This window comes from Aeromicrobium piscarium (genome assembly GCF_007421815.1).
In the GTDB taxonomy this organism is placed as follows: Bacteria; Actinomycetota; Actinomycetes; order Propionibacteriales; family Nocardioidaceae; genus Aeromicrobium; species Aeromicrobium piscarium.
This window is the reverse complement of record NZ_VLNT01000005.1, coordinates 24147-81348: the sequence shown is the minus strand read 5'-3', so window position 1 is coordinate 81348 and position 57202 is coordinate 24147. Positions and strand designations below refer to the sequence as shown.

General features: G+C 69.3%; 50 protein-coding genes and 2 tRNA genes (1 of these 52 running past the window's edge). 36 read left to right on the top strand and 16 right to left on the bottom strand.

Going from position 1 to position 57202, the window contains the following annotated elements:
* From FNM00_RS08250 to FNM00_RS08235, 4 genes are all read left to right on the top strand, one after another.
* On the top strand, positions 1–633 hold the 3' portion of the coding sequence (locus tag FNM00_RS08250) for an ABC transporter ATP-binding protein (protein ID WP_143912969.1). It extends 363 nt beyond the left edge of the window; only the last 633 of its 996 coding nucleotides appear in the window; its start codon lies off the left edge, out of view; its stop codon occupies positions 631–633.
* Positions 630–1574, top strand: a complete 945-nt coding sequence (locus FNM00_RS08245; protein ID WP_143912968.1) for an ABC transporter permease — start codon at positions 630–632, stop codon at positions 1572–1574. Before FNM00_RS08250 ends, FNM00_RS08245 begins: the two co-directional genes overlap by 4 nt.
* Positions 1574–2428 carry an ABC transporter permease gene (locus FNM00_RS08240; RefSeq protein ID WP_143912967.1) on the top strand — a complete coding sequence of 285 codons (855 nt, stop codon included), beginning with the start codon at positions 1574–1576 and terminating at the stop codon, positions 2426–2428. The genes FNM00_RS08245 and FNM00_RS08240 overlap by 1 nt, the downstream gene beginning before the upstream one ends.
* Positions 2429–2590: 162 nt before the next feature.
* Positions 2591–3916 carry an acetyl-CoA carboxylase biotin carboxylase subunit gene (locus FNM00_RS08235; RefSeq protein WP_143912966.1) on the top strand — a complete coding sequence of 442 codons (1326 nt, stop codon included), beginning with the start codon at positions 2591–2593 and terminating at the stop codon, positions 3914–3916.
* A gap of 173 nt (positions 3917–4089) precedes the next feature.
* Here FNM00_RS08235 and FNM00_RS08230 read toward each other — a convergent pair whose 3' ends face one another.
* Positions 4090–4692, bottom strand: coding sequence for a TetR/AcrR family transcriptional regulator (locus FNM00_RS08230; protein WP_143912965.1), 603 nt, complete (start codon positions 4690–4692; stop codon positions 4090–4092).
* Positions 4693–4760: 68 nt separating this feature from the next.
* Here FNM00_RS08230 and FNM00_RS08225 point away from each other — a divergent pair, with 68 nt between their 5' ends.
* From FNM00_RS08225 to FNM00_RS08200, 6 genes are all read left to right on the top strand, one after another.
* Positions 4761–5906, top strand: coding sequence for an acyl-CoA dehydrogenase family protein (locus tag FNM00_RS08225; protein ID WP_143912964.1), 1146 nt, complete (start codon positions 4761–4763; stop codon positions 5904–5906).
* 30 nt (positions 5907–5936) lie between these two features.
* On the top strand, positions 5937–7154 hold the full coding sequence (locus FNM00_RS08220; RefSeq protein ID WP_143912963.1) for an acetyl-CoA C-acetyltransferase: 1218 nt from the start codon (positions 5937–5939) through the stop codon (positions 7152–7154).
* A complete protein-coding gene (locus FNM00_RS08215) occupies positions 7154–7906 on the top strand; it encodes an SDR family oxidoreductase (RefSeq protein ID WP_143912962.1) in 753 nt (250 codons plus the stop codon). Before FNM00_RS08220 ends, FNM00_RS08215 begins: the two co-directional genes overlap by 1 nt.
* 394 nt (positions 7907–8300) lie before the next feature.
* Positions 8301–17351: a type I polyketide synthase gene (locus FNM00_RS08210; protein WP_185973049.1), complete on the top strand. Its 9051-nt coding sequence runs from the start codon at positions 8301–8303 to the stop codon at positions 17349–17351.
* 6 nt (positions 17352–17357) lie between these two features.
* Positions 17358–17777 (top strand): holo-ACP synthase AcpS, encoded by a 420-nt coding sequence (acpS, locus tag FNM00_RS08205; protein WP_143912960.1) that lies wholly within the window; start codon positions 17358–17360, stop codon positions 17775–17777.
* A 172-nt stretch (positions 17778–17949) separates the two neighbouring features.
* Positions 17950–18432: a hypothetical protein gene (locus FNM00_RS08200; protein ID WP_143912959.1), complete on the top strand. Its 483-nt coding sequence runs from the start codon at positions 17950–17952 to the stop codon at positions 18430–18432.
* Between the two features lie 136 nt (positions 18433–18568).
* Here FNM00_RS08200 and FNM00_RS08195 read toward each other — a convergent pair whose 3' ends face one another.
* The 5 genes from FNM00_RS08195 to fabG form a co-directional block, all read right to left on the bottom strand.
* Positions 18569–19333 carry a nucleotidyl transferase AbiEii/AbiGii toxin family protein gene (locus FNM00_RS08195; RefSeq protein WP_143912958.1) on the bottom strand — a complete coding sequence of 255 codons (765 nt, stop codon included), beginning with the start codon at positions 19331–19333 and terminating at the stop codon, positions 18569–18571.
* Positions 19330–19944 (bottom strand): type IV toxin-antitoxin system AbiEi family antitoxin domain-containing protein, encoded by a 615-nt coding sequence (locus tag FNM00_RS08190; RefSeq protein ID WP_143912957.1) that lies wholly within the window; start codon positions 19942–19944, stop codon positions 19330–19332. Before FNM00_RS08190 ends, FNM00_RS08195 begins: the two co-directional genes overlap by 4 nt.
* 235 nt (positions 19945–20179) lie before the next feature.
* Entirely contained in the window at positions 20180–20800 is a 621-nt protein-coding gene (locus FNM00_RS08185; protein WP_205197619.1) for a TetR/AcrR family transcriptional regulator, read from the bottom strand.
* A gap of 108 nt (positions 20801–20908) precedes the next feature.
* Entirely contained in the window at positions 20909–21931 is a 1023-nt protein-coding gene (locus FNM00_RS08180; protein ID WP_143912956.1) for a phosphotransferase family protein, read from the bottom strand.
* A gap of 1 nt (position 21932) precedes the next feature.
* Positions 21933–22688: a 3-oxoacyl-ACP reductase FabG gene (fabG, locus tag FNM00_RS08175; protein WP_143912955.1), complete on the bottom strand. Its 756-nt coding sequence runs from the start codon at positions 22686–22688 to the stop codon at positions 21933–21935.
* 318 nt (positions 22689–23006) lie between these two features.
* On the opposite strand from fabG, the gene FNM00_RS08170 reads away from it, so the two are divergent.
* The 3 genes from FNM00_RS08170 to FNM00_RS08160 are packed head-to-tail and all read left to right on the top strand — an operon-like array spanning position 23007 to position 25459.
* Positions 23007–24491 carry an acyl-CoA carboxylase subunit beta gene (locus FNM00_RS08170; RefSeq protein WP_143912954.1) on the top strand — a complete coding sequence of 495 codons (1485 nt, stop codon included), beginning with the start codon at positions 23007–23009 and terminating at the stop codon, positions 24489–24491.
* Positions 24488–24718 (top strand): biotin/lipoyl-binding carrier protein, encoded by a 231-nt coding sequence (locus tag FNM00_RS08165; RefSeq protein WP_143912953.1) that lies wholly within the window; start codon positions 24488–24490, stop codon positions 24716–24718. Before FNM00_RS08170 ends, FNM00_RS08165 begins: the two co-directional genes overlap by 4 nt.
* A gap of 24 nt (positions 24719–24742) precedes the next feature.
* Entirely contained in the window at positions 24743–25459 is a 717-nt protein-coding gene (locus FNM00_RS08160; protein WP_143912952.1) for a hotdog domain-containing protein, read from the top strand.
* 155 nt (positions 25460–25614) lie between these two features.
* Here FNM00_RS08160 and FNM00_RS08155 read toward each other — a convergent pair whose 3' ends face one another.
* Both FNM00_RS08155 and FNM00_RS08150 read right to left on the bottom strand, forming a co-directional pair.
* Entirely contained in the window at positions 25615–25998 is a 384-nt protein-coding gene (locus FNM00_RS08155; protein WP_143912951.1) for a globin, read from the bottom strand.
* Between the two features lie 162 nt (positions 25999–26160).
* Entirely contained in the window at positions 26161–27063 is a 903-nt protein-coding gene (locus FNM00_RS08150) for a mechanosensitive ion channel family protein (protein WP_143912950.1), read from the bottom strand.
* A 33-nt stretch (positions 27064–27096) separates the two neighbouring features.
* On the opposite strand from FNM00_RS08150, the gene FNM00_RS08145 reads away from it, so the two are divergent.
* Positions 27097–27363: a hypothetical protein gene (locus tag FNM00_RS08145; RefSeq protein WP_143912949.1), complete on the top strand. Its 267-nt coding sequence runs from the start codon at positions 27097–27099 to the stop codon at positions 27361–27363.
* 77 nt (positions 27364–27440) lie between these two features.
* Here the strand turns inward: FNM00_RS08145 and pepN are convergent, their stop codons facing one another.
* A complete protein-coding gene (gene pepN / locus FNM00_RS08140; RefSeq protein WP_143912948.1) occupies positions 27441–29960 on the bottom strand; it encodes an aminopeptidase N in 2520 nt (839 codons plus the stop codon).
* 70 nt (positions 29961–30030) lie between these two features.
* Here pepN and FNM00_RS08135 point away from each other — a divergent pair, with 70 nt between their 5' ends.
* The 8 genes from FNM00_RS08135 (at position 30031) to FNM00_RS08100 (ending at position 36699) form a co-directional block, all read left to right on the top strand.
* Positions 30031–31182, top strand: coding sequence for a glutamate--cysteine ligase (locus FNM00_RS08135; protein ID WP_221933648.1), 1152 nt, complete (start codon positions 30031–30033; stop codon positions 31180–31182).
* The gene (locus tag FNM00_RS08130) at positions 31179–31790 is read left to right on the top strand and encodes a mycothiol-dependent nitroreductase Rv2466c family protein (RefSeq protein ID WP_143912946.1); all 612 of its coding nucleotides are present in this window, start codon (positions 31179–31181) and stop codon (positions 31788–31790) included. Before FNM00_RS08135 ends, FNM00_RS08130 begins: the two co-directional genes overlap by 4 nt.
* Before the next feature lie 173 nt (positions 31791–31963).
* Complete coding sequence (locus FNM00_RS08125) at positions 31964–32854, top strand: alpha/beta hydrolase (protein WP_143912945.1); 891 nt, start codon at positions 31964–31966, stop codon at positions 32852–32854.
* A 37-nt stretch (positions 32855–32891) separates the two neighbouring features.
* Positions 32892–33350: a ribose-5-phosphate isomerase gene (locus FNM00_RS08120; protein ID WP_143912944.1), complete on the top strand. Its 459-nt coding sequence runs from the start codon at positions 32892–32894 to the stop codon at positions 33348–33350.
* Positions 33343–34164, top strand: coding sequence for an Fpg/Nei family DNA glycosylase (locus tag FNM00_RS08115; protein ID WP_143912943.1), 822 nt, complete (start codon positions 33343–33345; stop codon positions 34162–34164). The genes FNM00_RS08120 and FNM00_RS08115 overlap by 8 nt, the downstream gene beginning before the upstream one ends.
* A gap of 9 nt (positions 34165–34173) precedes the next feature.
* Positions 34174–34740, top strand: a complete 567-nt coding sequence (locus FNM00_RS08110; protein WP_143912942.1) for a TetR/AcrR family transcriptional regulator — start codon at positions 34174–34176, stop codon at positions 34738–34740.
* Positions 34741–34879: 139 nt separating this feature from the next.
* A complete protein-coding gene (locus FNM00_RS08105) occupies positions 34880–35539 on the top strand; it encodes a biliverdin-producing heme oxygenase (RefSeq protein WP_143912941.1) in 660 nt (219 codons plus the stop codon).
* A gap of 140 nt (positions 35540–35679) precedes the next feature.
* Entirely contained in the window at positions 35680–36699 is a 1020-nt protein-coding gene (locus tag FNM00_RS08100; RefSeq protein ID WP_143912940.1) for a PP2C family protein-serine/threonine phosphatase, read from the top strand.
* Positions 36700–36708: 9 nt separating this feature from the next.
* Here the strand turns inward: FNM00_RS08100 and FNM00_RS08095 are convergent, their stop codons facing one another.
* Positions 36709–37101 carry a hypothetical protein gene (locus FNM00_RS08095; protein ID WP_143912939.1) on the bottom strand — a complete coding sequence of 131 codons (393 nt, stop codon included), beginning with the start codon at positions 37099–37101 and terminating at the stop codon, positions 36709–36711.
* A gap of 371 nt (positions 37102–37472) precedes the next feature.
* Between FNM00_RS08095 and FNM00_RS08090 the strand changes: the two genes are divergently transcribed.
* A complete protein-coding gene (locus tag FNM00_RS08090; protein WP_143912938.1) occupies positions 37473–37880 on the top strand; it encodes a hypothetical protein in 408 nt (135 codons plus the stop codon).
* 101 nt (positions 37881–37981) lie between these two features.
* Here FNM00_RS08090 and FNM00_RS08085 read toward each other — a convergent pair.
* Positions 37982–38055 (bottom strand) — tRNA-Gly (locus tag FNM00_RS08085).
* A 157-nt stretch (positions 38056–38212) separates the two neighbouring features.
* Here FNM00_RS08085 and FNM00_RS08080 point away from each other — a divergent pair.
* Positions 38213–38893 carry a cysteine peptidase family C39 domain-containing protein gene (locus FNM00_RS08080; protein WP_221933647.1) on the top strand — a complete coding sequence of 227 codons (681 nt, stop codon included), beginning with the start codon at positions 38213–38215 and terminating at the stop codon, positions 38891–38893.
* Between the two features lie 66 nt (positions 38894–38959).
* Here the strand turns inward: FNM00_RS08080 and FNM00_RS08075 are convergent, their stop codons facing one another.
* Positions 38960–39499 carry a nucleoside/nucleotide kinase family protein gene (locus FNM00_RS08075; protein WP_143912937.1) on the bottom strand — a complete coding sequence of 180 codons (540 nt, stop codon included), beginning with the start codon at positions 39497–39499 and terminating at the stop codon, positions 38960–38962.
* Positions 39500–39606: 107 nt separating this feature from the next.
* Here FNM00_RS08075 and FNM00_RS08070 point away from each other — a divergent pair.
* The 3 genes from FNM00_RS08070 to FNM00_RS08060 all read left to right on the top strand — a co-directional run bounded on the left by FNM00_RS08070 (position 39607) and on the right by FNM00_RS08060 (position 42238).
* A tRNA-Pro gene (locus tag FNM00_RS08070) sits at positions 39607–39680 on the top strand.
* A 27-nt stretch (positions 39681–39707) separates the two neighbouring features.
* Positions 39708–40052, top strand: a complete 345-nt coding sequence (locus FNM00_RS08065; protein ID WP_221933646.1) for a hypothetical protein — start codon at positions 39708–39710, stop codon at positions 40050–40052.
* 383 nt (positions 40053–40435) lie between these two features.
* Complete coding sequence (locus FNM00_RS08060) at positions 40436–42238, top strand: C69 family dipeptidase (protein WP_205197670.1); 1803 nt, start codon at positions 40436–40438, stop codon at positions 42236–42238.
* Between the two features lie 36 nt (positions 42239–42274).
* Here the strand turns inward: FNM00_RS08060 and FNM00_RS08055 are convergent, their stop codons facing one another.
* Positions 42275–42715, bottom strand: a complete 441-nt coding sequence (locus tag FNM00_RS08055; RefSeq protein ID WP_143912936.1) for an SRPBCC family protein — start codon at positions 42713–42715, stop codon at positions 42275–42277.
* 137 nt (positions 42716–42852) lie between these two features.
* Between FNM00_RS08055 and tig the strand changes: the two genes are divergently transcribed.
* From tig to FNM00_RS08015, 8 genes are all read left to right on the top strand, one after another.
* A complete protein-coding gene (gene tig, locus FNM00_RS08050; RefSeq protein ID WP_143912935.1) occupies positions 42853–44223 on the top strand; it encodes a trigger factor in 1371 nt (456 codons plus the stop codon).
* 281 nt (positions 44224–44504) lie between these two features.
* Entirely contained in the window at positions 44505–45743 is a 1239-nt protein-coding gene (locus FNM00_RS08045) for an esterase/lipase family protein (protein ID WP_185973048.1), read from the top strand.
* Positions 45744–45753: 10 nt separating this feature from the next.
* The gene (locus FNM00_RS08040; RefSeq protein ID WP_143912933.1) at positions 45754–46215 is read left to right on the top strand and encodes an SRPBCC family protein; all 462 of its coding nucleotides are present in this window, start codon (positions 45754–45756) and stop codon (positions 46213–46215) included.
* Positions 46212–46679 carry an SRPBCC family protein gene (locus FNM00_RS08035; RefSeq protein WP_143912932.1) on the top strand — a complete coding sequence of 156 codons (468 nt, stop codon included), beginning with the start codon at positions 46212–46214 and terminating at the stop codon, positions 46677–46679. Before FNM00_RS08040 ends, FNM00_RS08035 begins: the two co-directional genes overlap by 4 nt.
* Positions 46680–46874: 195 nt before the next feature.
* Positions 46875–47465, top strand: coding sequence for an ATP-dependent Clp protease proteolytic subunit (locus tag FNM00_RS08030; protein ID WP_143913088.1), 591 nt, complete (start codon positions 46875–46877; stop codon positions 47463–47465).
* Positions 47462–48064 (top strand): ATP-dependent Clp protease proteolytic subunit, encoded by a 603-nt coding sequence (locus FNM00_RS08025; RefSeq protein ID WP_143912931.1) that lies wholly within the window; start codon positions 47462–47464, stop codon positions 48062–48064. The genes FNM00_RS08030 and FNM00_RS08025 overlap by 4 nt, the downstream gene beginning before the upstream one ends.
* Positions 48065–48217: 153 nt before the next feature.
* Positions 48218–49489 (top strand): ATP-dependent Clp protease ATP-binding subunit ClpX, encoded by a 1272-nt coding sequence (gene clpX / locus FNM00_RS08020; RefSeq protein WP_143912930.1) that lies wholly within the window; start codon positions 48218–48220, stop codon positions 49487–49489.
* A gap of 72 nt (positions 49490–49561) precedes the next feature.
* Positions 49562–50713, top strand: a complete 1152-nt coding sequence (locus FNM00_RS08015) for a saccharopine dehydrogenase family protein (RefSeq protein ID WP_143912929.1) — start codon at positions 49562–49564, stop codon at positions 50711–50713.
* Between the two features lie 100 nt (positions 50714–50813).
* Here the strand turns inward: FNM00_RS08015 and FNM00_RS08010 are convergent, their stop codons facing one another.
* A complete protein-coding gene (locus FNM00_RS08010; protein WP_143912928.1) occupies positions 50814–51743 on the bottom strand; it encodes a 1-phosphofructokinase family hexose kinase in 930 nt (309 codons plus the stop codon).
* Positions 51740–52501, bottom strand: coding sequence for a DeoR/GlpR family DNA-binding transcription regulator (locus FNM00_RS08005; RefSeq protein WP_143912927.1), 762 nt, complete (start codon positions 52499–52501; stop codon positions 51740–51742). The genes FNM00_RS08010 and FNM00_RS08005 overlap by 4 nt, the downstream gene beginning before the upstream one ends.
* A 102-nt stretch (positions 52502–52603) precedes the next feature.
* On the opposite strand from FNM00_RS08005, the gene FNM00_RS08000 reads away from it, so the two are divergent.
* Entirely contained in the window at positions 52604–54256 is a 1653-nt protein-coding gene (locus tag FNM00_RS08000) for a phosphoenolpyruvate--protein phosphotransferase (protein WP_143912926.1), read from the top strand.
* A 208-nt stretch (positions 54257–54464) separates the two neighbouring features.
* On the opposite strand, the gene valS is transcribed toward FNM00_RS08000, so the two are convergent.
* On the bottom strand, positions 54465–57086 hold the full coding sequence (gene valS, locus FNM00_RS07995; protein ID WP_143912925.1) for a valine--tRNA ligase: 2622 nt from the start codon (positions 57084–57086) through the stop codon (positions 54465–54467).
* Positions 57087–57202: the final 116 nt, after the last annotated feature.

Here is a 57202-nt window from a genome sequence, read left to right as displayed (position 1 = left end):
GAGAAGCGCGAGCGTGAGCAGATCGCCGTCAAGGCGCTGGAGGACGTCGGGTTGTCCGCCCAGTTCCTGACCCGGTACCCGCATCAGCTCAGCGGCGGACAGAAGCAGCGCGTCAACATCGCCCGGGCCCTGGTCACCGACCCCAAGGTGCTGATCTGTGACGAGTCGGTGGCCGCCCTGGACGTGGCCCTGCAGGCCGAGATCCTCAATCTGCTGCAGGACCTGAAGGCCGAGTACGAGCTCACCGTGCTGTTCATCAGCCACGACCTGAGTGTCGTCAGCCACCTGGCCGACCGGATCTGCGTCATGTACCTCGGCCGGATCGTGGAGCAGGCCACGACACCCTCGCTCGTCGACCGGAGTCTCCATCCGTACAGCGAGGCGCTGCTCTCGGCGCAGCCGCTCGTGCACCAGAGCTCCGCCCACCGACGCATCGTGCTCTCGGGGGACATCCCCAGTCCCCTCTCTCCGCCACCGGGGTGCCGGTTCAGCACCAGGTGCCCGCACGTGATCGACAGCTGCCGGTCCACGGTGCCCGAGCTCGCCGAGGTCGGGCACGGACACGACTCGGCGTGCCTGCGCACGGCTGAGCTCTACGGTCGCGAGCGGCCGGTCGACCGGGAGGCATCATGAGGATCCTGCGCGTCGTCGGCACGAGCGTGCTCTCGGCGATCCCCACCCTCATCCTGGCGACGCTCATCGTCTTCCTGCTCCAACGGCTGATCCCCGGCGACCCGGCCGTCGCGATCGCCGGAGACTACGCGACACCGGAGAACCTGGCGCGGATCCGTGAGGACCTGGGCCTGGACGGCTCCCTCGTCACCCAGTACCTCACCTGGATCTCCGGCGCCCTCACCGGAGACCTCGGCACCTCGTATCAGACGGGCGAGTCGATCACTGCGCTCATCGGGCAGCGCCTGCCGCTCACGCTGATCCTCATGCTCTTCGCCCTCATCGTGGCGATCGCGATCGGGCTGCCGCTCGGCGTGATGGCCGCGCAGAAGGTGGACACGACCTTCGATCGTTTCCTCACCACCTCGGCGACCTTCGGCATCGCGATCCCCAATTTCTGGCTCGGGATGATGCTCATCATCGTCTTCGCACTGAATCTCGGCTGGTTTCCCGGCCCGGGAGGGGCCAGCCTGGCCGAGGATCCCGCGCAGGCCCTCCGGGGCCTGGTGCTGCCGGCGATCGCGCTCGGTCTCGTCGGCGGTGCGGAGATCTGCCGGCAGGTCCGCAGCGCGATGGTGGAGAGCCTCAGCACCGACTACGTGCGAACGCACCGCGCGAAAGGCCTCTCGACGGCGAGCATCGTGTGGAAGCACGCCCTGAAGAACTCCAGCCTGCCCTTCGCCACGATCCTCGGCATCCAGGTCTCGCGGCTCATCGGCAGCGCCGTCGTGGTCGAGGCCGTCTTCGGGCTGTCGGGCATCGGCTCGCTCGCTGTCGAAGCGACCAACCAGCGCGACTACGGCGTGATCCAGGCGGTCGTCTTCGTCGCCGCCATGATCATCCTGTTGACGAACCTCATCGTCGACGTGTCCTACCGGCTTCTCGATCCGAGGATCTCCTGATGTCCGTCATCGCCTCACGTGTCCAGGGCACCACGGCTCGCCGCCGCGCCGGCCGGTTCTCGGTGTGGGTCAGCTACGCCATCTTGGCGGCGGTCGCCCTCGTGGTGGTCTTCGCCGGTGTACTGTCGCCCTCGTCGCCCACGGCGCAGAACCTCAACGACATCCTCTTGCCCATGAGCGGCGCGCATCCGCTCGGCACCGACGATCTCGGGCGCGACGTGCTCAGCCGGATGCTGCACGGCACTCGTGTCTCCGTCCTCGCGGCGATGCTGGCCGTCGGGATCGCGCTGGTCGTCGGCCTGCCGATCGGCATCGCGGCCGGGTGGGGCAATCGCTGGCTGGACGTCGGCATCATGCGGGTGGTCGACGCCGTCATGTCCTTCCCCGCGATCGTGCTGGCCATCGGGATCACGGCCACCATGGGTCCGAACATCACCAATGCGATGATCGCGGTGGGCGTCGTCCTCGCTCCGGCGATCATCCGCCTGGCGCGGGCCCAGACGATGACGATCCGTTCCGAGACCTATATCGAGGCGGCGCGATCCTTCGGCGCATCGGGCCTGCGACGGATGGTCCTGCCGCATGTGCTGCCGAACATCATCCAGCCGATCCTCGTGCAGGTCGCGGTGCTCATGGGCTTCGCGCTGATCGCGGAGGCCAGCTTGAGCTTCCTGCAGCTGGGGGTGCAGCCGCCGAACGCCTCGTGGGGTGCGGTGCTCGCCCGGTCGTACACGTTCCTGGACCAGGCGCCGATGCAGATATTCATCCCGGGCCTGGCGATCGCGGCGACGGTCTTCGCCTGCAACATCATCGGCGATGAGATCCAGCGCCTCCTCGACCCGAAACGGAAGTGACCATGAGCGAGCGCAGCGAGCGAACGACGGGGGTTCTCATGTCGGCATCGGCGTATCGTGTTCTTCTTCAGGCGGTGTCGACATGAGCGAGCGCAGCGAGCGAACGACGGGGGTTCTCATGTCGGCATCGGCGTATCGTGTTCTTCTTCAGGCGGTGTCGACATGACCGTGCTGTTCATCGCCAACCGCGGCGAGATCGCCGCCCGTATCGAACGCACCGCCCGGACGCTGGGGCTGCGGTGCGCGGTCGGGAGCCCCGAGGTCGATGCCGGGCTGCCCTATGTCGAGGAGGCCGACATCGTCGTGCCGCTGGACTCGCCGCGGGCCTTCGGCGATGTGGAGGCGATGGTCGCCGCGGCGGTGGCCGCCGGTGCGGAGCTAGTGCACCCCGGATACGGCTTCCTCTCGGAGAACCCCGACTTCGCGCGGGCGGTCGCGCAGGCGGGCATGACCTTCGTCGGCCCCCCGGCCGAGGTCATCGCCTCGATGGGAGACAAGGCCAACGCGCGCCGGCTCGCGCAGGCATCCGGTGTCCCGGTGACGCCGGGCTCGCCGGGGCCGGTCGAGAGCCTGGAGGAGGCCCACGAGGTCGCCCGGGCCATCGGCTTCCCGCTGATGGTCAAAGCGGTGGCCGGCGGGGGAGGTATCGCGATGGCGGTGGTGGCCGAGGAGGCCGGCCTGGCCGCAGCGGTCGAGCAGGTCGCCGGACGCGGTCGCTCCGTCTTCGGCGATGGACGCATGATCGTCGAGCGCTATGTCGAGCGGTCCCGTCACATCGAAGCGCAGATCATGGGCCTGCCCGACGGCCGGGTGATCGCGTTGGGCGAGCGGGACTGCTCGGTTCAGCGCCGGCATCAGAAGGTCATCGAGGAGAGCCCGTCGCCCGCGCTCACACCGGCGGTGCGCGAGCAGGTCGCACGCCAGGCCGTCGCGCTGGGCGAGGCGGTCGGGTATCGCAATGCCGGCACGGTGGAGTTCATCTACGACCTCGACCGCGAGGAGTTCTACTTCCTGGAGATGAACACCCGTCTGCAGGTCGAGCATCCGGTGACCGAGGCGGTCCACGGGCTCGACCTGGTGGCATGGCAGCTCGCCGTGGCCCGAGGGGACAGCGAGATCCCGGAGGGCTTCTCCGCGACCCCGAATGGACATGCGTTCGAGCTGCGGATCTACGCCGAGGATCCCGAGCGCTTCCTGCCCAGGCCCGGGACGGTCACCCGGTGGCAGATGCCATCGGGCGCGGGGGTCCGAGTCGATGCCGGCTACCGCGAGGGCACGGCCGTGACCCCCTTCTTCGACCCGTTGATGGCCAAGATGATCGTGTGGGGGGCCACCCGTGAGGAAGCGCTGGAGCGGACGCGGAAGGCGGCGGCAGAGATGGCCGTCGAGGGGCCGGGGGTGAACCTGCCGTATCTACTGCGGGTGCTGGACAGCGAGCCCTTCGCGACCGGGGACTACATCACCGGGCTGGTCGTCGACGCGCAGTGAGCCGGTCGACGACTCTTCCCAGCGGCGCGCGGGGTGAGCGGTTGACTGTGCACCTCTCGGTCCGGGGCATATCGCGGTGAGCCATCCCGCACGTCGAGGCGTGAAGTGCGGGATAGCTCACCGCCAGCATCAGGCGCGCCGGCTTACCCCGGGTCGAAGGGCGCCGCGCCACCTCAGCGGCGGGCGACCATGCGGATGGCGAGTCTCGCGTGGAGCTCGGCCATCTGATCGGGCGTGGTCGGTCCGTCGGGGGAGTACCAGCGCACGAGGTCGATGCTGATCGACAGTAGGGCCAGCGCCGTGCCCTTGAGATCCTCGGCGTCGACCACACCTGCGGCCACGCCCTCGGCCAGGGCGTTCTGCATCTCGCGCTCGATGCCGCGGCGGTACTCCGCGATCTCGCGACGGTGTTCGGGGGTCAGTGCGTGGAACTCGTACTGCACGATCCGTCCGACCCGGCTGTTGACCGCGTGCCAGCGGCTGAACTCGCTCACCATGTGACCGATCCGCTCGACCGGGTCGGTGCGGGCGGCGGCGGCCTCGCGGATGCGGGCGAGCGCGGCGAGGTGGCCACGGTGACTCACCTCGAAGAGGAGCTCTTCCTTGGTGGCGTGGTGGACGTACACCGCCGCGGGGCTCATCCCGGCGCGTGAGGCGATGTCGCGAGTGGTGGTGGCGGCGAAGCCCTTCTGGGCGAAGGCCTCGACGGCGGCCTCGATCAGCCGCTCGCGCGTCGCGGCCGATCGCGAGCGTGACGAGGGGGCTTCAGCGGTCATGGTGGACATCATCTCCCAGGGATGGCATGCTAAGCAAGCGCTTAGTAACCCCATCGCGAAAGAGCCCCATGAAGCGAACTATCTACACCGACGACCACGAGGCGTTCCGCGAGTCGTGCGCCGCCTTCCTCTCCAAGAAGGTGCAACCGCACGTCGAGGAACACCTGGCCGGCAAGGGCCTTCCCCGTGACTTCTGGACCGCCGCGGGGACCGAGGGCTTCCTCGGTCTGGAGATCCCCGAGGAGTTCGGCGGTGCCGATGCCCAGGACTACCGGTTCAACGCCGTGTGGGCCGAGGAGCTGAGCAAGCTGAACGCCTCGATCTCCTCGTGTGTCGGGATCCACGCCGACATCGTCGTGCCCTACATCGTCGACCTCGGCACCGAGGAGCAGAAGCAGCGCTGGCTCCCCGGCTGCGCCAGCGGCGACATCGTCACCGCCATCGGCATGACCGAGCCCTCGGGCGGCTCAGATCTCGCCGGCCTGAAGACCACGGCCGTGCGTGACGGCGACGAGTGGGTCATCAACGGCTCCAAGACCTTCATCACCAACGGTTACTCGGCCGACCTCATCGTGACCGCCGTGCGTACCGACCCCAGCAAGGGCGCCCGCGGCATCACCCTGTTCGGCATCGAGGCCGGCGACGCGGGCTTCAGCCGCGGTCGCAAGCTCGACAAGGTCGGCCAGGAGGAGTCCGACACCGCCGAGCTGTTCTTCGAGGACCTGCGCCTCGGCGATGATCGCGTGATCGGCGAGCTCGGCGACGGCTTCATCTCGATGATGAAGAAGCTGCCCCAGGAGCGTCTGGGCGCCGCGGTCTCCAATATCGCCCACGCCAAGCAGATCCTCGCCGAGACCATCCAGTACTGCCACGATCGCAAGGCCTTCGGCCAGTCGATCGGCTCGCTGCAGCACAACAAGTTCCTGCTGGCCGAGCTGGTCACCAAGATCGAGGTCGCCGAGGCGTACACCGATCAGGCCGTGCTCGCGCACAGCAAGGGCCAGCTCACCGCCATCGACGCCGCCAAGGCCAAGTGGTGGAGCGCCGACGTGCAGAACGACGTGCTCGACCACTGCGTGCAGCTGCACGGTGGGTACGGCTTCATGAACGAATACCGCGTCGCCCGTGCCTGGCGCGACGCCCGCGTGACCAAGATCTGGGCCGGTTCCAACGAGATCATGAAGGAACTCATCGGCCGCGACCTCGGTTTCTGAGAACTCCGTCTCCACAGAAAGGGACAACTGATGCCCGAAGCAGTCATCGTCTCCACCGCGCGCTCGCCGATCGGGCGCGCCGGCAAGGGATCGCTCAAGGACATGCGACCCGATGACCTGACCGTCCAGATGGTCGAGGCCGCGCTCGCGAAGGTGCCCGAGCTCGACCGTCGCGACATCGTCGACCTCATCTGCGGTATCGGCCAGCCCGCGGGCGAGGCCGGTCACAACATCGCTCGCGCGGTCTCCGTGCTCGCCGGCATGGATCACCTGCCCGGCACCTCGGTCAACCGCTACTGCTCCTCGTCGCTGCAGAGCACACGGATGGCCTTCCACGCGATCAAGGCCGGCGAGGGTGATGTCTTCATCTCGGCCGGCGTCGAGACCGTGAGCCGGTTCGCCAACGGCTTCGCCGACGTGCCGGGAACCGAGAACCCGCTCTTCGACGAGGCCCGCGCTCGTACCGCCGCGCGTGCCGAGGGCGGCGCCGACACGTGGACCGACCCGCGCCAGAACGGCGACCTGCCGGACCTCTACATCGCCATGGGGCAGACCGCCGAGAACGTCGCCCAGCACCTCGGCATGAGCCGCGAGGAGCAGGACGAGTTCGGCGTCCGCAGCCAGAACCTGGCCGAGGAGGGTATCGCGAACGGCTTCTGGGCCAAGGACATCACGCCCGTGACCCTGCCCGACGGCACCGTGGTCTCCGCCGACGACGGACCCCGTGCGGGCGTCACGATGGAGGCCGTCAGCAAGCTGAAGCCCGTCTTCCGTCCCGACGGCACCGTCACCGCCGGCAACGCCTGCCCGCTCAACGACGGAGCCGCCGCGCTCGTGATCATGAGCGACACCAAGGCCAAGGAGCTCGGTCTGACCCCGCTCGCGCGGATCGTCTCGACCGCGGTGACCGGCCTCTCGCCCGAGATCATGGGTCTCGGCCCGGTCGAGGCCATCCCGGCCGCGTTGCGCCACGCGGGCATGTCGCTGGACCAGATCGACCTGTTCGAGATCAACGAGGCCTTCGCCGTCCAGGCCTGGGGCTCGGCCAAGCAGCTCGGCATCCCGCTGGAGAAGCTCAACGTCAACGGAGGCGCCATCGCCGTGGGCCACCCCTTCGGCATGACCGGCGCGCGCATCACCTCGACGCTCATCAACTCACTGCAGTGGCACGACAAGCAGTTCGGCGTCGAGTCGATGTGCGTCGGCGGCGGCATGGGCATGGCCATGGTCCTGGAGAGGCTCAGCTGATGACGGGGCGCTTCGACGGCAAGGTCGCGATCGTCACCGGCGCCAGCCGGGGGATCGGTCTCGGCGTCGCCGAGAGGCTCGTCGCGGAAGGGGCCAAGGTCCTCATCACGGCGCGCAAGGAGGAGGCGCTCAGGGAGGCTGTCGCCCACCTGGGCGAGGAGAACGCGACCTTCGTCGCGGGTGCCGCCGATGTGTCCGAGCACCAGGACGAGGCGATCGCCACCGCGATCGACCGGTTCGGTGGGCTCGACTTCCTGGTCAACAACACCGGCATCAACCCGGTGTACGGCCGAACCGTCGAGATCGACCTCACCGCCGCGCAGAAGATCCTGACCGTGAACGTCCTGGCGGCGACGGCGTGGGCCCAGAAGGCCTATGCCGCGTCCCTCGGCGAGAACGGCGGCGCGATCGTCAACATCGCCTCGGTCGCCGGGTTGAAGCCGTCGCCGATGATCGGCATGTACGGGGTCTCCAAGGCCGCGGTCATCCGGCTCACGCAGGAGCTCGCCGTCGAGCTGGCTCCCGCTATCCGGGTCAACGCGGTCTCCCCGGCGGTCGTCAAGACCAGGTTCGCCGGCGCACTGTACGAGGGCCGCGAGGAGGAGGTCGCTGCCGCGTATCCGATGAAGCGCCTCGGTGTCCCCGAGGACATCGCCGCCGCGGTCGCCTTCCTGCTGTCGGACGATGCCGGCTGGATCACCGGCCAGAACATCACCCTCGACGGCGGCCTCACCCTCACCGGCGGGGTCTGATCGCTCGCCCGAGCGGTGGGCGGTGAGCCATCCCGCAGCTGAATGGTGGGCGGCGAGTGATCCCGTACTACGCGCCCCGAAGTACGGGATAGCTCACCGCCCCGGCCCGCCGCAGCCGTACCGAGTCTCGAGAAGTCCGGTATCGACGCCACTCCAGTCGCGTCGATGCCGGACTTCTCGCCGTTGTGGGCGGTGGGTACGCACGTCTCGCTCCGTGGGGCGGTGGGTTACGCACGTCTCGACTGCCGCGAGAGGTGCCTATCTCACCGCCCCACGGGGCGGGTGCGGGGTCACTCGTCGCTCTCGAGTCGCACGGAGAATGTGAGCAAGAACATGAGGAAAACCTCGCATAAAAGATGAGGAGTTCCTCATGTTTTGCCGTACGATGGCTCTCATGACGACGCTCGACCCCACGCCTGCGCTCACGTCCACCCGCCCCGATGCCACCAGCGGCACCCGGCTCGTGGACCAGTTCCGCTCGACGACTCCCTACGCTCTCGCCTTCGCGGGACAGGGCGGCGAGTGGCTGCCGCCGCTCGCCGAGCTCGTGCGCGACTTCGCGCTCGAGTCCGATCTGGCCGCCGTGACGAGCGAGGTCGACCGGATCCTCGAGCCGGTCGCCGGTGAGCTCGCACGCACCGGCATCGCCTTCACGCCGCTCGCCTGGGTCGACGCGCTCGCCGTCGGCGAATCGGCCGAGGACGACGAGGCGGCGGCAGTGCCGTCCGCCGAGGCGCTGCAGGAGCCGGCCGCCTCCGTGCCCGGCATCGCCCTCACCCAGGTGGCCGCCCTCGCCGCCTTGCGTCGCCAAGGACTCGATCCCGCTGACCACCGACCGGTCGCCGTCATCGGCCACTCGCAGGGTCAGCTCGTCACCGATCTGCTCGGGGGCCTCGACCTCACCACCGCACTCGCGGTGGCCCGCCTCGTCGGTGCCGCCACCCAGATCGTCGGTCGTCGTCGTGGTCTGCTCGGGTCGACGATGCTGAGCGTGAGCAATGTCGATCCCGCGCGTATCGAGGAGATCGTCGCCGATCTGGGCAGCCGCGTCGAATGCCGGATCCGCAACGGCCGTCGCGCGGTCGTCCTCTGCGGCCCGCAGGCCGACCTCGATCGCGCGGTCTCGCGTCTCGAGGCCGTCGCCGCCCAGGAGAAGTCCGAGCGCGACCGCAAGACCACCGGCGGGACCCCCTTCGCCCCGGTCATCGAGCCCCTGCCGGCGCGTGTCGCCTTCCACCACACCGATCTCTCCGAGGTCGCCGACCTCGTCGCCGAGTGGGCCGGTCGCGTCGGCCTCGACGCCGCCGTCGCCCGCGACCTCGCGCAGCGCTCGGTCATCGACCCGGTCGACTGGGTCACCGCGCTCGAAGGCGCGCTCGACGCCGGGGCCCAGTGGATCCTCGACCTCGGGCCCGGCGACCTCGCCGCGCGCCTCAGCGCCGCCGAGACCCGGCCTCGCGGTGCGGGCATCGTCTCCACCACCACGCGACGCGGGCACCGTGAGCTGACGGCCGTGGGAGCCGTTCCCGTGCGTCCGACGCCCTGGTCGGCCTTCGCCCCCCGGCTCGTCACCCTGCGCGACGGCCGCACCGTCGCCGAGACCGCCTTCACCCGGCTCACGGGCAAGTCGCCGGTGTTGCTCGCGGGCATGACGCCCACCACGGTCGACGCCGCCATCGTCGCCGCCGCCGCGAATGCCGGCTTCTGGGCCGAGCTCGCCGGAGGCGGTCAGGTCACCGAGGAGATCTTCGCCGACCGGGTCGCCGAGCTCGACGAGCTGCTGACCCCCGGCAGCACCTACCAGTTCAACTCGCTCTTCCTCGACCCCTATCTGTGGAAGCTGCAGCTCGGGCAGAAGCGCCTCGTGCAGCGCGCCCGCGCCAACGGGGCCCCGATCGACGCCGTCATCGTGACCGCCGGCATCCCCGAGCTCGACGAGGCCGTCGATCTGGTCGAGGACCTGCGCTCGGTCGGCATCGCCCATGTCGTGTTCAAGCCCGGCACCGTCGCGCAGATCCGTCAGGTCCTGGCGATCGCGCGTGAGCTCGCCCCGCTGCCGGTGATCGTCCAGATCGAGGGCGGCTGCGCCGGAGGCCACCACTCCTGGGAGGACCTCGACGATCTCGTCCTGGCCACCTACGCGGACCTGCGCGCGCAGTCCAATGTGGTCGTGTGCGTCGGTGGCGGCATCGGCACGCCCGAGGCGGCCTCCACCTACCTCACCGGCGAGTGGTCGCGCCGCCACGGGTTCCCGGCGATGCCGCTCGACGGCGTCCTCGTCGGCACCGCCGCGATGGCCACCCTCGAGGCGACGACCTCGCCGGAGGTCAAGCAGCTCCTCGTCGACACCCGCGGCACCGGCGCCTGGGTCGGCGCGGGCACGGCGACCGGCGGCATGGCCTCCGGTCGCAGCCAGCTCGGCGCCGACATCCACGAGATCGACAACACCGCCTCGCGCACCGGCCGTCTGCTCGACGAGGTCGCCGGCGATGCCGAGGCCGTTGCCGCTCGCCGTGACGAGATCGTCGAGGCGATCGATCGCACCGCCAAGCCCTACTTCGGCGATGTCCGCGACATGACCTACGCCCAGTGGCTGCGCCGCTTCGTCGAGCTGTCGGGCACGTCGGCCCATGGCGACCCCGAATGGCTCGATGTCACGCTGCGCGACCGCTTCCATGCGATGGTCCAGCGCGCCGAGGCACGTCTCGCCGAGGAGGACCGCGGCACGATCCCCACCCGTTTCCCCGCGGCGGAGGATGTCGAGGACGGTTTCGCCGCCCTCGCGACGCTGTTCGATGCTTACCCGGCCGCCGAGGATGTCGTTCTGCACCCCGCCGACGCGGCCTTCTTCGTCGAGCTGTGCAAGCGTCCCGGTAAGCCGGTCAACTTCGTGCCCGTCATCGATGCCGACGTGCGCCGTTGGTGGCGTTCGGACTCGCTGTGGCAGGCCCACGACGCCCGGTACAGCGCCGACGAGGTCTGCATCATCCCGGGCACGCGCTCGGTCGCCGGCATCACGCGCGTCGACGAGCCCGTCGCCGATCTGCTCCAGCGCTTCGAGAACGAGGTCATCGACGCTCTCCTCGCGGCCGGCTCCGCACCGGAGCGGGTCGCGGGTCGACGTCGCGTCGAGGTCGACGGCATCGTCGAGTCGCTCGCACTGGTGCTCGCCTCGCACGATGTCGTCTGGGCGGGCCGCACCGTCGGCAATCCCGTGCACCGGCTCGGGACCGGCTGGGTCATCACCGGCCCCGACACCGCTGAGCATCCCGAGACGGGCGCCGAGCTCAGCGCCTCGTCCGCCCTCGTCGAGCTGCGGGTGCCGCTGCCCGGCGGTGAGCGGCTGACCCTCCCGATCCGTGTCGAGGACACCGTCGCGTGGGGCAGCAGCCCCGTCGTGACCCAGGCCGATGCCGCGCAGGCGATGCGGGCGCTGGCCGCTCGCGCCGCCGGCGGTTCGGTCCCCGAGGCGAATGGCGGCGTTGCCCGTCTCACCGCCGCCTGGACTCCCGACCTGCGGGCCGATCACGCGGCCGTCTCGGGCGCTCCGGTCGAGCCCAGCGCTCATCCGGCACCCGATGTCCTGGTCGGTCTCGCCTGGCCCGCCGTGTTCGCCGTCATCGGTGACGCCGCCGATGACGAGGGGAACCCGGTCGTCGAGGGCATGCTCGACCTGGTCCACCTGGACCACGCGATCGCGATCGGCGAGATCCCGGCCGAGCGCGCCGAGCTGACCATCACCGCGACCCTGCGCGGCGTGGTCGACTCCTCCTACGGCCGAGTGGTGACGGTCGACATCGACATCGTGGCCGGCTCCGGCGAGGTCGCCGCGCTCACCGAGCGTTTCGCGATCCGCGGTCGGGCGGGGCAGGGCGACCTGGCCGACCCGGTGCGTGCCGGAGGCGTCCTCGGCGACGACGTCCGCGACACCCCGCGCCGCAAGCAGGCGACCGTCTCCGTGGCGGCTCCGACCGACCTGCGTGCCTTCGCCGCCGTCACCGGCGACCACAACCCGATCCACACCAGCATCGCCGCGGCGCGCCTGGCCGGACTCGGCGCGCCGATCGTGCACGGCATGTGGACCTCCGCTGCCGCCCAGCAGCAGGTGGTGGCACAGACCGGTCGTCGCCTCGAGGGCTGGACCACCCGATTCATGGCGCCGGTCCGCCCGGGTGCCGATGTGGACATCCGTGCCGACCGCGTGGGCCTGGACGCGGGCGCCGAGGTCCTCGACGTCACCGTTCGCGCCGATGGCGAGGTCGTCATGGCCGCCAGCGCCCGGCTGGCTGCCCCGCGCACGGCCTACGCCTTCCCCGGCCAGGGCATCCAGAGCCAGGGCATGGGAATGGCGGGCTACCAGCGCTCCAAGGCCGCCCGCGAGATCTGGGACCGCGCCGACGCGCACACCCGTTCCGCGCTCGGCTTCTCGATCCTCACGGTCGTCCGCGACAACCCGACCGAGCTGACCGCGCACGGTGTCACGCACCGCCACCCCGACGGTGTGCTGTACCTGACCCAGTTCACGCAGGTCGCGATGGCCGTGCTCGGTGCCGCCCAGATGGCCGAGCTCCGGGAGTCCGGCGCCTTCGTCGAGGGTGCGATCCTCGCGGGCCACTCGGTCGGCGAGTACAACGCCCTCGCCGCCGTGTCGGGTGTCATCCCGCTCGAGGCCGTCGTCGAAGTCGTGTTCCAGCGCGGCTCGGTCATGCACACGCTCGTGCCGCGCGATGCGCAGGGACGCAGCGACTACCGGCTCGCGGCCATCCGTCCCTCGCAGATCGGCCTGGCTGATGACGAGGTCACGACCTATGTGGAGAGGATCGCCGAGCAGACCGGCGAGTTCCTGCAGATCGTCAACTACAACCTGCGCGGCTCGCAGTACGCCATCGCGGGCACGGTGGCGGGCCTGGAGGAGCTGGAGCGCGATATCGCCCGCCGCCGCGAGGAGTTCGGCGGCAAGGCCGCGTTCATCCTGGTGCCGGGCATCGACGTGCCCTTCCACTCCCGGGTCCTGCACGGCGGCGTCCCGGACTTCCGCGATCGCCTCGACGAGCTGCTGCCCGCCGATATCGATCCGGCCATCCTCGCCGGCCGGTACATCCCGAACCTGGTGCCGCGTCCGTTCAGCCTCGACCGCGACTTCGTCGTCGAGATCGCCGAGCTGGTCGATTCCGCACCGCTGCGCGAGGTGCTCGTGGACTTCGACGACTGGACGGCGCGTCCCGGTGCGCTGTGCCGGCGCGTGCTGATCGAGCTGCTCGCCTGGCAGTTCGCCAGCCCGGTGCGCTGGATCGAGACCCAGGACCTCATGTTCACGCCGGTCGAGCGCGGTGGCCTCGGAGTCGAGCGCTTCGTGGAGATCGGTGTCGGCTCGGCACCGACCGTCGCCAACCTCGCCTCGTCGACCCTCAAGCTCCCCGAGAGCGAGTACGGGACCGTCGAGGTGGCCAATATCGAGCGCGACGCGTCCGTCGTCTTCGCAACCGATGAGGACCAGCCCGAGGTCGAGGACGATGATCTTGAGGCGACGCCGGTCGCCGAAGCCGCTCCCGCGGAGGCCGCACCGGCCCCGGTGGCTACCCCGACTGCCCCGGCAGGCGGCCCGCGTCCAGATGACATCGCCTTCGACGCCGCCGAGGCCACCCGCACCCTCGTGGCCTGGTGGACCAAGCTGCGACTGGACCAGATCGGTGCCGCCGACTCGATCGAGTCGTTGTGCGACGGCGCATCGAGCCGCCGCAACCAGCTGCTCGTCGACCTCGGTGCCGAGCTCTCGCTCGGAGCCATCGACGGCGCGGCCGATGCCGACCTGGTGACCCTGGGCCAGCAGGTCAAGGGCCTCGCCCGAGGCTACAGCGCCTTCGGCCCGGTGCTGACCGAGACGATCTCGGAGCACCTCAAGAAGGTCCTGGGCCCGGCAGGCAAGAAGCCGGCCTCGGTGACCGACCGGGTCACCGGCACCTGGCAGCTCGGCCCCGGCTGGGCCTCCCACGTGCTCGCCGAGCTCGCGATGTCGACCCGTGAGGGCACGAGCGTCCGCGGTGGGGAGTTCGGCTCCTTCGGCTCGCTGAGCAGCGGTGCCGACGTGGACGCGGCGGTCGATGCCAGCGTCAAGGCCGTGGCCGCGCGTCACGGCGTGAGCGTCGATCTTCCGGCGGCCGGCGGCGGCGGTGGCGCCACCGTGGACGCCGAGGCGCTCGCGGAGTTCACCGACCAGATCACCGGTCGCGACGGCGTGCTGGCCAAGTCCGCGCGCCTCGTGCTCGACGAGCTCGGACTCGGCGAGGTCCCGACGGAGGTCGAGACCGACGAGCAGGCCGCGCGCGTGCTCGAACGGGTCGAGGCCGAGCTCGGCTCGGACTGGGTCAAATCCACCGCGCCGGCCTTCGATGAGAAGAAGGCCTTCGTGCTCGACGACCGGTGGGCCAGCGCCCGCGAGGATCTCGCACGCATCGCCCACGGTGCCGATGTCGCCGGCTCCTTCGTCGGAGCCGGCGCGACGGTGGCCGGGCAGGCACGCTGGTGGGCCGCTCATGCCGGCAACAGTCTGGCTACGCGCTTCGAGCGGATCGCGGCCGAGGCCGAGGACACCACCCCGGGTCGCTACGCCGACGAGGTCGCCGTGGTGACCGGTGCCAGCCGCGGCTCGATCGCCGCGGGTGTCGTCGGCGGTCTGCTGGCCGAGGGCGCCACGGTCATCGCGACCACGTCGGGCGTCGACGGGTGCAAGCTCGCCTTCTTCAAGCAGCTCTACCGCGACTACGCCCGCCAGGGTGCGGCGCTGTGGGTCGTTCCGGCCAATATGGCGTCCTTCGCCGATGTCGACGCGCTCGCCGCGTGGATCGGAGCGGAGCAGACCCAGACCGCGGCCGGCGTCACGACGGTGTCCAAGCCGGCGCTGACCCCGACCCTGCTGTTCCCCTTCGCGGCCGGCCGGGTCATGGGCGACACCACGGATGCGGGTCCGCGTGCCGAGCTGGAGATGCGTGTGCTGCTCTGGTCGGTTGAGCGGCTCGTGGGTGTGCTGTCCGAGCACGTTCAGGATCGCGACCTGACCCGGCGTCTGCACGTCGTCCTGCCGGGTTCGCCGAACCGCGGCATGTTCGGTGGCGACGGCGCCTACGCCGAGGCCAAGGCCGCGCTCGACGCGCTCGTGGCCAAGTGGAGCTCGGAGCGCTCCTGGAGCGGTCGCACGACGCTGGCACACGCCATCATCGGCTGGGTCCGCGGCACCGGCCTCATGGGCGGCAACGATCCGATGGTCGAGGCCGTCGAGGCACTCGGCGTCCGTACCTGGTCGACCGGTGAGATGGCCGAGGCGCTGCTCACTCGCGGTGTCGATGAGGCTCGCGAGCAGGCCCTCCAAGCGCCGGTCGAGGTCGACCTGACCGCCGGACTCGGCGATGTCGAACTCGATCTCGCCGCCATCGCGGAGGGCGCCGCCGGCCGAGCGGCCTCGAAGGACGAGGGCCGGGAGACGGCCACGATCGCGGCGCTGCCCGGATCGCCGGCCCAGCTCGACGTGGTCGAGACCCCCGAGTGGGGCGAGGTCAGCACCTCGCTCGACGACATGATCGTCATCGTCGGCGCGGGCGAGCTCGGTCCCTATGGTTCGGCGCGCACGCGCTTCGAGGTCGAGGTCAGCGATCGGCTGTCCGCGGCCGGCGTGCTGGAGCTCGCCTGGACCACGGGCCTGCTGACCTGGGACGACGTCAATCGCGGCTGGTACGACGCCGAGAGCGGCGATCCCGTGGCCGAGGAGGACATCGCCGATCGCTACGAGGAGGCCGTGCGCGAGCGGGTCGGCGTGCGCCGGTACGCCGACGACGGCTCGATGACCGACAACGCCGCGCCGCTGCTGACCTCGGTCTACCTGGAGGAGGACCTCTCCTTCACCGTGTCCGGTGAGGCCGAGGCGCGGGCGATGCGCGAGGCCGATCCCGAGCGCACGGTGATCTCCCAGGATGCCGACGGCGAGTGGACGATCACCCGCAAGGCGGGCACCGAGATCCGCGTGCCGCGCAAGATGAAGCTGTCGCGCACCGTGGGCGGTCAGATCCCCACCGGCTTCGACCCGACGGTCTGGGGCATCCCGGCCGAGATGGTCGAGTCCGTGGACCGGGTCGCGCTCTGGAACATCGTCTGCACGGTCGACGCGTTCCTGTCGAACGGCTTCTCGCCTGCCGAGCTGCTGCGTTGGGTGCACCCGACGCTGGTGGCCAACACCCAGGGCACCGGCATGGGCGGCATGAGCTCGATGCACTCGCTGTACATCGACACCCTGCTGGGCGAGTCCAAGGCCAACGACATCCTGCAGGAGGCGCTGCCGAATGTCATCGCGGCGCATGTCGTGCAGTCCTATGTCGGCAGCTACGGCGCGATGATCCACCCGGTCGCCGCCTGCGCCACCACGGCCGTCTCGGTCGAGGAGGGCGCGGACAAGATCAAGCTCGGCAAGGCCGAGTTCGTGGTCGCCGGCGGCTTCGACGATCTGTCGGTCGAGGGCATCGTCGGCTTCGGCGACATGTCCGCGACGGCCGACTCGTCGGTCATGGCCGCCAAGGGTCTCGAGGACCGCTACTTCAGCCGGGCCAACGATCGTCGCTACGGCGGATTCGTGGAGTCCCAGGGCGGCGGAACGGTCCTGCTGGCCCGTGGCTCCCTCGCGGCCGAGCTGGGACTGCCGGTCCTCGGCGTCCTGGCCTACGCCAGCTCGTTCGCCGATGGCGTGCACACCTCGATCCCGGCGCCGGGCCTCGGTGCCCTCGCTGCGGGCCGCGGTGGTCGCTCGTCGCAGCTGGCGACGTCCCTCGCCGGTCTCGGAGTCGGTGCCGACGACATCGCGGTGCTCAGCAAGCACGACACCTCGACGGGCGTCAACGAGCGCAACGAGTCCGAGCTGCACGAGCGTCTCGCCGGAGCGCTCGGACGCAGCGACGGCAACCCGCTGTACGTGATGAGCCAGAAGACGCTGACCGGTCACGCCAAGGGAGGCGCGGCGGCCTTCCAGCTCATCGGGTTGTGCCAGGTGCTCTCGGCCGGTGTCGTGCCGCCGAACCGTTCGCTGGACTGCGTCATGGACGACCTCGCCGAGCACGAGCACCTGGTGTGGCTCCGCGAGCCGCTGGCCACCGGGCCTCTCAAGGCCGGCCTGGTCACGAGTCTCGGCTTCGGCCACGTGGCGGGTCTGCTGGCCGTCGTGCATCCGCAGGCCTTCGTCGAGGCGCTGCCCGCCGAGGAGCGCGCGGCGTACCTCGATCGGGCCGAGCAGCGTCAGATCGAGGGCCGGATGCGGCTCACCGAGGCTATGTACGGCGGATCTCCGCTCTACCGTCGTCCCGCAGGTCGCCGTCTCGGCGATGCGGGCGCGCGGGAGCGCGAGGCCGCCATGTTGATCGACCCGGAGGCGCGGCTCGGCGCTGACGGTGTCTACCAGTGCCGGTAATGCGCGATGGGGGTCGTCATCGGCACTGGGGTCGACCTCGTCCACGTTCCGGGGTTCGCTGACCAGGTTCAGCGTCCCGGAACGTGGGTCGACCGGGTGTTCACACCCGGCGAGCGGCGCGATGCGCGGAGCTTCCTTGCCGATGCCTCCGCGTCTTGCGCCGCCGAGGTCGCGTCCTTGGCGGCGCGCTGGGCCGCCAAGGAGGCCTTCGTCAAGGCCTGGTCGGAGTCCCTGTGGGGGAGTGCTCCGGTGCTCGGCGAGGAGATCCACCACCTGATCGAGGTCGTCACCGATGCCTGGGGACGACCCCGGCTGGTGCTGCACGGGGAGGTGCGGGCCGCCCTCGGCGAGGACATCGCCGCCTTCGTCTCCCTCTCCCACGACGGCGACTACGCCATCGCCACCGTCACCCTCACCCGCCCCTGAGCCACCCGGCCGTGCGCGGTGGATAGGCGTCCGTTACCTGGCCAGGAGCGGTGCCTCAGCGTCCGAATCCGGCTCGAGAACGGGCGCCTACACACCGCCCTGACATATGTCATGTGAGGTCGTGACTCCTACCACTGGGCCAGCGGTGTCGTGCTCGGGAAGAGTGGAGGCTATGAGCAGAGACATGATGTCGTCCCTTGCGTCCAGCTTCGACTCGCTGCCTTTCGCCCTGCAGATCCTCGTGGTCGCGGTGATCGGCGTGGTCCCCTTCCTGGAGAGCTACGTTGGAGCCTTCGTGGGCACGCTCGTCGGTCTGCCCGCTCCCGTCGCCCTCGTCGCGACCGTGCTCGGCAATGTCCTCGCTGTCGTGGTCGCGGTCGCTCTCGGGAGCCGGATCGCGCAGCGCCGTGAGCGTCAGCGCGAGCAGCCCCGCACTTCTCGACAGGAGAAGGTCATCGCTCGCGTCGACCGATGGGGGGTGCCGATCGCCAGCCTCCTCGCGCCGATGGTGCTCGCGATCTCGCTGACGGCTTTCATCATGACGACGGTCGGCTTGGCGCGACGACAGGTCATGGTCTGGCAGATCGCCGCGGTCGTGCTCTGGGGCGGCATCTTCACGGCCTTCGGCCTCGGCCTGCTCTCGGTGACGGGCTGACATGCTCCGCTCGCCGGGGCAGGACCGCATCGCGCGGATCAGCGCGTGGTCGCGCTCGTGGCGTCTGGCAGACCTCGGGCCTCGGTCGCCGAGACGCAGCCGGGACATCACGCGCCGACGCAAGCGAGCCCGACATCTACCCGCCGAGATCACCCGCGCGACGTAGCGCTTCGCTGACTCTCCGCGCCGCGGTCGGCGCGTCGACCTGAATCCGGCATTGATGGGCGAGGGCCGCGGACCACGCGCCGTCGCTCGGTAGATCGACGAAATCACCGGACGTCGAGGGCTGGCCGGTCGGTCCCATGCGGACATAGAGATCGAGCGACTCGGCAGTGACATGGCCGGCATCGGCAAGAGCCCAGAGGTCGTAGAGGTCGCGGGGCGCCCTGCGGTCGCGCCATGCGGCGAGCTTCGCCGCGACGAAGGCCGCGGGCGTGAGTACCTTCATCCGCGCCGGTGGAGCGTCACCGTAGCGTTGCTCGAGGTCGACCTCGAGCGTCGGCCACCGCGGATAGTTGATGTATGACAGCAGTTGGATCTGGACCGTGGCGGCGTCCGCCACGCGGAGGACGGCAGGGCCGGAGCCCCGCGTCTGATGCAGCGGCGGGAACCAATCGACGGAACCGTGGCTGCGGGCGAGTCCATCGTCGATGGCTTCCATCATCCGTGGGGCGATGTCCGAGCGGCGAGCGGTCGTGAGGAGATCGATGTCCTCGCTGAGCCGAAGGTCCGGGAGCAGAGTCCGCGACAGGGCGGTCCCTCCGAAGAACACGAGCTCGCCCTGACCCGGCATCTGACTGAGTGCGGCGAGAAGGTGAGAGATCACATGGTCGCGGACGACCTGTGCATCGGCGACGCCGAACTGTTCGCGTACACGGACGAGATCGTTGGCGCGGATCATGTGAGCGCCTCGATCCGTTCGAGGGCAGCGCCCATTCCGTGTTGTTCAGCGGCGATACGTGCCAGACGGTCGTGATCGAGGCGGGGGAGGAGGTTCCGTAGCGCGGCGGCTGCCTCCTCGGGATGACCGCCACGCCCTGGGTGACGAGCGAGGTCGAGCGCCGTCTGCTCGACTGTGGTGACCAACACTCGGCCGGTGTCCAAGGTTTCGAGACGGGCATCGAGAGCAGCGGTCTGCCGTTGAACAATGTGGAGCCTCCCGCCATCGTCGAGAACTAGGGGTCGATGCTGTCGTGGGGCTGCGATGACGACATCTCCGATGGCGCGGGGGAACGCCCCGTGGATCCGGGCGGCGGAGATCCCCATCATGACGATGTGGTCGATGCCGTAGATCGCGGCGGCGATGCCGGCGCCCGCGGTCTCCGGGGATGGCCGCCACCCCGGTTCCGCATCATCCGGTACGGCCATGACATATCCGGCGGCGAGACGTGCGAGGGCACCTGTGCCGAGGTGATGGGAGATGACCGCTCGCGGATTGGCGAAGGCATCGCTGAGATCACGCGGCCGGAGGGTGCGCAGGGGCGCACGCGCGATCAACTGAGGAGCAGTCACGGGAGACTCCTTTCACTATGCAGATCGTAGCGCCGAGAGCTACGATCTGCATACTTTCTGACCCGCTCGCACGCCTTGCCGGGGACCGATGATGATGCGTAACGGCTGTTATAGCCGCCCCGATGCATCATCATCGGTGCGGAGGTCGTCCACTATCTCGGCACCTCGCCGACCGGATCGGTCTCATAGGAGAAGGGCCGGCTAGGCAAGCTCTTCGGCCGCTGACGCGCGTGTCTCAGGCGTGCGGCTGGGAGGCGAGTAGATAGGCGCTCAGCAGGCGCTTGAGCTCGATGACGGCCTCGGTGTGCTCCTGGCCGTCGCGCACGGAGAAGTTGAGCATCGAGTAGGCGACGTAGACCAGCACCTCGGCCATGATCTGGCGGCGCTCGCGCGGGGTGCCCGGGGTGAGCGGGCCGAGCGCGTAGGCGACATCGGAGGCCAGCTCGCGTTCGGTGACGGCGGCGGTGGCGCGGGTGGCCGGCGTGGACTGCATCGCCATCCAGACCGCTCGACGGGACGGGTCCTCGATCCAGAGCCGGGCCATGTGATCGACCAGGCGATTGAGCAGGACCAGCCAGTCCAGGGTGGGAAGCGCCGCAGTCAGGCGACCCAGCTCCTCGCGGACCGCGACGGCGTTCTGCCGGTCGAGCTCGCAGACGATGACGTACTTGTTCTGGAAGAACTGGTAGAGGGTGCCGATCGGCAGGCCGGCCCGTTGGGCCACCTCTTCGCAGGTGAAGGACTCGAAGCCGACATCCAGCAGCAGCTCACGTGAGACCTGCAGCAGATGATCGAACTTGAGCTGGCTGCGCTCCTGGGTGGGGCGCCTCCGGGGCTCGAGGATCTGCGCGGTCACGTCTCTAGGGTACAGAACCGGAGCCGGAGGTCAGCTCTGTGGTGCGACAGCAACGACACGACCGCCGGAGAATCGCCCTCGCGGCGATCCCTCCGGCGGCCGTCTCGATCACGCAGTGGCGTCGAGGCCGTGCTGCACGAGCGGGAAGATCGAGTCGCCGATGTGGTCGAAGCCCTCGCCGAGCGTCTGCCCGTGGATGTAGCGGTAGTAGATGCCCTCGAGGATGACCGCCAGCTTGAAGTACGCCAGCCCGAGGTGGAAGCCGAGTTCGCCGAGATCGCGCCCGGAGGTCGTGGCGTACCGATCGATGACCGCGTCGACCGATAGATAACCGGGAGCCTTGGGGGCGTCGGTGACCGAGGCGGGAGAGTCGCCACTGTCGTGCAAGGCGAGGTTCTGGTACGCCACCACCAGCGCCACATCGGTCAGCGGATCGCCGAGCGTGCTCATCTCCCAGTCCAGCACCGCCGTGATCTGGTCGGCGTCGTCGACCAACGCGTTGTCGAGCCGGTAGTCGCCGTGCACGATCGTGCCGTCCCCGGACTGCGGGATGGACCGCTCCAGCCGGGCGTACAGCTCGTCGATCCCGTCGATCTCCCGGCTCCGTGAGGCGTCGAGCTGCTTCTTCCAGCGACGGACCTGACGCTCCAGGTAGCCGTCGGGGCGGCCGAACTCCTCGAGCCCCACCGCCGTGTAGTCGACCTCGTGCAGGGCCGCGAGGGTGTCGACGAGCCGCTCGGAGATCGCGCGGGTGCGTTCCTCGCCGAGCTTCTCGAGCTGCTCGGCGCGTTGGAAGGGTGTCCCGGCGACGCTCTCCATCAGATAGAAGGGCGCGCCGATGACGGAGTCGTCCTGGCAGAGCCCGTAGGTGGCCGGCACCGGGACCGAGGTGTCGGCGAGGGCGCTCATCACCCGGTACTCGCGCGACATGTCATGCGCCGTGGCGAGGACATGCCCGAGCGGTGGCCGACGCGCGATGATCTCGCGCGCGCCGTCACTGACGCGGTAGGTCAGATTGGACTTGCCGCCGGTGATGAGCGTGGCCGTGAGCGGCCCGGAGGTGTCCAGCACTCCGGGCTGCTCGGCATCGATCCACCGGGCGAGCGCTCCTGTGTCGAGGCCCTCGGTCATGTCAGTCCTTCGGTCCGCCGGCGACGTAGATGACCTGGCCGGAGACGAAGCCCGCACCCTCGCTGACGAGGAAGGACGCCGTGTGGGCGATGTCCTCGGGCTGGCCGACGCGCTGGACCGGGATCTGCTCGGCGCTGAACTTGATGAAGTCGTCGAAGTCGACGCCGATGCGCTCGGCGGTCGCGGCGGTCATATCGGTCTGGATGAAGCCGGGGGCGATCGCATTGGCGGTCACGCCGAACTTGCCGAGCTCGATCGCGAGGGTCTTGGTGAAGCCCTGGATGCCGGCCTTCGCGGCGGAGTAGTTGGCCTGGCCGCGGTTGCCGAGGGCCGAGGTGCTCGACAGGTTGACGATGCGGCCGAACTTCGCCTCGGTCATGTGCTTCTGCACAGCCTTGGTCATGTTGAACGCGCCACGCAGGTGCACGCCCATGACGGCGTCCCAGTCGTCGACCGTCATCTTGAACAGCAGGTTGTCGCGGATGATGCCGGCATTGTTGATCAGCACGGTGGGAGCGCCCAGTTCGGAGGCGACACGCTCGACGGCGGCCTCGACGCTATCGGCATCGGCGACATTCGCCCCCACGGCGATCGCGGTGCCTCCGGCGGAGGTGATGGCCTCGACGGTGTCGGCGCAGGCCGCCTCGTCCAGATCGAGGACGGCCACCTGGAGGCCGTCGGCGGCGAGGCGCTGGGCGACGCCCCGGCCGATGCCCCGGGCGGCTCCGGTGACGATGGCGGTACGAGTCTCGGACACGATGATCCCTTTCCGTCGGAAGACGATGGTGCGAAGAGGCCACGGACGATAGGGAGAGACTCGGTGGTCGAGTGCGACCGAGGAATGAGGGACCGTATCGAGACCACGTCACGTGGGTGATGTCGATATGCCGCTCGTTCCTCGCGGCTACTCAATCACCGAGGGACCGTCGATCCGCGAAACTCTAAGCGCTTGCTTAGTTAGCACTCTAGCACTTGCCGTGGGTGGGGGACATCACATGCCGGATTCGCCAAGAAGATGAGGAATCCCTCATGTTTGTCCTATAGTTGAGGAAACCCTCACGTTTTAGGAGTCGTTGTGACCGACATCGAGCAGGTGGCCGACCACCGCGCGACACTCGCACACCGCCGGGACGAGCGCTTCGCGCGCGTCGAGCCCCGCGGCAAGCGGGTGCACACCGCCCGCGAACGCGTCGAGCTGTTCTTCGACGACGGCACGTTCAACGAGACCACTCCGATGCGTTCGGCCCACGGCGGCGGCAGTGGCGTCGTCACCGGCTGGGGGCTCGTCGACGGCCGGCCCGTCGTCGTCGCATCGCACGACGCCGCGGTCGCCTCCGGCGCCATCGGCGAGGTCATGGCCGAAGCGATCATGGCCGCCCAGCGGCTCGCGATCGACCGCGGCTTCCCGATCGTCTACATCAATGACTCCGGCGGCGCCCGCGTGCCTGACGGCATCCTCGCGCTCCACGGGTGCGGCGGTATCTTCGCGCTCAACGTCGAGGCGCAGCGCCGGATCCCGCAGATCTCCCTCATCCTCGGCCCGTGCGCGGGCGCCGCGGCCTATTCGCCGGCGCTCACCGACTGGACGATCATGGTCAAGGGCCAGGGGCACATGTTCCTCACGGGTCCGGACATCGTCAAGGCCGCCACGGGTGAGGACGCGACGGCCGACGAGATCGGCGGCTCGCGCCTGCACACCGAGACCAGCGGCGTCGCCCATCTCGAGGTCGAGTCCGAGGTCGAGGCGCTTGAATCGGCGCGCCTGCTGCTGTCCTTCCTGCCCTCGCACGCCGGTGGCGCCCAGCAGGTCAGCGGAGCCGTCCCTGCCAACCCGCGCGCTGCCGAGGCGCTGCCCGACCTCGTGCCGGCCAAGGCCTCGGTCGTCTTCGATATGAACCAGCTCGTCGACGGCGTGCTCGACAACGGTGCCCGCCTCGAGCTGATGCCCGGCCATGCCGGCAGCATCCTCACGCTCTTCGGCCGTCTCGACGGACGCCCCGTCGGTGTCGTCGCCAACCAGCCGGTCTGTCGGGGCGGCATCCTCGATGCCAAGAGCTCGGTCAAGCTCGCTCGTTTCGTCGAGTTCTGCGGACGCTTCGGCGTGCCCGTGCTCACCTTCGTGGACGTCCCGGGATTCCTCCCGGGCACGGTCGAGGAGGGCCGCGGCGTCATCACGCATGGCGCCAAGGTCCTCAAGGCCTATGTGGATGCCGACTCGCCCAAGCTCACCGTCGTTGTGCGCAAGGCCTACGGCGGCGCCTACATCGCGATGGGTGCCAAGTCGCTCGGCGCGGACATGACCTGGGCGTGGTCGAACTCCGAGATCGCGGTCATGGGCCCAGGTGGCGCGGTCGCGCTGCTGCACCGCCGTGCGCTCGCCGCGGCCGATGACCCGATCGCGTTGCGCGACGAGCTGGCGGCCGAGTACCGCGAGAACGTCGCCCGGCCTTACGGCGCGGCCGAGGCCGGCATCGTCGACGATGTCATCGTGCCCGAGGAGACCCGCGGCCGGATGACCCAGGCGCTGCGCATGCTCACCTACGCGGAGGGGGAGCAGTGACCGTCCCCGCACGGGCCGACATCGTCGGCAATGTCTGGAAGATCGTGGCCCGCGAGGGCGATCCCGTCGGAATCGGCGATACCGTCGCGATCCTGGAGACCATGAAGATGGAGATCCCGGTGGTCGCGCCGGCGGCAGGGCACGTGAGTCGCATCCTGGTCGCCGAGGGGCAGATCGTCCAGGAGGGCGATCCGGTCGCCGAGATCGACGCCACGCTCAGCGCCTGACGGCTCTCTGACAGGATCGGCGGGGTGAACGAGCACCGCCATGAGATCCCCATGCGATGGGCCGACATCGATTCGCTGAACCACGTCAACAATGTCGTCTACCTCGAGTACGCCGCGCAGGCCGAGCACGCGCTGATCGCCGATCGGGTCGTGGAGCGGCGCCGGCCCGGTTCGGTGGTGGTCGAGTTCAGCCGCCCGATCCAGTTGAGTCGGCGCCCGGTCGAGGTCGTCACGCAGGTCCGCGAGGACTCGCTCGTGCAGCGGATCGGCGTGCGGGGGAGCGATCGGGTCTTCGCCACGGTCACGTCGTCCTTCGGCGCTCCGGACCGAGTGGAGCCCGCCGCCGGTGTCGCCGAACAGCCGTTGACACTGCGTCCCTCCGATCTCGATCACGATGGGTCCGTCTCGGTGCCCAGGGTCTTCGAGCTCCTGCAGGAGTCGCGCATTCCGTACATGGCCACGCTCTTGCCGTCCGGTCCAGGTGGCGTCGTGCTCGCCACGGTCGCGGTCGACCTCGTACGCCCCATCACCGGAGACGACGTCGTCGAGTCGCGCGCCTGGGTGGACCGGCTCGGCACCTCGTCCTATGCGATCGGCGCGCAGCTGGTCGTGGACGGTGCTGTGTCCGTGTCGTCGCTGGCGGTGCTCGTCGGCTTCGACCCGGCGACGCAGCGTTCTCGCGCGCTCTCGGAGGTCGAACGCGAGGGCATCGCCTCGGGTCTGCGCCCACCCACCCGTTGATGAGCGTGGGTGGAGGACATCGAGCAGTTCGCCGGCAACCGAGTAGTGAATCGTCCCAGGAAACACGGGACGATGCATCCCTGCCCGACCCTGAGCGGTAGGCCACCAACCTCATCCGAGGCTCGAGAGGTTGACCAGATGCCCCCGGGGTGGTCTCAGTCCGGGGTGTTGATCATGAACTGGGCCGCGTGCTGGGCATAGCCCCAGAAACGCGCGTCGTGCTCGGGATCGAGTCCGGCGGCGTCGAGACCGGCCCGGAAATGCTTGAGCCAGTGGTCACGAGCCTCGCTGTTGACTGCGAACGGCGCATGCCGCATCCGCAGCCGAGGATGTCCTCGTTGCTCGGAGTAGGTCGTGGGACCGCCCCAGTACTGCTCGAGGAACATCGTGAACCGCTCGGCGGCCGGCCCGAGGTCCTCCTCGGGGTACATCGGCCGCAGCACCTCGTCCTCCGCGACACCCGCGTAGAACACCTTGACGATGCGCTCGATGGTGGCGCGCCCGCCGATCGCCTCGTAGAAGTTCTCCTCATCGCTCATGCCGGCACCGCCTGGAGAGGAAGCATGGTAGGTCGGTACCGGCATGAGGATGTGCTGATGGTTCGCTCGCTGCGCTCGCTCATGCCGGCACCGCCTGGAGAGGAAGCATGGTAGGTCGGTACCGGCATGAGGATGTGCTGATGGTTCGCTCGCTGCGCTCGCTCATGAATAGCCTCCGGGGGGAACGATCGTGACCGGGATCCTGATGCCCGCCGCGTCGAAGCGGTGCTTGACGCGCTGACGCATGGCGCGGGCCACACCCCACTGCTCGAGCGGAGCGGTCTTGAGCACCACGCGCACGACGACACCGTCCTTGTCGAAGCGCTCGACGCCCCACACCTCGGGGGGTTCGATGATGACGCCTTCGAAGGCCTTCTCGGCGTACATCTCGTTCGCGACATCGTGCAGGATGCGCTGGGCCTCGTCCAGATCGGACTCGTAGGCGACGGTGATGTCCAGGACGGTACGGGCCCAGTTCTGGCTCGAATTGCCGACACGGAGGATCTCCCCGTTGCGCACGTACCAGACGGTGCCGTCGACATCGCGCAGTCGCGTGACCCGGAGACCGACGGACTCCACGGTGCCGGCGGCCTCGCCGAGGTCCACGACATCGCCGACTCCGTACTGGTCCTCCAGCATCATCGAGATGCCGGCGAGGAAGTCTTTCACGAGGGTCTGCGCACCGAAGCCGAGCGCGACACCGACGATGCCGGCGCTGGTCAGCAGGGGAGCGACCGGGATGCCGAAGCTCGCCAGGATGGTGACGACGGCGATGGTGAGGATAATGCCGGTCGCGATGCTCTTGAGCAATGATCCGGTCGCTTCGGCGCGCTGGCGGCGGCGTTGGGCGGCAGGCTCCCCGCGTTCGGCCATCTTGGTGCCGGTCTTCGTCTGGGCGATGGCATTGGGCATCGCCCCCTTGGCGGCTCGGCTGATCAGCCGGTCGATCAGCCGATTGGCCACCCAGCGCAGTACCAGCGCGAAGACGATGATGATGATGGCCCGCAGCGGTACTTCGACGAAGCGGTGGAACCACGGCTCGTCGAGGAAGTCGAGGTCAGGCATGGCTCCCAACGTACCGGCCGATACGATAGGCCCATGAGCCTCGTCCGCGCCTTCACGACCCTCGTGGCCGCTGTGGCCGCCGTCCTCGTCGCCACCGCCGGACCGGCGGCCGCCTCGACCGCCCCCTTCACCTGGGAGCAGGGCGAGTCGCTCAGCACGCTGTACGTCGTCGGCATCTTCGCGGGCGTCCCGCTGGCGCTGTTCGTGGTCATCTGGATCTTCGGTGCCGCGACCGCCCGCAACAACTACGTCCCGCCGGCTCCCTCCACTGAGGTCGAGAAGGCCGACGCCCACCACTGACACGCTCCACGAGAAGGCCCCCGCCGGATGGCGGGGGCCTTCTGCATTCCGGCCGTCGTGGGTCGAGGTGATCTCGCTCAGTTGACCGCGCGGGCGCGCAGGGCGCGGGCGAGGTCGTCGCGCCCCTCCCTCACGTATCGCAGCGCCGCCGCCGGGGCCCGGTTGTCGGCGAGCCAGGCATCGACACGATCGAGCGTGTCCTGCGAGGGATTGGCGAGGGGGAACAAGTAGATCAGCGCGATCTGGCCGATCCACACGCCCTGCTCGTCGATGATCGTCTCGGCCATCTCCAGGTAGCGCTCGACGTACGGCGCCAGCAGCTCGCCCTGTCCATGGACCTGGAAGGACGCCGCGATGCTGCGCCGGGTCTCGTTCGGGGTCGCCGTGTCGACCGCGACCTTCTGCCAGGCGTCCTCCTTGGCCTCGGCGACCGGACGGATCGCCAGCGCCCCGGCGCCGCGCTCGCGGCCGGAGTTCGTCGGATCGCGGTCGATCTCCGCGGCGATCGCGGTCTCGTCGAGCGCCCCGAGGCGGGCGAGAGCGGTCACGAGGGTCCAACGCAGGTCGGTGTCGACAGTGAGCCCGTCGATGCCGTCATGGAGTAGCTCGCGGACGCGGTCCGGGGCGCTGGCGGCAGCCGCCAGCGCGCGGGCGAAGGCGAGCTGGTGATCGGTGCCCGGCTCCGCGGAGGTGAGCAGCTCCCACAGCCCCTCCTCCCAGGTGCGCGACAGCTCCTCGCGCCGTGCATCGGAGGTGAAGGAGGAGACCGCGGTGGTGCCCTGGCGCAGAAGCGAGCCGACCGCGGTCAGATCGCTCTCGGTGCCGACCCCGGACAGCACCAGCTGCACGAAGTCGGCCGAGCCGAGCTCAGCGTCGCGGGTCATGTCCCACGCCGCGCCCCAGCACAGCGCGCGGGCCAGTGAGTCGTCGATGGCCCCGATGCCGCCGATGAGGGTCGCGAACGAGCGCTCGTCGAGGCGGATCTTGGCATAGGTGAGATCGGCGTCGTTCAAGAGCACGAGGTTCGGCTGAGGCTTGCCGACGAGCTCAGGGATCTCGGTCAGCTCGCCGGAGACGTCCACCTCGACGGCGTCGGTGCGCACGATGGCACCGTCGACATCGTCATACAGTCCGATCCCGATGCGGTGACGGCGCAGCGTCGGGAAGTCCGCGTGGGCCGACTGCTCCACCGCGAACGAGGTGAACCGGCCCTCGGCATCGGTCTCGAAGCGGGCGCGCAACGTGTTGACGCCCGAGGTCTGCAGCCACTCGGCCGACCAGGAGTCCAGCTCGCGTCCGGATGCCGCCTCCAGCTCGACGAGCAGATCGCGCAGCTCGGTATTGCCGTACGCGTGCTTGGCGAAGTACGCGCGCAGGCCGGCGAAGAAGTCCTCCTCGCCCACCCAGGCGACCAACTGCTTGAGCGCGGAGGCGCCCTTGGCGTAGGTGATGCCGTCGAAGTTCGCCTCGACGGCGTGCAGGTCGTAGTTGTCCGCCGCGATCGGGTGGGTCGAGGGCAGCTGATCCTGCCGGTAGGCCCAGTTCTTGCGGGCATTGGTGAAGCCCGTCCAGGCATCGGTGAAGCGGGTCGCGTTGACCTGTGCGTGATGCGAGGCGAACTCGGCGAAGGACTCGTTGAGCCAGAGATCGTCCCACCACTTCATCGTCACGAGATCGCCGAACCACATGTGGGCCATCTCGTGCAGGATCGTGTTGGCGCGCTGCTCGTAGGCGGCGACCGTCTGGCGGCTGCGGAAGATCAGCTCGTCGCGGAAGGTCACACAGCCCGCGTTCTCCATCGCGCCCATGTTGTACTCGGGCACGAAGAGCTGGTCGTACTTGCCGAACGGGTACCCCATCTCGAAGGCCCGCTCGAAGAAGGCGAAGCCCTGACGGGTGACCTCGATGATGTCATCGGCGTCGAGGAACTCGACGAGCGACTGACGGCAGAAGACGCCGAGGGGGATCTCGCCGTGCTCACCGGCGTAGGTGTCGCGCACGACGTGGTACTCGCCGGCGACGAGCGCTGTGATGTAGGTCGACATGCGCGCGGTGGGCGCGAAGTGCCAGACGGCGACGCCCTCGCGGACGGCCTCCGGCTCGGGGGTGGGGGAGTTGCTCACGACCTGCCAGTGCTCGGGTGCCGTGACGTGGAAGGTGAACTCGGCCTTGAGGTCCGGCTGCTCGAAGGTCGCGAAGACCCGCCGGGCGTCCGGTACCTCGAACTGCGTGTAGAGGTAGACGCGCTCGTCGGTCGGGTCGACGAAGCGGTGCAGACCCTCGCCGGAATGCGAGTAGGCGCAGGTCGCCTCGACCGTCACCTCGTTCTCGGCGGCGAGGCCGTCGAGCGGGATCCTGCTGTCGGCGTAGAGCGCGGGGTCCAGGCTGGTGCCGTTGAGGGTGATCGCGCTGATCTCACCGTCGACCAGATCGAGGAAGGTCGAGGCCCCCTCGGTCGCGGTGAACCGGATCGTCGTGGTGGAGCCGAAGCGTTCGCTCGAGTCGAGGGTCAGGTCGAGCGCGACATCGTAGGTCTGGGTCTGGACCACCGATGCGCGGGCGCGGGCTTCTTCGCGGGTGAGATTGGTGCCGGGCATACCCCTACTCTCGCACCAACACCACTGCGCGGCCCCGCAGGGTGACGGCGCATCGGGCAGGATGGTGGACGTGGAGATCGGGTTCGCGACCTCGGAGCGCTCGACCGTCGGCATCGAGTGGGAGCTGGCGCTCGTCGACGCGGACTCCGGTGATCTGCGCCAAGTCGCGCAGACGGTGCTCGATGCCCTCGCGGGCCCGGACGGCCGGGAGCACCCCAATGTCAAACAGGAGCTGTTGCTCAACACGGTGGAGATCGTCACGGATGTCTGTCACACCGTCGGCGAGGCGACCGCGGATCTGGGCCGCAGCCTCGAGCTGCTGCGTCCGATCCTCGACCCGCTGCGGGTCGAGCTGATGTGCGCGGGCACGCACCCGTTCGCCCGCTGGACCCAGCAGAAGGTGACCGACAAGCAGCGGTACGCCACCCTCATCGACCGTACGCAGTGGTGGGGGCGCCAGATGCTCATCTACGGCGTGCACATCCACGTCGGCATCGAGGACCGTGACAAGGTCCTGCCGATCAGTCGCGCGCTCATGGCCTATTACGGACATCTGCAGGCGCTCAGCGCATCCTCTCCCTTCTGGGGCGGTGAGGACACCGGGTACGCCTCGAACCGCGCGCTGATGTTCCAGCAGCTGCCGACGGCAGGCCTCCCCTTCGGCTTCGACGAGTGGCCGCAGCTGGAGCGCTATGTCGACGACATGCTGAAGACCGGGGTCATCGACATCTTCGAGGAGATCCGGTGGGATATCCGGCCCTCGCCGAAGTTCGGGACCATCGAGGTCCGGGTCTGCGACGGCATCCCGACGATCGCGGAGCTCGGTGCCATCGCGGCGCTCACCCAGTGCCTCGTCGAGCACTACTCGCGCGAGTTGGACGCCGGGCGGCCGACGCCCACCCTGCCGTCGTGGTTCGCGCAGGAGAACAAGTGGCGTTCCGCGCGCTACGGCATGGACACGATCCTGATCCTCGACGAGGACGGCGATGAGGATCTCGTGACCACCGATCTGACCGAGCGCGTGCTGCCGATGCTGGAGCCCGTCGCCGAGGATCTCGGGTGCGCCACCGAACTCTCGGGAGTGCGCGCCATCATGGAGTCGGGGGCGTCCTATCAACGCCAGCGCCAGGTCGCCGCGCGCGGTGGCGGTGCCTTGGACGCCGTCGTCCGATCGCTCGTCGCGGAGATGCGCGCGGGCCGACCTGTGGAGGTAGAGCTGTGACCGAACAACGCGAGACCGTGGATTTCTGGTTCGACCCGCTGTGCCCGTGGGCGTGGATGACATCGCGCTGGATGCTCGAGGTGGAGCAGGTGCGCGATGTTCACACCCGGTTCCACATCATGAGCCTCGCCGTGCTCAACGAGGACAAGGACATCCCGGAGGACTACCGGGAGATGCTCAAGACCGCGATGGGGCCGGTGCGCGTCTGCCAGGCGGCCGCCGACCACGCCGGCCCGGAGATCCTGCGCGATCTCTACACCGCACTCGGAAACCGGCGGCATCCCGGCGGTCGCGACTACGATCGCGAGGTCTTCGTCGAGGCGCTGGAGGAGGTCGGCCTGCCCGCGTCGCTCGCCGATGCTGCCGACGACCCGCAGTACGACGACGCGATCCGCGCGTCCCACGCCGAAGGCATCGGGCTGGTGGGCGAGGAGGTCGGCACACCGGTCATCGCGATCGCGGGAGTCGCCTTCTTCGGCCCGGTCCTGAGCCCCGCGCCCACGGGCGAGGATGCCGGCAAGGTCTGGGACGGCGCTCGGCTGCTCGCCGGCTACGAGGGCTTCTTCGAGCTCAAGCGCACCCGGACCCGCGACCCCATCTTCGACTGATCCCGCGGGCACCCGGTGGCGGTAGCCTGTCAACCCTTCCTCTCCCGGTGGAGGTAGGTCATCAACCTCTCGTCCCCGGTGGCGGTAGCTGATCAACGTTATCGGGGACGGATGGGGTTGATGGCCTACCTCCACCGGGGGTGACGGTCACGGATGGTTGAGATACTCGCGCCATGGCCCTGCACCCCCAAGCCCGCCGGATGCTCTCCGAGCTGGGCGAGCCGACCGACCCGGCCGAGATCGACCTCGTGGAGCAGCGCCGACAGGCACGTGAGGCCGCTCTCGCCGCCCGGTCCGAGAGTGTGCGCATCGACCATGTCGATGATCTCGACGCCGATGGCGTGCCGGTCCGTCTCTACCGTCCGCGCGGCGGTGCGCCGGTCGCGCTGTACGTGCATGGCGGGGGATGGGTCATGCACGATCTGGAGACCCATGATGCGTTCTGTCGCTATCTCGCCTCCACGACCGGGTGGGCGCTGCTCGCGGTGGACTATCGCCGGGCTCCCGAGCACCCGTATCCCGCTCCGCTGGACGACGTAGTCACCGCGGCACGGTGGCTGCGACGGGAGGCCTCGGGGCACGACGTGGATGCCTCCTTCCTGCCCGGCATCGGGGACTCGGCCGGCGGCAATCTCGTGGCGGGGGCCTGTGTGCGCGATCCCACGCTCCTGGACTTCCAGCTGTTGCTGTACCCGGCCACCGACCCGCGTGTGGAGCTGGACCCGGACGATGACAACGCCGCGCTCGATGCGGCCTCCATGAGATGGATGTGGAGTGCGTACGCCGAGGGAGCCTTCGACCATCCCGAGGTGGCTGTGCTCCGGGCACCCGAGCCGGGGCGTCTCCCACCCGCGATGGTCGTCACGGCGGAGCACGACGCCTTGCGCGACCAGGGCGAGGCCTACGTCACGCGTCTGGCGGAGGCCGGCGTGCGGGCGACCGGCTGGCGAGCCCAGGGAATGGTGCATTCCTTCTGGCGCCAGCCCCATACCTTCGACTCCGCGCAGGACCTCGTCGTCATGGCGGGCGCAGTGCTCGACGCCGCCGCCACACTCAACGGGTGACTGCCTCGGTCGGAGGGCGGGTTGGGATACTGGGCCCATGCGCGTTCATGTCGCGGCGGATCACGCCGGCTTCGAGCTCAAGACCCATCTGATCGCCTGGCTGACCGAGCACGGTCACGAGCCGGTGGACCACGGCGCCTTCGCCTACGATGCGGACGACGACTACCCGCCCTTCTGCGTGGCGGCCGCCGAAGCCACCGTGGCCGAGCCGGGGTCGCTCGGCCTCGTCATCGGGGGATCGGGCAATGGCGAGCAGATCGCCGCCAACAAGGTCAAGGGTGCCCGCGCGGCCCTCGCCTGGAGCGTGGAGACGGCCGAGCTGGCACGCCAGCACAACAACGCGCAGATCATCGGCATCGGAGCTCGGCAGCATAGCGTCGAGGAGGTCGAGGCCATCGTCGCCGCCTTCCTCGCGACCCCGTGGAGCGAGGCCGACCGGCACCAACGGCGTATCGACCTGCTCGCGCGCTACGAGGAGACGGGCTCGTTTGCCTGAGGGGCACACCCTCCATCGCCTCGCCGGAGAGCTGACCGCCGCCTTCGGGAGCCGGGTGATCGCCTCCGGGTCGCCACAGGGGCGTTTCGTGGGGGCCGCGATGCTGGACGACCGGACCCTGGATCACGCCGAGGCGTGGGGCAAGCACCTCTTCGTCGGTTTCGTCGGGGTCGCCGAACAGGTGCACGTCCATCTGGGCCTCTACGGATCCTTCCGCTTCGCTCCCGGCGTGCCGATGGTCACCGGCCAGGTGCGCTGGAGGCTCAGCGACGGCAGCACGACCGCCGATCTGCGCGGTCCCACCGCGTGTAAGGCGCTCACCCCGGACGAGGTCGCGGTGATCCTCGATCGCCTCGGCCCCGATCCGCTGCGCGGTGACGCCGATCGGGACGCCTTCGTGGCCCGGGTGCTGCGGTCGCGGGCGGCGATCGCGACGCTGCTGATGGACCAGTCGGTCATCGCGGGCGTCGGCAATGTCTACCGGGCCGAGGTCCTCTTCCGCCACGGCATCGACCCGCTCACCCCGGGACGGTCGCTCTCGGTACTTGCTCTCGAGGCGATCTGGGCCGATCTCGTGCTGCTCATGCGCGAGGGGGTGCGGACCGGCCGGATCGACACGGTGCGGCCCGAGCACGAGCCGGAGGCGATGGGCCGCCCGCCGCGCCAGGACGATCACGGTGGCGAGGTCTACGTCTATCGACGCGACGGCCAGCCGTGCTGGATCTGCGGCGAGCCGGTGCTCACCCGAGTGGTGGGGGCCCGGAACCTGTTCTGGTGTCCGAGGTGTCAGCCTTCCGGCGATGGCGCGCGGTAGATTGCCAGCATGCCGAAGATCCAGGGACGTACCCTCACGGAGCACCGTGCTCGCGTGCGCCGACAGGTCTTCGAGGCCTTTGCCGAGCTGGTGGCCGATCGTCCCTACGATCAGGTGACTCTGGCGGAGATCGCGAGCGCGGCCGGAGTGAGCCGGACGGCGATCTACAACCACTTCCCCGACAAGGAGTCGATCGTCCTGGCCTTCGCGGCCGATGAGACCGATCGCTATCTCGAGGAGCTCGACGATGCGCTCGATGGCGTGGAGGACCCGGTAGCCGGACTGCGCATCTACGTCGAGCATCACCTGCGGATGCGCCAGTCCTTGCATTTCGGTCTCGGACCGGCGCTCTACGGCGTGCTCTCTGCCGATTCGATGGTGGAGATCCGCAAGCATGTGCGGCTCGTGGAGCGGGCGGTGCGCGCGCTGCTGCACCAGGGGATGGCCGCGGGGGTTTTCCAGGTGGAGGACGTCGATACCACCATCGCGCTCATCCACGCGACCCTCCAGGTGGGTCCCGCGGTCGAGGCCGACGCAGCGGCCTCCTTCGTGCTGCGTGCCGTCGGCGTCCGCTGAGCGGCCGCGGGTCTGGTGCTGAGGTTAGGCATACCATACAATCGTCGCATAAGCTGACATGCTGTCGCTATTGACATGACGGAATGTCAGATTAATATGACGTAGTGTCAGTTAATCTTTCGAGGACTCCGGAGACGCCATGACCCTCACCGCGACCGAATCGCTGTCGACCCTGTTGCGCGACGGATCGAAGGCCGAACACACCTCGGCCGAGGGATCGTCCTTCATGTCGGTCATGTTGGAGGGACGGATCAGCCCGGAGGGCTACACCGCCTACCTGCTGCGTCTCCAGCGCGTCTACGCGGCCCTCGAGTCGGTCGCGCGCCGGCTTGCGGACGACCCGATCGCGAGTGCCGTGATCGACCCGGCGCTCGAGCGCAGCGTCTCCCTCGCGGCCGACCTGGACCATTGGGCCGGGGCCGGCTGGCGCGAGATCGTGGTCGAGTCCCCGGCGACGGAGCGCTATGTCGAGCGCGTCGAGGCGTCGGCGAGCTGGGGCGGTCTCTTCGTGGCGCACCACTACACGCGTTACCTCGGTGACCTCTCGGGCGGCCAGGCCATCGGCCGCATCCTGGGACGCGCCTACGAGTTGGAGACCACTGCGGGCGTGGAGTTCTACGCCTTCGATGAGATCCCCAAGCCCAAGCCCTATAAGGACGCCTACCGGGCGCGGCTCGATGCGCTGTCTCTCGACAGTGCGGAGCAGCAGCGCATTCTCGACGAGGTCAAGGTCGTCTTCGGTCTCAACGAGGCGATCTTCTCCGAGCTCTCGGCTGACCTCGATCGCTGGTCCCGTTGATCCGAGCACGTCCACGAGGACGATACGGACGCTAGAGTTCGTGCGTGGGCAAGATCGAGGGGACCTGACGGGCGTCGCTGCGTCACGCCGACGACCGCATCGCCGCCTGGCGCGTCGGTAGCGCGCAGGGCCAGTCGGGAGTGCTCTCGCTGCTCATCGCGGCGACTGTGTTGATCTTCTTCGCATCGGTCGCCTGGTATCACATCTTCCCGGCGGTCTCCTTCCTCGTGCCGATCGTGGTCGGCGGGCTCCTGCTCAGGTGGAAGCCGCTCGCCACGCTCACGGCGGTGGCGCTCATCGGAGCCTTCGCGGCGGCGGCGATGGAGACGGAGCGTTCGGGCTTCGCCACCGGACGGATCGCGACGGTGGCGATCGTCGTCCTGGTCGCTCTCCTGCAGCTGTACATGGCGCGGATCAACCGCAGTGAGCTGCCCGCTCCGTTGGGTCAGCACATGCTGGCCGAGTTGCGTGACCGGCTCCTCGCCCAGGGCCATGTGCCGGAGTTGCCGGCGGGGTGGCGCGCAGAGCAGCAGATCCGCTCGGCGGGAGGCACCAGCTATGCCGGCGACTTCGTGGTCGCCGATCTGTCGCCGGACGGACGTCGGCTGGAGCTGATCCTCGTCGACCTCTGGGGCAAGGGGGTCGAGGCGGGCACCAAGTCGCTGCAGGTGGCCGGTGCCCTCGGTGGGCTCATCGGGTCCCTTCCGCCGCTGGGGCTCGTGGCCGCGGCGAACGACTATCTGCTGCGGCAGCGCTGGAACGACGGCTTCGCGACGGCCGCCTACGTCATCATCGACCTGGCGACGGGCCGCTACTCGATCGTCAATGCGGGACATCCGCCCGCGCTGCGGTGGTGCTCGCGCACCAATCTCTGGCGCGTGGACGAGGCGACCGGCATGGCGCTCGGGGTCACGTCTCGACCGGAGTTCTCACCGAGCGAGGGCGTGCTCGAGCCGGGTGAGGCGCTGATGCTGTACACCGATGGCGTGGTCGAGACACGTCATCGCGATATCGCGGGTGGGATCGCCTGGCTTCAGGACACCGCGCGCGAGGCCATCCGCCAAGGCTTCCCGGGAGCCGCGGGACGTGTGCTCGATCGCGTGCCGACTCGCGACGACGATCGAGCGCTGCTCATGGTCGAACGTCTGTCCGCGCGCTGATCCCTCGCGTCAGAGGACCGCGATCAGCACCAGGAGAGTGAGCACGAGGACGATCCCGCCGATGATGCCGAAGACGCCGGCGAGGCCGGGACGCTTCTGTGGCTCGGTGCCGATCGCCCCACGCGAGAACTGGTGGTACGGCGGGGCATAGAACACCGGAACGGAGCCGTGCGCGGGGACCTCGACGTCGATACTGGCCTTGCCGTAGGTGAGCATCCACTGGCAGTCGATCTCGATGAAGGCGCGTCCCGGGGGCATCGCCAGCCGGTTGGCGCCGTAGGCGACGCGCATCGGATACCCGTTGACGCGCACCGAAGGCGTGACCGGGGTGGCGGTGACCGCCGACCCTTGCAGGGTCAGCTCGATGAAGCCGGTCGGCGCCGGGGCGGAGGGGTCGGACATGACTCCGCAGCGTGGCAGCGATCGGCCGCGGGCACAAGCAGCCGCGCGGTGACGGGGTGAATCTGCGGGTGAGATGTGCCGTCTTGAGCGAGTAGGTGGCGCCTGCTGTGGCATCGTCGGAGCCGGCGTCGAGGGAGGCCGAGGGAGGGAGCCATGACGATCGTGCTGGTGGGACTGGCCGTCTTGCTGTCAGTCAACCTCATGGCGTTGCTCGTCCTGGTGCTGCGTTACCGGCGCGAGAACCGACGCTCTCCTAAGACGCCGTCCCCTCGGTGCGACCCGATGATCCGGCGTGGTGTTGACTGGCATCCACACCGTCCTCGCCCGCGCTGCACCGGAGTCACCTGGAGATCAAGCTGCTCGTCCCCACGGTGTTCGCCGCGGTGGCCATGGTGGCGATCGCCTGGACCAACTGGGGTCGCTCCTGGCGGGTGCGGGCTCGGGCCGAGGGAGCTGCACTGGGCCGGATCGTGGCCGCGACGGTGGTGATCAACCCCAAGCCGATCGCCCGTGCCGATCCGCATCCCACGACGGTGACGCTGCACATCGAGCACGGCGACGACGAGACCTTCTCGACGACCACTAGCTCACGCCACCTGCCGGTGCGCGTGGCCAGGCGCGTCGTCGGGTTCGCGCATGTCTTCCACGCGCCGCGGCTGCCGGTGGCGGACCGCGACGCGGCCCTGGCCCAAGCGCGAGACGGTGGGGTCACCTTCGCGATCGAGCCGCCGATCGCGGTTACCGTCTACCGCGCCGGGAACGCTCTCACCTGGTCGTGAGCGCCGTCGTCCTGCGTTGACGTGGCGGGGAAACCGGATGGCTCGCGTGGACTCCTGACATGACGAACCCCCGCTCGGCGGTGCCGAACGGGGGGAGGCGGAGCGGAAGACGGGACTCGAACCCGCAACATTCTGCTTGGAAGGCAGAGACTCTAGCCAATTGAGCTACTTCCGCGCGCTGCCGAGGCAGCGGGTTCATTCTGCCATATCCGACCAGGACGCCGTGACATGGGCCAGGGCGGCGTGCCTGAGCGCGTGCGGTTGCCGTCTCGAACACGGAGCCGCATCGGGCCGGACCACGAGAGCGTCGGTGACCATGACAGGGTTCGAGGATGGAGCCGTCCTCGTCCGCCCCGATGGGATGCCCTCGGTGCGCGGGATTCTCGGACGTGCCGATCGGGGGAGTGCACGAGCCGGTTCCGGCGATCACGCAGTTCCAGTCGCCCGAACTCATCGAAGCGATCGTCTATCGAGGACTCGACCCCGCGGAGGACCCGCGGTGGCAGGAGTGGGGCGCGCGCACGGCCCAGGAATACGCCTTCTGGTCGCGTCGCGCGTGTGGGATGACCTGTCTGCAGATGATCCTGCGCCATCGCGGCGATGACGTGCCCAGCCTCGGGCAGCTCATGCGGGATGGTCTCGCATGTGGCGCGTACGAGCTCACGGACGATGACGGGGTGCACGGGATGGTCTATGGGCCCTTCGTCGCCTATGTCTGCGACCGCTTCGGTCTCGATGCTGTCGTCCATCCGCAGCTGAGCGTCGATGAACTCCTTCATGGGTTGGCGCGCGGTCGGATGGGCATCGTCTCGGTGCACAAGGAGATCCGGCGCCCGGAGAACCCCTCGCCGGGCCGCGGCGGTCACCTCGCCTTGGCGATCGGCTACGACGGCGAGAGCATCCATCTGCGCAACCCGTCGGGACACACCCCGGATTCGCGTCGGGCGCTGCTGGCCCCGGAGCGCTTCGAGCCGTTCTACGCCTTTCGCGGAGTCACTGTCGGTTTCGGATAGAGGTCCGGCCGTCCGTGTCCCTCTCAGCCGTTGGGGCCCCACGCGGCGGTCGGCGTTCCCGTGACGTCAGTCCGTGCGGATGACGATGTCGGCGGCCGCCGCGGTCTGTTCGCGGACGAGGTGCTCGTGCTCCTGGGCCGCCCACGTCTCCCACCAGGGCGCATAGGTCGCACCGTCGCGCTCGAGCGCGCGGCTCTTGCGGGTGGCATCGTCCGCCTGGAGCCAGATCAGCAGGCTGAGGAAGGGCCGGATCCTCGCTGCACCCGATCCGACCCCGTCGATGATCAGCAGGGGGCCCGGGGTCACGGTGAGCAGCTCGCCCGGCCGGTCGTCGGCCCAGTCCCAGCGGCGAGCGGTGCCGAGGTCATCGACCGCGAGGGCAGCGAGGATGCCGCGCAGCGAGTGGACCGCCGCCTCCAGGCCGTTCCAGCCGGGATAGAGGTCCTCGAGGGACAGGATCGGCGCGTCGAGCCGATTGGCCAGCTGGTGGGCGAACTCGGTCTTGCCCGCTCCGCTGCGCCCGTCGACCGCCACCACCCGAGTGCGGCCGCACACGGGCTCGCGCAGCATCAGGGTCTCGGCGACATGATCGACGGCATTGCTCACCTCTCGATCGTGCCACGGCGGCCGACATCGGCAGGTGCTCACGGGCGGGCCGAGAGCGCTACCCCTCGTGGCGGTAGGATTTCGGCGTCGATGCCGTGGGCGTCGTCCGGGATGTAGCGCAGCTTGGTAGCGCATCCGCTTTGGGAGCGGAGGGTCGCAGGTTCAAATCCTGTCATCCCGACTCTGTGGTGACACGTAAGGAGTTCCCGTGAAGGCACCCGGCTTGTCGCTGTTCTCACGACATTCCGCCGCCTCCTTCGGCTCGTGGCGTTCGACCGGCTCCTTCCTCTCCGCCGCCTCTATCGCCTCCTCGGGATCGCTGCTCTCCGTTGGGTCGACCGGATCGATCCTCTCGATCGGTTCGGCCGGTTCCATCGCGTCGATCGGGTCGTCCGGGTCGATCCTGTCCGTGCGATCGGAGGGCCGGATCCTCTCCCACCGCGATCGCCGGTTGTCGCGCACCGAGGCCGCTTATCTCGGCGCCGCGGCCCTCGGCATCGCCGTAGTGACCGTCACGTCCGCCCGGTTTCTCGGGCGCCGCGTCCCCGCCTGACGATCAGTTCGAGCCGAACCAGCCGAAGGTGAGCGTCAGGACCGGCACCGTGAACCAGGGCGAGCCGATCCACCCGAATGGCCACATGTCGTGACGTCGCGTTCCTCGATCCGGACTCATTGGTCCATCGTGCCCGGTGTCGCGTGGGGTCGCACGGGGTCGTTCTGCTATCCGCGCCCGCGCGAATAGCCGACGGGGTCCCGTCGAGACGGTCCCCGTGACCACATGTCCGCCGGATGAGCCTTTCTACGATCGGATTGAGCCCGGCGGGCTGTGAGCCGGGCCGTCCACCCCGTCGACTCAGGAGAGATGTGTCCCCCTCACCAGCCCCCTCCCATCACGCCCGTCGCCGGCGCCTGGCAGGCGCCCTCGCGATCGGACTCGTGACCACTGTCGCGCTCACTGCGATGCCCGCCTCCGCGGACGTCCCGGGTGAGCGTCCCGAGCTCGGACCCGACAAGTCGATCGCCTTCTACGTCGGCAAGGACCTCACCGAGGACGGCCACCCGCTCATCGGCGGCTTCGGTCACGAGCCCTCGAGCCACTGGGTGGAGGTCGTCCCGGCACAGGACCATCCCGAGGGCTCCACCATCACGGTCGGGGTCACCGAGGACGCCGACATGCCCGGTGAGCTGACCGAGATCCCGCAGGTCGAGCACACTTTCAGCTACATCACCTCGAACTACTCCGAGTTCACCGGGCTGCCGGCACCGCTCATGAACGGCGGGCTCAACGAGAAGAACGTCGCCGCCCGCGATGTCTGGTCCAACTCCCGCGAAGAACTGTGGGACATGACCCCCGAGGACCAGACCGGACCCCAGTACTCGGACCTCTCCCGCTTCGCGATGGAGCGCGCCAGCACCGCCCGCGAGGCCGTGGAGATCCTCGGCGACCTGATCGACGAGCACGGCTACAGCACCTACGGCGGCAACTCGCACATGTTCGCCGACGAGGACGAGGGCTGGATCTTCATCGAGTACTCCGGCGGCGAGGGGCTCTGGGCGGCTGAGCGCCTCGGCGCCGACGAGGTCCGGGTGTCGTACCCCGGTTACATCCAGGAGTTCCCGACCGAGGCCGTCGACGGCGATGATCCCGACTACCTCGGGTCGAGCAATCTCGTTGCTTTCGCCGAGGAGCAGGGGTGGTACGACGCGGAGGCCGACGAGGTCTTCGACCTTCAGGAGGTCTACCAGCAGCCCTTCCCGACCGATCTCTTCGAGGTCGGTGAGGTCGCCGATCCCGACGACCCGGCGCCGTACCGCAACCCGGTCTCCCTCGGAGCCGAGCTCGAGGAGCTGGCGCCGGTCTCGTTGCAGGACATGATGCGTCTCGTCCGCGACCCGCGTTGGTCCGACGACCGCTCCGGCTACGGTCAGGTCGCCGAACTGCGTTCCGACCTCGCCGACCCGCGACTCGCGACTCTCTGGCTCGCCCCGACGGCAGCCGTCACCGCGCCGTACACGCCCATCGCGATCGGCACCGAGTCGCTGCCCGAGGAGCTGACGCAGCATCGCTACCTCACGGCCGAGGCGAGCGGCACCTATCTCGATCCGGCCTTCGCCGAGCAGGAGGCCACCGAGTATGCGACGCAGACCTACAAACGGCTCATGTACGCGACCTGCGCGCGACCCGAGGAGTATCTCGGCGAGGTCACCGCGGCCTTCGAGGGCTTCGAGACGCAGGCCCTCGAAGAGTGGGCGGACGTCCAGGAGGAGGCGGTGAGCCTCGTCGAGGACGGTGACGACCCGGCCGCCGTGCTCACCGACTACACCACCGACAACGCCCTCGACGGGCTCGCGCTCGGCAATCACCTGCTCGACGACGTGCTCTCGCGCTCCCGCGAGGACGGCGGCCTGCGGGAGCCGGACATCGAGGTCCCGGACGGAACGACCGGCTCGGCCCGCTCGCAGTCGATGGTGCTGGGAGCGCACGGCGACACCGCGAGCTCGCGAGACCGGATGAACTGCGATCTCGGCGGCGGCTGGGCCGACGGCTCCACGCTCGACCGTCAGGGCGAGTACGGCGACCCGGGCGACGTGCCGGACTTCTCCGCCGCTGCCGTCTCGGGCCGTCCTGAGCTCACCGACGATGGCGGCAATGCCACCGCCCTCGTCGTCGGTTTCGGAGGTCTGATCGTGGGCCTGGCGCTCGGCGCGCTCGCCCAGGGACGCCGCAAGCGCGCGTGAACGAGGGGAGGGGGCCCGGCGCTGCCGGGCCCCCTCTCACCCGTGTGCCAGGAACTCGCCCCGTCTGGCGATCAACCGGCGCAGATACGGTCGGAGGACGAGTGCCGCCACCGCCCGGCCCGGTACTCCGAGCGGGGCGGTGAACTCGATGGTGTCGGTCATCGACGTGCCGCTCTCGTGCTCCTCGAAACGATGCTCGTGGCGGAAGGACGAGAACGGCCCCCGCACCTGTTCGTCGACGAAGCGCGTGGGCCGCTCGAACTCGGTCACCGTGGCCGTCATCGTCCACCAGAGGCCGAGATGGCGGGCCCGCCAGGTGACCTCATCGCCCAGTCCGAGCTGCCCGGACGCGGGCCCGCGCACGACGCGTTCACCCGATCGCGCCTGCGAAGCGGTGTGGAGGCCGAGATCGAGCGCGGCGTCGAACAAGGCCGCCGCCGGCCGCCGGCTGACGGTCCGCACGGTGAATCTCGTCATGGCAGCACGTTACCGGCCGATCCGCCTGGGGAGGCCGGATTCTGCCGGTGACGCCTTTCCCCCTAGACTGGAGGGCGGCCCGCGCGAGCCCCGCGCCGCGCTGCCCCATGCTTTCGATCAACTCAGGAGTCAACAACGTGAAGAGCAGCACCGAAACGCTGAGCCCGACGCGGGTCAAGCTCACCATCGAGGTGCCGTTCGAGGAGTTCAAGTCCCACCTCGACAAGGCGTACAAGTCCATCGGCTCGCAGATCACGGTGCCCGGCTTCCGCAAGGGCAAGGTGCCCGCCCCCGTCATCGACCAGCGTGTCGGCCGTGCCGCCGTCCTCGATGAGGCGCTGAACTCCGCGCTGCCCGGCTGGTACAACGAGGCGCTGCAGGAGCAGACGCTTCAGCCCCTCGGCCAGCCCGAGATCGACCTCGCCAAGTTCGACGACGGCTCCGATATCGAGGTCACCGCCGAGGTCGACATCCGCCCGTCGGTCGAGCTGCCCGATCTCAAGGGGATCGAGCTCGAGGTCGAGGACGCCGAGGTCACCGATGCCGATGTCGACGAGCAGCTCGAGGCGCTGCGCGAGCGCTTCGCCACGTACACCGAGGTCGACCGCCCCGCCGCGGACGGCGACTCGGTCACCATCGACCTCTCCGCCGCGCAGAAGGACGGCACCCTCATCGAGGAGGCGCAGGCCAGCGGACTGCCCTACCAGGTGGGCAAGGCCACGATGATCGAGGGTCTCGACGAGGCGCTCATCGGTCTGGAGAAGGGCGCCAGCGCGACCTTCTCGACCCAGCTGGTCGGCGGCGAGCTCGCGGGCGACGAGGTCGACGTCACGGTCACCTTGACCGAGGTCAAGGAGCAGCAGCTCCCCGAGGTCGACGAGGAGTTCGTCCAGATGGCCTCGGAGTTCGACACCGTCGAGGAGCTGCGCGCCGACCTCGTCGAGCGCCTCACCCGCGGTAAGCGCATGGAGCAGGCCGCTGAGGCCCGCGACCTCGTGCTGGAGAAGATCCTCGATCAGATCGAGGTGCCCCTGCCCGAGAGCCTCGTCGAGACCGAGGTCACCGCACGGCGCGACCAGATCCAGCAGCAGCTGCAGTTCGCGGGCCTGACCTTCGAGGGCTACCTGGAGGACCAGAGCCAGACCGAGGAGGAGTTCGAGGCCGAGCTCGAGCGCGGTGTCCGCGACTCGATCGCCGCTCAGTTCGTCCTCGACCAGGTCGTCGAGGACAACGAGTTCGGTATCGACGACCAGGAGCTGAGCCAGCACATCATGCGGCGCGCGCAGGAGTCCGGCCAGGACCCGAACCAGTTCGTCCAGCACATCATGGAGCACAACCACGTGCCCGAGATGGTCGGCGAGGTCATGCGCGGCAAGGCGCTCGCGTCGCTCGTCGAGGGCGCGACGGTCAAGGACAAGTCCGGCAACGAGCTGGACCTCGCCCGGCTGCGGGCCGACGGCTCGGTGGCCGATGAGGACGAGTCGGAAGCCGAGGAGCCGGCGAACTGACCTTCGCTCTCCCACGCTCACGGGCGGCGCGTCGATGATCGACGCGCCGCCCGTTCGCGTATCGGGCCGCGCGGAGGTCAAAGTAGCCGCGAGGGACGAGTGGCGTCGGTGGGGCATTCGGTGGTCGAGTAGCCGCGAGGGACGAGCAATGGAGCCATCGCAACAAGGGCGTCGCCGCGATGGAGTATCGAGACCACAATGGAGCCGATGCCGCTACGCGGCCGGCGGCCCGCGTAGCGAGACGTTTCGACCTTCCGCGTCCCGCGCGGCACACTGGGGTCATGTCCACGACCCCGGCCCGCACGACGGATATCGCCGCCCTGGCCCTCACCTACGGTGACCGGCTCATCCTCGGCACCGTGCGCGACACGCACCGGGCGGTGGCGCGTCGTGCATTCGCGCCGACCCGTGCCCTCGGCGGACATCGCATCGAACGGACGCACGATGCCGTCAGCGACGCGGTCTACGGCACGATCTCCGGTGCGTTGCGCGCGGTGGGCGGTGGCGCTCGATCGCTGTCACGGCGCGGCCTCGGGCGGCCTGTGGAGTCGACCCGTTATGGTCGCCGCCTGCAGTCCGCCGTCAACGGCCTGATCGGCGACGAACTCCGGGCCGTCGACGATCCGCACGCCATCACGATGCAGCTGCGCTCGAAGGGCCGCGATGTCCCGGCGACCCCATGGCCGCTGAGCCAGGCCTATCCGGAGGCCACCGGTCATCTGGTGTTCTTCGTGCACGGTCTCTGCGAGGACGACGAGTCCTGGCAGGCGCGGGCGGGGGAGAACCACATCGAACGCATCCGCCGCGATACGGACGGCACCCCGGTCGTCATCCGGTACAACTCCGGTCTGCACATCTCTGAGAACGGCAAGCATCTCGACACTCTCATCGATGCGGTCGTCGCGGCCTGGCCCACGCGGATCACGCGGATCAGCTTCGTCGGTCACTCGATGGGCGGCCTGGTGGTGCGAGCCGCGACGAACCATGCCGTCGCGGCACAGCGCGAATGGACGGGACTGGTGCGCGACATCGTCTGCCTCGGCACGCCGCACACCGGGGCGGCGTTGGAGAAGGCGGCCCATCTGGGAGCCCGGGCCCTCGGGTTCTGGCCGGAGTCCCGCGCCTTCGGCGAGATCCTGCAGGCTCGCTCGGAGGGCATCGTCGATCTGCGGCACGGGTACATCTCGGCCGACGAGTGGCAGGGGCAGGATCTCACCGCTCGATGGGGGCTCGATCGGATCGCGGCCGCCCCGCTGCCCCACGCGGACTACCACTTCGTCGCGGCGACGCTGGGCGCCCGCAGGGGACATATCGCCAGCCTCGCCCTCGGCGATCTGCTGGTCCAGCTGTCGTCCGCGCATGGGAGCGCGCGTTCCGGGGCCGTGGTCGACGGAGCGCGGCTGGAGTACCTGCCCAGCGCCCATCACTTCGCCCTGCTGCACCATCCGCGGGTCGGTGCCTGGCTCGTGGAATGGCTCAATTCCCGATACCGCTCGCCTCGAGCGCTGCCGACCGGGTAGTCTCCCGCGCATGGTGAACAAGAGTTACATCGGCGCCAGCATCGACATCGCGGCGAGTCCCGCCGAGGTCTGGGCCGTCGTCAGCGACCTGCGCCGGATGGGCGAGTGGAGCCCGCAGTGCCGCAAGATGTTCATCAAGGGCGGTGTCATCCAGCGCGGCACCTCGACGGTCAACATCAACCGCCAGGGCCCTCTCGTCTGGCCGACACGGTCCGTCGTCACGGAGTTCGTCCCCGAACAACGACTGCAGTTCGTCGTGCGCGAGAACAAGACCCGCTGGACCTTCGAGCTCGAGGCCACGCCGGAGGGGACCCGCTTGACGGAGAGCCGCACGACCCCGAAGGGCGTCAGTGATCTCTCCAATCTGCTGACCCGCCGGGTGCTCGGCGGTACCGAACGTTTCGAGGACGGCCTGCAGTCCGGCATCCATCAGACGCTGCGCCGGATCAAGGACGCCGCGGAGGCTCGATGAAGAGGCCGGCGGTCGCGCCGCTGGAGGCCGAGCGCACCATTGCGGCCACTCCGGCGCAGGTCTGGTCGGTCCTCGTCGACGCGGCGCGGATGCGAGAGCTGAGCCGGGAGACGGTGGCCCAGGTGTTCGTGCCGCGGCGGCTGCGCCGTGGCACCTGGAGCCTCAACCTGAACCGCAGCGGCTGGTTCGTGTGGCCGACGGTGAGCCGTTACGCGAGAGTCGTCCCGCGGCGGCGGCTGTCCTTCTACGTCTTCGGTCCATCGGCCTGGTGGACCTACGACCTGGAGGCGGTCGAGGGTGGCACGGCGGTGCGGTTGCGCCGCGACCTCAGCGGCGGCAGGTCGAGCTGGCTGAGCATCGTGGTCGCCGGTGTCGGCCTCGGCGGCGCCCCGGCGCACGATCGTGCTCTCGCGTCCGACATGCGGGAGACCCTCGACGGCCTCGCCCGCGTCGTCGAGCGGTGAGCTGTCCCGCACCCTCCCCGTGGGCGGTGAGCCATCACGCACTTTCGCCGCTCGGGTGCGGGATCACTCACCGCCCATGACGCGAGCGGGCGCCACTCCCGGCACGCGCGGACCCGTCTGCCGACAGCGAACAGGGGTGCCAGCTGCGTGTCTTCGGCCCCCGCGCCGTCTAGGGTCGGTGACGTGAACACTCCGATGACTCCCCAGTTGTCCGCTGAGGTCGGCCCTTCGGATCTTGACGGCCACATCTACAACCGCCTGCTGAAGGAACGCATCGTGTTCCTCGGCGCGGAGGTCCGTGACCAGAACGCCAACGCGATCTGCGCTCAGATGCTGCTGCTCAACGCCGAGGACCCTGACGCCGACATCCTCTTCTACATCAACAGCCCTGGTGGCTCCGTCGACGCCGGCATGGCGATGTACGACACCATGCAGTACGTCTCGAACGACGTCGTCACGCTCGGCATGGGCCTGGCCGCGTCGATGGGCCAGTTCCTGCTGGCGGCCGGCACGCCCGGCAAGCGCTACGCACTGCCGCATACACGCATCATGATGCACCAGCCCTCGGGCGGTATCGGCGGCTCGGCATCGGACATCCGCATCCAGGCCGAGCAGTCGATCCTGCTGAAGAAGCAGCTCAACGAGCTGCAGGCACAGCACTCGGGTCAGTCGATCGAGCAGATCGAGCTGGACTCGGACCGCGACCGCTGGTTCACCCCCGAGCAGGCCAAGGAGTACGGCCTGATCGACCACGTCGTCTCGACCGCAGGAGATGTCCGCCGATGAGCTACTACATCCCGCAGTGGGAAGAGCGCACGTCCTACGGGTTCCGGCGCGTCGATCCCTTCGCCAAGCTTTTCGAGGAGCGCATCATCTTCCTCGGGACGCCGATCACCGACGATGTCTCCAACGCCCTCACCGCGCAGCTGCTGTGCCTGCAGTCGATGGACCCCGACCGCGATGTGAGCATCTACATCAACAGCCCGGGCGGCTCCTTCACGGCGCTGACGGCGATCTACGACACGATGCGCTACATCAAGCCCGATATCCAGACCTTCTGCACCGGGCAGGCCGCGTCGGCTGCCGCGGTGCTGCTGGCCGCCGGCACGCCGGGCAAGCGGTTCGCGCTGCCCAACAGCCGCGTGCTGATCCACCAGCCCTACACCGAGGGCACCGGCGGTCAGATCTCGGATCTGGAGATCCAGGCCAATGAGATCCTCCGCATGCGTTCGCTGTTGGAGAACATGATCGCCGAGGCCTCGGGCAAGACGCCCGAGGAGGTCAGTCGCGATGTCGAGCGCGACAAGATCCTCACGGCCAATGAGGCCAAGGAATACGGGATCATCGACCAGGTCCTCGAGACCCTCAAGACGCCGGGCTTCTGAGCCCGTCGCCCTCGCGACACGGCACGACCCGCCTCGGCGGCGTCTGCACGTTCGCCGCTCGCGCGGTTATCGTGGAGCAATCCACGACGATCCGCTGCGGACGAGATGACGCCGCCGGGGCCGCGCCGCGGCCCACTGGAAAGGAAACGCCTGATGGCACGCATTGGCGAGACCGCCGACCTTCTCAAATGCTCGTTCTGCGGCAAGAGCCAGAAGCAGGTCAAGAAGCTCATCGCCGGGCCCGGCGTCTACATCTGTGATGAGTGCATCGACCTCTGCAACGAGATCATCGAGGAGGAGCTCAGCGAGAGTGTCGAGGTCAGCCTCGGCGAGCTGCCCAAGCCCCACGAGATCTTCGACTTCCTGGGCGGTTACGTCATCGGCCAGGACCGCGCCAAGCGGTCCCTCGCTGTCGCGGTCTACAACCATTACAAGCGTGTCCAGGCGCAGGCCGCTGGCCGGGTGAGCGCCGGCGAGGGCGTGGAGCTGGCCAAGTCCAATATCCTCATGGTCGGCCCCACCGGTTGCGGCAAGACCTATCTCGCGCAGACCCTCGCACGGATGCTCAACGTCCCCTTCGCGATCGCCGACGCGACCGCGCTGACGGAGGCGGGCTATGTCGGCGAGGATGTCGAGAACATCCTGCTGAAGCTCATCCAGGCCGCCGACTACGACGTCAAGAAGGCCGAGACGGGCATCATCTACATCGACGAGATCGACAAGATCTCCCGCAAGAGCGAGAACCCGTCGATCACCCGCGATGTCTCCGGCGAGGGCGTGCAGCAGGCGTTGCTGAAGATCCTGGAGGGCACCACGGCCTCGGTGCCGCCTCAGGGTGGACGTAAGCATCCGCACCAGGAGTTCATCCAGATCGACACCACCAATGTGCTGTTCATCGTGGGCGGTGCCTTCGCCGGCCTCGAGGAGATCATCGAGCAGCGCAGCGGCAAGCAGAGCCTCGGTTTCAATGTCGCGCCGACCGAGGAGGACACCGCGCCTCCGGTCGAGAAGCTGTACTCCTCGGTGCTCCCGGAGGACCTGCTCAAGTTCGGTCTCATCCCGGAGTTCATCGGTCGTCTGCCGGTCATCGCAGCGGTCGACAAGCTCGATCGTTCGGCGCTCGTGTCGATCCTGACCGACCCCAAGAACGCGCTCACCAAGCAGTATGCGCGGCTCTTCGATATCGACGACGTCGAGCTCGAGTTCACCGACGAGGCCTGCGAGGCGATGGCCGATCTGGCCCTCGCCCGCGACACCGGCGCCCGCGGCCTGCGCTCGATCATCGAGGCGGTTCTCCAGCCGATCATGTACGACATCCCCGCGCGCGAGGATGTCGCCAAGGTGATCGTCACCGCCGACACGGTCACCAGCGACGCGCTGCCCACGGTCCTGACCCACGACGAGGTCAACAAGAAGGCCAGCTGACCTCGGATTCGGCGATCGGGCAGGGAGTCCGCTCTGCGGGCGAGCCGTATCGAGATCACGTACGCTGACGCGATGACCCCTGTCGATCTCACCCTCTTCGGCGCGACCGGCTTCACCGGAGGCTTGACGGCCGACTACCTCGCGCTGCATCTGCCTGCCGACGCCCGCTGGGCCATCGCCGGCCGTTCCGCCGACAAGCTCCAGACGATCGCCGACCGCATCGAGTCCGAGGGCGGGGTCGTGCCGGAGGTCGTCGTCGCCGATCACGGTGACCAGGCGAGTATGAACCGGATGGCCGCGGGCACCCGTGTGCTCGTCTCCACCGTGGGCCCGTACCTGCAGTACGGCGAGCCCGCGGTCAAGGCCGCCGCGGAGGCCGGGATCGGCTACCTCGATCTGACCGGCGAGCCGGGCTTCGTCGATGCCATGTGGCTGAAGTACCACGAGATCGCGCGCAGCACGGGCGCCCGCCTGGTGCATGCCTGCGGTTTCGATTCGGTGCCCTACGACCTCGGCGTCCTCGATCTCGTCGAACGGTTGCCCGCTGACGTCCCGATCACCGTCAAGGGCTACATCCGTGCCAACGCCTCGTTCTCCGGTGGCACCTATCACTCGGCCGTCACCCAGTTCTCGCAGATCACCCTGGCCGAGCGCGCGGCCGCCGAGCGCCGGAAGCACGAGCGACGACCGGAGGGGCGTCGGGTGCGCGGCGGTGGCAGGCCGGGGCGGGCATCAGGGGTGCGCGGCTACGCCGTCCCGCTGCCGACGATCGACCCCCAGATCGTCTTGCGATCGGCGCGAGCACTCGACGTCTACGGGCCCGATTTCCGCTACGAGCACTTCGCGCACTTCCATACGGCGCGTATGGCGATTGCCGCCGGTCTCGGCCTCGGGGTGGCGGTGCTGGGGGCCCAGTTCGGGCCGACCCGCAAGCTCCTGCTCACGGCGCAGAAGGCGGGGGACGGGCCGAGCCAGGAGCGGCGGGCATCGTCCTGGTTCACCTTGACTCTGATGGGTGAGGGCGGAGGCGAGCGTATCGAGACGGAGGTCTCCGGAGGCGACCCCGGATACGACGAGACCGCCAAGATGCTGGCCGAGGCCGCGATGTGCCTGGCCTTCGACGACGTGCCGCGGGTGAGTGGTCAGCTGACCACCGCGACCGCGATGGGCCGCCCGCTCATCGACCGGCTGATCGACGCCGGCATCACCTTCCGCGCCCGCTGATCCACACGTCAGCGTGCATGATGACGTTGACGCGGCGAGCGGACCGATGGTGATGCATCGCATCATCGGTGCTGGCCGCCGCCTGGCCTGACCGGGGAGATCAGGCCAGGCGGCGGACGGCGGGCAAGTCGAGAAGGTCGTCGGGCGTGGGCATCTGGGAGCCGGGCAGGGAGGCCGCGGCACTGCCGTAGGAGACCGCGAGCGCGAGACATTCTCCCGGATCGGCGCCGCGCAGCGACCCCAGCAGGTAGCCCGCGAGGGAAGAGTCACCGGCGCCGACCGTGCTCCGGGCCGAGATACGGGGAGCGTCGGCCGCCCAGATGCCGTCCGGGCGTAGCAGCAGCGCCCCTTGGGCCCCGAGAGTCAGCAGGATCGCGCCGAGTCCGCGGTCCAGCAGCGGTCGTGCTCGCTCGCCGGCGCGGAGGGGATCACCCTCGAACTCGGAGGCGGGCACCCCGAGGAGCTCGCCGAGCTCGTCGGAATTGGGCTTGATCAGGGCCAGCGACTCCGGGGCCCGCTCGACCGCGGCGGCGAGTGCGGCGCCCGACGTGTCGAGGGCCACCGGAGCGTCGACCTGTGCGGCGAGATCCCCGTACCAGTGGGCGGGCGCGCCCGGAGGAAGCGAACCGCAGAGGGCCACCCAGGTGGCATCGGCGGCAGCCGCGATGACGGCGGTGGCGAGCCGCTCGCGCACCTCGGACAGGAGCTCGGGGCCGGGCTCGTTGATCTTGGTCGTGGTGCCGTCGTCCTCGGCCAGGGTGAGGTTGACCCGTAGCGGGGCACCGAGGTCGACGGCCTCATGGGGGAGCGCCCGCTCACGCAGCTGACGGACGAGCGGATCGTCGGCATCACCGGGGAGGATCGCGAGCGTCCGCTCGCCGGCGGCGCGGACCACCTGCGCCACGTTGACACCCTTGCCGCCGGGGTCGTCGTGGGTCGACCGGGAGCGGATGACACCGCCGCGGTCGAGCGGCGCGGCGAGCTGGATCGTGCGATCGACGCTCGGGTTCGGGGTCAGGGTCACGATCATGCGCAGAGCACCTCGATTCCGGCCTCGCGCAGACGCGCCAGGGCATGGTCGCTCGCGCCGGTATCGGTCACGAGCACATCGACATCCGCCAGATCGGCGAAGGTGAAGACGGGTTCGGCGCCGAGCTTGCTCGCGTCGGCGACGACGACGACGAGTCGGGCTGCTTCGGCGAGGGCGCGCTTGACGGCCGCCTCGTCGGCATCATGGGTGCTGAAGCCGTGGGAGTCACTGATGCCATTGGTGCCCAGGAAAGCCACATCGATCCGCGCCTGGTGGTAAGCCTCCACCGCCCGTTGCCCGACGGCCGCGCCGGTGATGCCCCGGATGCGGCCGCCGATGACGTGGACGTCCGCCTCCCCGAGGGTGGTCAGCTTCGCCGCGATGGGCACGGCATGGGTGAGGATCGTCAGCTCCGCGTCGGCGGGGAGGAGCTCGACGAGCTGTTCGACCGTGCTCCCGGCGTCGAAGCCGACACTGCCTCCGACGGGGACGAAGTCCAGGGCGGCGCGGGCGATGCGCTTCTTCTGCGCCTGGTACTGGGTCTCCCGCTGAGCGAGTGCGGTCTCGCCCAGGAGCGAGCGGGCCGGAACGGCACCGCCGTGGACCCGCTGCGCGATGCCGTCGCGCTCGAGGACCGCGAGGTCGCGTCGCACCGTCTCGCCGGAGACTCCGAGCTCGCCGGCCACGTCGACGACGACGAGGCGGCCCTCGTGCAGGAGCCGCTCGGCGAGCATCGCCTGGCGTTCGGCGGCGTACATGGCACCCCCTCGGATGACCGATCGTGAGGATCGACGTGGTTTTGTGTGGATATTAGCCCACGGGGCCGCGACCTCGCGACCGGTTGTCGGTAGGCTCTGACCATGGCCCAGATCACGTTGCACGGAACCGCCGTCGTGCCGGGAGTCGGCAGCGGTCCCGTCGTCCGTCCCATGCCTCGCCCGACGATCCCCGCCGATGATCCGCAGCTCGATGCGACCGAGGGCGCCGAGCGTTTCAGCGCTGCCGCCGAGGTCGTGGCCGGACGGTTGCAGGAGCGTGCCGGTCGTGCCAGCGGTGCCGCCTCGGAGGTGCTGACCGCGACCGCCGGCATCGCGCGCGACCGCGGCCTGGTCGCGTTGGTCCAGAAGCGTCTCGGCGAGGCCAACGGTCTGTACGCCGCCATCGACGGGGCCGTCGACGATCTCGCGGCGATGTTCAGGTCGGCCGGCGGTCTGATGGCCGAGCGGGTCACCGACCTGCGCGATGTCCGCGATCGCATCGTCGCCGAGCTCTCCGGCCAGCCCGAGCCCGGCATCCCCGCCCCGGCCGAGCCCGCCGTGCTGCTGGCCGATGACCTGGCCCCTGCCGACACCGCGGGTCTCGACCCGGCGCTCGTCGTCGCGATCGCGACATCACTGGGTGGTCCGACCAGCCACACCTCGATCATCTCGCGACAGCTCGGAATCCCCTGCGTGGTCGGCGTGGAGGGCCTCGACGATGTCGAGGTGGGCCTCCCGGTCCTCGTCGACGGCGCGACGGGCGACATCGTCGTCGAGCCGGACCCGCAGATGGTCGCGGAGCGCACGGAGGCTGCGCGCAAGGTGGGCGAGGCCGCCGCCTCGTGGACGGGCCCGGGCGCCACCTCCGATGGTCATCGCGTCGAGATCCTCGCGAACGTGCAGGACGGCGCATCGGCTCGCGCAGTGGCCGACAAGCCCGTCGAGGGCGTCGGGCTCTTCCGCACCGAGCTGTGCTTCCTCGACCGTGAGACGGAGCCGGGCGTCGAGGAGCAGGCCGAGATCTACCGGCCTGTGCTGACGGCGCTGGGCTCGCGCAAGGTGGTCGTCCGCACGCTCGACGCGGGCTCGGACAAGCCGGTCGCCTTCGCCACGATCCCCGACGAGCCCAATCCTGCGCTCGGCGTGCGCGGCATGCGGCTCGGGCAGCGCGACGAAGGACTGCTCGATCGCCAGCTCGAGGCGATCGCCCAGGCCGCCGCCGACAGCGAGGGGCCGGTGTGGACCATGGCGCCGATGGTCGCGACCGAGGACGAGGCCGCGTGGTTCGCCTCGCGCGCCCGCTCCGTGGGCCTCGTGCCAGGGGTCATGATCGAGATCCCCAGTGCCGCCCTGCACGCCGATCGCCTCCTGCGGCACGTGGACTTCCTGTCGATCGGCACCAACGATCTCGCCCAGTACACCTTCGCCGCGGACCGCATGACGCCGTCGTTGGCCGCGCTCAACGATCCGTGGCAGCCGGCTCTACTGGAGCTCATGGCCATCGCGGCGCGCGCGGGCCAGGAGGCGGGTAAGCCGGTGGGGGTGTGTGGCGAGGCCGCAGCCGATCCGCTGCTCGCCTGCGTGCTGACGGGCCTCGGGATCACGTCGCTGTCCTCAGCCGGCACCGCCGCTCCGCTGGTGGGTGCCAAGCTGTCGACCGTCACCCTGGAACAGTGTCAACAGGCCGCCGAGGCTGCGCTGGCCGCCAGCACTCCCGAGGCCGCCCGCGAGGCCGCCCGCGCCATCACCGGCTGACCCGTGCGGGCCAGGTGCAGCCGTCACAGAGCGCAACCACCCACAGTCCCGTGGTGTCGATACGGGTCGTCCGTGAACGGCTTCTGGCTACTCAACCACCGATGATCGTGCGCTTCTCGGTGGTTGAGTAGGCCCTGGGGGCACCTCCCGCTTGCGGGGGAGGAATGAGGGCCGTATCGAAACCACGCCCGGCTGAGTGGACGCGGTCCTACTCGGCCAGAGTGGCGGTGACGGTGAGCTCGGAGGCCGAGTCGTCGGGGGTCGTCGTGACCTCGCCGGTCACCCGGCCCGCGGCCTTCACATCCCCGAGTGCCAGGCCGAGGGTCTCCAGGTCCGCTGAACGCCCGGCGACCGTCACGGCCGTGACCTCGGTGCGCTGGCTGACCTTGGCGGTCGACTTGGCCCCGCGGATGCCCGCGAGTGCTTGTGCCGCCACCGAGAGCAGCCCGGCGTCCTGCGTCTCGACCGCGAGGTCGGCCTCGACGGTCGGCCAGCCGGCGCGGTGGATCGAGCCCTCCTGCCACCAGGACCAGACCTCCTCGGTCACGTACGGCAGGAACGGCGCGAGCAGACGCAGCTGTGCCGACAGCGCCAGCACGAACGTGGCCTTGGCCGAGTCGCCGGCGGCATCGTCGCGCCGCGCCCGCTCCTTGACCAGCTCGAGGTAGTCGTCGCAGAAGTCCCAGAAGAACTTCTCCGTGACCTCCAGAGCGGAGGTGTAGTCGAAGGCCTCGAAGTGCTCGGTCGCCTCGCGGGCCACCGACTGCAGGCCCGTGAGCAGCGCACGGTCGAGGGGCTCGGTGACCTTGGCGGGGTCGAGGAAGGAGGCGTCCGCGCCGAGTCCGTAGGCGTCCTCCGCGGCGAGCACGAACTTGCTCGCATTGAGCACCTTCATCGCGAGGCGGCGCCCGACCTTCATCTGTGCCTCGTCGAAGGGCGAGTCCGCCCCCGGGCGGGCTCCGGCCGCGCGCCAGCGCACAGCGTCGGCGCCGAACTTGTCGATGATCTCGTCGGGCACCACGACATTGCCCTTGGACTTGCTCATCTTCTTGCGGTCCGGGTCGACCACGAAGCCCGAGAGCGTGGCGTACTTCCACGGCACGGTGCCGAACTCCTGGTGGGCGCGCACCAGCGAGCTGAACAGCCAGGTCCGGATGATGTCGTGGCCCTGCGGTCGGACGTCCATCGGGAAGGTGCGCTCGAACAGATCGTTGTCGCGCTCCCAGCCGCAGACCAACTCGGGGGTGAGCGACGAGGTCGCCCAGGTGTCGAGCACATCGGGGTCGGCGATGAAGCCGCCCGGGACGCCGCGCTGCGACTCCTCGAAGCCGGCGGGAGCCTGCGAGGCAGGATCGACCGGCAGCTCGGCCTCGGTCGCGAAGATCGGATCCTCATAGTCCGGCTCGCCGTCGGCGTCGAGCCGGTACCAGACCGGGAAGGGGATGCCGAAGAAGCGCTGGCGGCTGACCAGCCAGTCGCCGTTGAGCCCCTCGATCCAGTTGGTGAGGCGCGACTGCATGTAGGCCGGCACGAAGGTGATCTCGTCACCGCGCTTGATCAGCGTCTGTGCGAGTTCGCTGTCGCGGCCGCCGTTCTTGAGATACCACTGGCGGGTGGAGACGATCTCGAGCGGCTTGTCACCCTTCTCGTAGAAGTTCGCCATGCGCTGCGTGGGCTTCGGCTCACCGTCGAGGTCGCCCGCCTCTTGCAGCGCCGCCACGGTCAGCTCCCGGGCGGAGAAGACGGTCTTACCGGCGAGCTCCTCGTAGAGCGCGCGGCCGCCGTCGGTGGCGATCCACTCGGGGGTCTCGCGCAGGAAGCGGCCGTCGCGGCCGATCACCGTGCGATTGGGCAGCTGGAACTGGCGCCACCACTGCACATCGGTCAGGTCGCCGAAGGTGCAGCAGTGCACGATGCCCGAGCCCTTCTCAGGGTCCGCGGCGGTGTCGGCGATGACCGGCACCTCGACACCGAACAGCGGCGAGGTCACGGTGCCGCCGAAGAGATGCTGGTAGCGCTCGTCATCGGGGTGCGCGATCAGCGCGACGGCCGCGGCGGTCAACTCCGGACGGGTGGTCTCGATGTAGACGGGACCGTCGGCGTGCTGGTACGCGACACGGTAGTAGTGGCCGGGATACTCGCGGGCCTCGAGTTCCGCCTGGGCCACGGCGGTCTGGAAGGTGACATCCCACAGCGTCGGCGCGTCCTGGCTGTACGCCTCGTCGCGGCCGACATTGCGTAGGAAGGCGCGCTGGCTCACGGTCTGCGCCTCGGCGCCGATCGTGGTGTAGGTCTGCGTCCAGTCGACCGACAGGCCGAGCGTGCGCCAGAGCTGCTCGAAGACCTTCTCGTCCTCGTGGACCAGCTCATTGCACAGCTCGATGAAGTTGCGACGGCTGATCGGGATCTGCTTCTTGGCATCGGGCTTGGCCGGCGGTGTGAAGTCCGGTTCGTACGGCAGCGAGGGGTCGCAGCGCACACCGTAGTAGTTCTGCACGCGGCGTTCGGTGGGCAGGCCGTTGTCGTCCCAGCCCATCGGATAGAACACCTCCTTGCCGCGCATGCGCTGGAAGCGCGCGACGACATCGGTGTGCGTGTAGCTGAACACGTGCCCGACGTGCAGGGACCCCGAGACAGTGGGCGGGGGCGTGTCGATCGAGTAGATCTCCTCGCGCGTCTTGGTGCGGTCGAAGCGGTAGGTGCCGCGCTCCTCCCACGCATGGGACCACTTGGCTTCGAGGCCTTCGAGCACGGGCTTCTCCGGGACGGTGTTCACAATCGCCCAGTCTACGGAAGCGCCGCCATCGCGGGTCACCCCGCGTCCACCCATTCAGTGGTGCAATCTCGACCGCGAGTGGTGGGGGGGGGGGGGGGGGGGGGGGGGGGGGGGGGGGGGGGGGGGGGGGCGGGCGGGGGCGGGCGGGGGGGGGGGGGGAGGGGGGGGGG

Coding starts and splice junctions, on each gene's coding strand:
- valS (WP_143912925.1), bottom strand. CDS start 57,086: ATGGGTGGACGCGGGGTGACCCGCGATGGCGGCGCTTCCGTAGACTGG.
- FNM00_RS08105 (WP_143912941.1), top strand. CDS start 34,880: ATGACCCTCACCGCGACCGAATCGCTGTCGACCCTGTTGCGCGACGGA.
- FNM00_RS08035 (WP_143912932.1), top strand. CDS start 46,212: ATGAAGAGGCCGGCGGTCGCGCCGCTGGAGGCCGAGCGCACCATTGCG.
- FNM00_RS08110 (WP_143912942.1), top strand. CDS start 34,174: ATGCCGAAGATCCAGGGACGTACCCTCACGGAGCACCGTGCTCGCGTG.
- clpX (WP_143912930.1), top strand. CDS start 48,218: ATGGCACGCATTGGCGAGACCGCCGACCTTCTCAAATGCTCGTTCTGC.
- FNM00_RS08045 (WP_185973048.1), top strand. CDS start 44,505: ATGTCCACGACCCCGGCCCGCACGACGGATATCGCCGCCCTGGCCCTC.
- FNM00_RS08150 (WP_143912950.1), bottom strand. CDS start 27,063: ATGCCTGACCTCGACTTCCTCGACGAGCCGTGGTTCCACCGCTTCGTC.
- FNM00_RS08000 (WP_143912926.1), top strand. CDS start 52,604: ATGGCCCAGATCACGTTGCACGGAACCGCCGTCGTGCCGGGAGTCGGC.
- FNM00_RS08015 (WP_143912929.1), top strand. CDS start 49,562: ATGACCCCTGTCGATCTCACCCTCTTCGGCGCGACCGGCTTCACCGGA.
- FNM00_RS08030 (WP_143913088.1), top strand. CDS start 46,875: ATGACTCCCCAGTTGTCCGCTGAGGTCGGCCCTTCGGATCTTGACGGC.
- FNM00_RS08210 (WP_185973049.1), top strand. CDS start 8,301: ATGACGACGCTCGACCCCACGCCTGCGCTCACGTCCACCCGCCCCGAT.
- FNM00_RS08195 (WP_143912958.1), bottom strand. CDS start 19,333: ATGATCCGCGCCAACGATCTCGTCCGTGTACGCGAACAGTTCGGCGTC.
- FNM00_RS08230 (WP_143912965.1), bottom strand. CDS start 4,692: ATGACCGCTGAAGCCCCCTCGTCACGCTCGCGATCGGCCGCGACGCGC.
- FNM00_RS08025 (WP_143912931.1), top strand. CDS start 47,462: ATGAGCTACTACATCCCGCAGTGGGAAGAGCGCACGTCCTACGGGTTC.
- acpS (WP_143912960.1), top strand. CDS start 17,358: ATGGGGGTCGTCATCGGCACTGGGGTCGACCTCGTCCACGTTCCGGGG.
- FNM00_RS08235 (WP_143912966.1), top strand. CDS start 2,591: ATGACCGTGCTGTTCATCGCCAACCGCGGCGAGATCGCCGCCCGTATC.
- FNM00_RS08200 (WP_143912959.1), top strand. CDS start 17,950: ATGAGCAGAGACATGATGTCGTCCCTTGCGTCCAGCTTCGACTCGCTG.
- pepN (WP_143912948.1), bottom strand. CDS start 29,960: ATGCCCGGCACCAATCTCACCCGCGAAGAAGCCCGCGCCCGCGCATCG.
- FNM00_RS08225 (WP_143912964.1), top strand. CDS start 4,761: ATGAAGCGAACTATCTACACCGACGACCACGAGGCGTTCCGCGAGTCG.
- FNM00_RS08080 (WP_221933647.1), top strand. CDS start 38,213: ATGGAGCCGTCCTCGTCCGCCCCGATGGGATGCCCTCGGTGCGCGGGA.
- FNM00_RS08180 (WP_143912956.1), bottom strand. CDS start 21,931: ATGACCGAGGGCCTCGACACAGGAGCGCTCGCCCGGTGGATCGATGCC.
- FNM00_RS08245 (WP_143912968.1), top strand. CDS start 630: ATGAGGATCCTGCGCGTCGTCGGCACGAGCGTGCTCTCGGCGATCCCC.
- FNM00_RS08155 (WP_143912951.1), bottom strand. CDS start 25,998: ATGAGCGATGAGGAGAACTTCTACGAGGCGATCGGCGGGCGCGCCACC.
- FNM00_RS08220 (WP_143912963.1), top strand. CDS start 5,937: ATGCCCGAAGCAGTCATCGTCTCCACCGCGCGCTCGCCGATCGGGCGC.
- FNM00_RS08240 (WP_143912967.1), top strand. CDS start 1,574: ATGTCCGTCATCGCCTCACGTGTCCAGGGCACCACGGCTCGCCGCCGC.
- FNM00_RS08125 (WP_143912945.1), top strand. CDS start 31,964: ATGGCCCTGCACCCCCAAGCCCGCCGGATGCTCTCCGAGCTGGGCGAG.
- FNM00_RS08005 (WP_143912927.1), bottom strand. CDS start 52,501: ATGTACGCCGCCGAACGCCAGGCGATGCTCGCCGAGCGGCTCCTGCAC.
- FNM00_RS08120 (WP_143912944.1), top strand. CDS start 32,892: ATGCGCGTTCATGTCGCGGCGGATCACGCCGGCTTCGAGCTCAAGACC.
- FNM00_RS08055 (WP_143912936.1), bottom strand. CDS start 42,715: ATGACGAGATTCACCGTGCGGACCGTCAGCCGGCGGCCGGCGGCGGCC.
- FNM00_RS08095 (WP_143912939.1), bottom strand. CDS start 37,101: ATGTCCGACCCCTCCGCCCCGGCGCCGACCGGCTTCATCGAGCTGACC.
- FNM00_RS08040 (WP_143912933.1), top strand. CDS start 45,754: ATGGTGAACAAGAGTTACATCGGCGCCAGCATCGACATCGCGGCGAGT.
- FNM00_RS08215 (WP_143912962.1), top strand. CDS start 7,154: ATGACGGGGCGCTTCGACGGCAAGGTCGCGATCGTCACCGGCGCCAGC.
- FNM00_RS08010 (WP_143912928.1), bottom strand. CDS start 51,743: ATGATCGTGACCCTGACCCCGAACCCGAGCGTCGATCGCACGATCCAG.
- FNM00_RS08145 (WP_143912949.1), top strand. CDS start 27,097: ATGAGCCTCGTCCGCGCCTTCACGACCCTCGTGGCCGCTGTGGCCGCC.